This window comes from Pseudomonas sp. Tof1 (assembly GCF_055390395.1).
In genome coordinates this window covers 3,810,682-3,865,772 of sequence record NZ_AP024344.1, presented here as the reverse complement: position 1 = coordinate 3,865,772, position 55,091 = coordinate 3,810,682, and the positions used below count along the sequence as shown (strand labels likewise).

53 protein-coding genes and 5 pseudogenes (2 of these 58 only partly in view) are annotated in these 55,091 nt (G+C 64.3%); 28 read left to right on the top strand and 30 right to left on the bottom strand.

Annotation, left to right across the window (positions count from 1 at the left end; all coding sequences use genetic code 11):
* The 3 genes and pseudogenes from ACZ5KU_RS17430 to leuD all read left to right on the top strand — a co-directional run.
* On the top strand, positions 1 to 393 hold the 3' portion of the coding sequence (locus ACZ5KU_RS17430) for a hypothetical protein (protein ID WP_054064372.1). Its footprint begins 189 nt before the window's first position; the window shows 393 of its 582 coding nt (coding positions 190–582); the start codon falls outside the window, past its left edge; the stop codon is at positions 391 to 393.
* 167 nt (positions 394 to 560) lie between these two features.
* Positions 561 to 1,981 (top strand): annotated as a pseudogene (leuC, locus tag ACZ5KU_RS17425) (3-isopropylmalate dehydratase large subunit).
* Positions 1,978 to 2,592, top strand: coding sequence for a 3-isopropylmalate dehydratase small subunit (gene leuD, locus ACZ5KU_RS17420; protein ID WP_054064370.1), 615 nt, complete (start codon positions 1,978 to 1,980; stop codon positions 2,590 to 2,592). Before leuC ends, leuD begins: the two are co-directional and overlap by 4 nt.
* 54 nt (positions 2,593 to 2,646) lie before the next feature.
* On the opposite strand, the gene ACZ5KU_RS17415 is transcribed toward leuD, so the two are convergent.
* From ACZ5KU_RS17415 to ACZ5KU_RS17390, 6 genes are all read right to left on the bottom strand, one after another.
* Positions 2,647 to 3,561: a LysR substrate-binding domain-containing protein gene (locus tag ACZ5KU_RS17415; RefSeq protein WP_054060808.1), complete on the bottom strand. Its 915-nt coding sequence runs from the start codon at positions 3,559 to 3,561 to the stop codon at positions 2,647 to 2,649.
* A 112-nt stretch (positions 3,562 to 3,673) separates the two neighbouring features.
* On the bottom strand, positions 3,674 to 4,966 hold the full coding sequence (gene dctA, locus ACZ5KU_RS17410) for a C4-dicarboxylate transporter DctA (RefSeq protein ID WP_464735911.1): 1,293 nt from the start codon (positions 4,964 to 4,966) through the stop codon (positions 3,674 to 3,676).
* Positions 4,967 to 5,067: 101 nt separating this feature from the next.
* Positions 5,068 to 5,943, bottom strand: a complete 876-nt coding sequence (locus ACZ5KU_RS17405; RefSeq protein WP_054060810.1) for an alpha/beta fold hydrolase — start codon at positions 5,941 to 5,943, stop codon at positions 5,068 to 5,070.
* Positions 5,944 to 6,056: 113 nt separating this feature from the next.
* Positions 6,057 to 6,521, bottom strand: a complete 465-nt coding sequence (locus ACZ5KU_RS17400) for a VOC family protein (protein ID WP_054060811.1) — start codon at positions 6,519 to 6,521, stop codon at positions 6,057 to 6,059.
* 108 nt (positions 6,522 to 6,629) lie between these two features.
* Positions 6,630 to 7,598 (bottom strand): DUF3829 domain-containing protein, encoded by a 969-nt coding sequence (locus ACZ5KU_RS17395; protein ID WP_054060812.1) that lies wholly within the window; start codon positions 7,596 to 7,598, stop codon positions 6,630 to 6,632.
* Positions 7,598 to 9,232, bottom strand: coding sequence for a J domain-containing protein (locus tag ACZ5KU_RS17390; protein WP_464735910.1), 1,635 nt, complete (start codon positions 9,230 to 9,232; stop codon positions 7,598 to 7,600). The genes ACZ5KU_RS17395 and ACZ5KU_RS17390 overlap by 1 nt, the downstream gene beginning before the upstream one ends.
* A 211-nt stretch (positions 9,233 to 9,443) precedes the next feature.
* Between ACZ5KU_RS17390 and ACZ5KU_RS17385 the strand changes: the two genes are divergently transcribed.
* The 6 genes and pseudogenes from ACZ5KU_RS17385 (at position 9,444) to ACZ5KU_RS17360 (ending at position 16,361) form a co-directional block, all read left to right on the top strand.
* Positions 9,444 to 10,460 (top strand): AraC family transcriptional regulator, encoded by a 1,017-nt coding sequence (locus tag ACZ5KU_RS17385; RefSeq protein ID WP_054060814.1) that lies wholly within the window; start codon positions 9,444 to 9,446, stop codon positions 10,458 to 10,460.
* Between the two features lie 242 nt (positions 10,461 to 10,702).
* Complete coding sequence (locus ACZ5KU_RS17380; RefSeq protein WP_416769152.1) at positions 10,703 to 12,349, top strand: AMP-binding protein; 1,647 nt, start codon at positions 10,703 to 10,705, stop codon at positions 12,347 to 12,349.
* A gap of 120 nt (positions 12,350 to 12,469) precedes the next feature.
* Positions 12,470 to 13,237: an SDR family NAD(P)-dependent oxidoreductase gene (locus ACZ5KU_RS17375; protein ID WP_054060816.1), complete on the top strand. Its 768-nt coding sequence runs from the start codon at positions 12,470 to 12,472 to the stop codon at positions 13,235 to 13,237.
* An 11-nt stretch (positions 13,238 to 13,248) separates the two neighbouring features.
* A pseudogene (locus tag ACZ5KU_RS17370) lies at positions 13,249 to 14,435 on the top strand (acetyl-CoA C-acyltransferase).
* Positions 14,436 to 14,444: 9 nt separating this feature from the next.
* On the top strand, positions 14,445 to 15,572 hold the full coding sequence (locus ACZ5KU_RS17365) for an acyl-CoA dehydrogenase (RefSeq protein ID WP_054064363.1): 1,128 nt from the start codon (positions 14,445 to 14,447) through the stop codon (positions 15,570 to 15,572).
* A 15-nt stretch (positions 15,573 to 15,587) separates the two neighbouring features.
* On the top strand, positions 15,588 to 16,361 hold the full coding sequence (locus tag ACZ5KU_RS17360; protein ID WP_054061219.1) for an enoyl-CoA hydratase: 774 nt from the start codon (positions 15,588 to 15,590) through the stop codon (positions 16,359 to 16,361).
* Between the two features lie 133 nt (positions 16,362 to 16,494).
* Here the strand turns inward: ACZ5KU_RS17360 and ACZ5KU_RS17355 are convergent, their stop codons facing one another.
* On the bottom strand, positions 16,495 to 17,646 hold the full coding sequence (locus ACZ5KU_RS17355) for an acyl-CoA dehydrogenase family protein (RefSeq protein ID WP_054064361.1): 1,152 nt from the start codon (positions 17,644 to 17,646) through the stop codon (positions 16,495 to 16,497).
* A 4-nt stretch (positions 17,647 to 17,650) separates the two neighbouring features.
* Positions 17,651 to 18,756: pseudogene (locus tag ACZ5KU_RS17350) on the bottom strand (enoyl-CoA hydratase/isomerase family protein).
* 275 nt (positions 18,757 to 19,031) lie between these two features.
* Here ACZ5KU_RS17350 and ACZ5KU_RS17345 point away from each other — a divergent pair.
* The gene (locus tag ACZ5KU_RS17345) at positions 19,032 to 19,382 is read left to right on the top strand and encodes a hypothetical protein (RefSeq protein WP_026145275.1); all 351 of its coding nucleotides are present in this window, start codon (positions 19,032 to 19,034) and stop codon (positions 19,380 to 19,382) included.
* Positions 19,383 to 19,491: 109 nt separating this feature from the next.
* On the opposite strand, the gene ACZ5KU_RS17340 is transcribed toward ACZ5KU_RS17345, so the two are convergent.
* From ACZ5KU_RS17340 to ACZ5KU_RS17330, 3 genes are read right to left on the bottom strand one after another with little or no spacing between them, the layout of a single operon-like run.
* Entirely contained in the window at positions 19,492 to 20,118 is a 627-nt protein-coding gene (locus ACZ5KU_RS17340; protein ID WP_054061221.1) for a TetR/AcrR family transcriptional regulator, read from the bottom strand.
* Between the two features lie 6 nt (positions 20,119 to 20,124).
* Positions 20,125 to 20,979, bottom strand: a complete 855-nt coding sequence (locus ACZ5KU_RS17335; protein ID WP_054061216.1) for a 3-hydroxybutyryl-CoA dehydrogenase — start codon at positions 20,977 to 20,979, stop codon at positions 20,125 to 20,127.
* 11 nt (positions 20,980 to 20,990) lie between these two features.
* The gene (locus ACZ5KU_RS17330) at positions 20,991 to 22,172 is read right to left on the bottom strand and encodes an acetyl-CoA C-acyltransferase family protein (RefSeq protein WP_054064358.1); all 1,182 of its coding nucleotides are present in this window, start codon (positions 22,170 to 22,172) and stop codon (positions 20,991 to 20,993) included.
* 357 nt (positions 22,173 to 22,529) lie between these two features.
* Here ACZ5KU_RS17330 and ACZ5KU_RS17325 point away from each other — a divergent pair, with 357 nt between their 5' ends.
* From ACZ5KU_RS17325 to ACZ5KU_RS17315, 3 genes are read left to right on the top strand one after another with little or no spacing between them, the layout of a single operon-like run.
* Positions 22,530 to 23,540, top strand: a complete 1,011-nt coding sequence (locus tag ACZ5KU_RS17325) for an AraC family transcriptional regulator (RefSeq protein ID WP_416769148.1) — start codon at positions 22,530 to 22,532, stop codon at positions 23,538 to 23,540.
* 45 nt (positions 23,541 to 23,585) lie between these two features.
* Positions 23,586 to 23,984 (top strand): carboxymuconolactone decarboxylase family protein, encoded by a 399-nt coding sequence (locus ACZ5KU_RS17320; protein WP_054064356.1) that lies wholly within the window; start codon positions 23,586 to 23,588, stop codon positions 23,982 to 23,984.
* 30 nt (positions 23,985 to 24,014) lie between these two features.
* Entirely contained in the window at positions 24,015 to 24,446 is a 432-nt protein-coding gene (locus ACZ5KU_RS17315; protein ID WP_416769145.1) for a VOC family protein, read from the top strand.
* A gap of 57 nt (positions 24,447 to 24,503) precedes the next feature.
* Here ACZ5KU_RS17315 and ACZ5KU_RS17310 read toward each other — a convergent pair.
* The 4 genes and pseudogenes from ACZ5KU_RS17310 to ACZ5KU_RS17295 form a co-directional block, all read right to left on the bottom strand.
* A pseudogene (locus ACZ5KU_RS17310) lies at positions 24,504 to 25,261 on the bottom strand (DJ-1/PfpI family protein).
* Between the two features lie 133 nt (positions 25,262 to 25,394).
* On the bottom strand, positions 25,395 to 26,573 hold the full coding sequence (locus ACZ5KU_RS17305) for an acetyl-CoA C-acetyltransferase (protein WP_416769143.1): 1,179 nt from the start codon (positions 26,571 to 26,573) through the stop codon (positions 25,395 to 25,397).
* A gap of 14 nt (positions 26,574 to 26,587) precedes the next feature.
* A complete protein-coding gene (locus ACZ5KU_RS17300) occupies positions 26,588 to 27,247 on the bottom strand; it encodes a CoA transferase subunit B (protein ID WP_017902124.1) in 660 nt (219 codons plus the stop codon).
* A 34-nt stretch (positions 27,248 to 27,281) separates the two neighbouring features.
* On the bottom strand, positions 27,282 to 27,980 hold the full coding sequence (locus ACZ5KU_RS17295; protein ID WP_026144891.1) for a CoA transferase subunit A: 699 nt from the start codon (positions 27,978 to 27,980) through the stop codon (positions 27,282 to 27,284).
* 143 nt (positions 27,981 to 28,123) lie between these two features.
* Here ACZ5KU_RS17295 and ACZ5KU_RS17290 point away from each other — a divergent pair, with 143 nt between their 5' ends.
* The 5 genes and pseudogenes from ACZ5KU_RS17290 to ACZ5KU_RS17270 all read left to right on the top strand — a co-directional run bounded on the left by ACZ5KU_RS17290 (position 28,124) and on the right by ACZ5KU_RS17270 (position 31,951).
* Positions 28,124 to 29,026, top strand: coding sequence for a LysR family transcriptional regulator (locus ACZ5KU_RS17290; RefSeq protein ID WP_054060778.1), 903 nt, complete (start codon positions 28,124 to 28,126; stop codon positions 29,024 to 29,026).
* A gap of 69 nt (positions 29,027 to 29,095) precedes the next feature.
* Complete coding sequence (locus tag ACZ5KU_RS17285; protein WP_054064354.1) at positions 29,096 to 29,665, top strand: DUF4174 domain-containing protein; 570 nt, start codon at positions 29,096 to 29,098, stop codon at positions 29,663 to 29,665.
* Between the two features lie 43 nt (positions 29,666 to 29,708).
* Positions 29,709 to 30,482 carry a class I SAM-dependent methyltransferase gene (locus ACZ5KU_RS17280; protein WP_464735909.1) on the top strand — a complete coding sequence of 258 codons (774 nt, stop codon included), beginning with the start codon at positions 29,709 to 29,711 and terminating at the stop codon, positions 30,480 to 30,482.
* 75 nt (positions 30,483 to 30,557) lie between these two features.
* Positions 30,558 to 30,953, top strand: a complete 396-nt coding sequence (locus ACZ5KU_RS17275) for a GFA family protein (protein ID WP_054059989.1) — start codon at positions 30,558 to 30,560, stop codon at positions 30,951 to 30,953.
* 213 nt (positions 30,954 to 31,166) lie between these two features.
* Positions 31,167 to 31,951 (top strand): annotated as a pseudogene (locus tag ACZ5KU_RS17270) (sulfite exporter TauE/SafE family protein).
* Here ACZ5KU_RS17270 and ACZ5KU_RS17265 read toward each other — a convergent pair.
* Entirely contained in the window at positions 31,952 to 32,830 is an 879-nt protein-coding gene (locus ACZ5KU_RS17265) for a LysR substrate-binding domain-containing protein (protein WP_416769138.1), read from the bottom strand.
* Positions 32,831 to 32,968: 138 nt separating this feature from the next.
* Here ACZ5KU_RS17265 and ACZ5KU_RS17260 point away from each other — a divergent pair, with 138 nt between their 5' ends.
* From ACZ5KU_RS17260 to ACZ5KU_RS17250, 3 genes are all read left to right on the top strand, one after another.
* Positions 32,969 to 33,601: a DUF998 domain-containing protein gene (locus ACZ5KU_RS17260; protein WP_054064351.1), complete on the top strand. Its 633-nt coding sequence runs from the start codon at positions 32,969 to 32,971 to the stop codon at positions 33,599 to 33,601.
* Positions 33,598 to 33,891 (top strand): hypothetical protein, encoded by a 294-nt coding sequence (locus tag ACZ5KU_RS17255; RefSeq protein ID WP_054059985.1) that lies wholly within the window; start codon positions 33,598 to 33,600, stop codon positions 33,889 to 33,891. The genes ACZ5KU_RS17260 and ACZ5KU_RS17255 overlap by 4 nt, the downstream gene beginning before the upstream one ends.
* 79 nt (positions 33,892 to 33,970) lie before the next feature.
* Positions 33,971 to 34,537, top strand: coding sequence for a nucleotidyltransferase family protein (locus ACZ5KU_RS17250; protein ID WP_054059984.1), 567 nt, complete (start codon positions 33,971 to 33,973; stop codon positions 34,535 to 34,537).
* A gap of 6 nt (positions 34,538 to 34,543) precedes the next feature.
* Here the strand turns inward: ACZ5KU_RS17250 and ACZ5KU_RS17245 are convergent, their stop codons facing one another.
* The 3 genes from ACZ5KU_RS17245 to ACZ5KU_RS17235 form a co-directional block, all read right to left on the bottom strand.
* Complete coding sequence (locus ACZ5KU_RS17245) at positions 34,544 to 35,113, bottom strand: hypothetical protein (RefSeq protein WP_054059992.1); 570 nt, start codon at positions 35,111 to 35,113, stop codon at positions 34,544 to 34,546.
* An 814-nt stretch (positions 35,114 to 35,927) separates the two neighbouring features.
* Positions 35,928 to 36,497, bottom strand: coding sequence for a carboxymuconolactone decarboxylase family protein (locus tag ACZ5KU_RS17240; RefSeq protein WP_273826257.1), 570 nt, complete (start codon positions 36,495 to 36,497; stop codon positions 35,928 to 35,930).
* A gap of 10 nt (positions 36,498 to 36,507) precedes the next feature.
* Complete coding sequence (locus ACZ5KU_RS17235; RefSeq protein WP_416769135.1) at positions 36,508 to 37,836, bottom strand: aspartate aminotransferase family protein; 1,329 nt, start codon at positions 37,834 to 37,836, stop codon at positions 36,508 to 36,510.
* Between the two features lie 211 nt (positions 37,837 to 38,047).
* Between ACZ5KU_RS17235 and glnH the strand changes: the two genes are divergently transcribed.
* Genes glnH through ACZ5KU_RS17210 form a run of 5 tightly spaced genes read left to right on the top strand, consistent with a single transcriptional unit; the run spans position 38,048 to position 42,165 of the window.
* Positions 38,048 to 38,791 (top strand): glutamine ABC transporter substrate-binding protein GlnH, encoded by a 744-nt coding sequence (gene glnH, locus ACZ5KU_RS17230; protein WP_054059981.1) that lies wholly within the window; start codon positions 38,048 to 38,050, stop codon positions 38,789 to 38,791.
* A 31-nt stretch (positions 38,792 to 38,822) separates the two neighbouring features.
* On the top strand, positions 38,823 to 39,479 hold the full coding sequence (glnP, locus tag ACZ5KU_RS17225) for a glutamine ABC transporter permease GlnP (protein WP_054059980.1): 657 nt from the start codon (positions 38,823 to 38,825) through the stop codon (positions 39,477 to 39,479).
* Positions 39,476 to 40,198 carry a glutamine ABC transporter ATP-binding protein GlnQ gene (gene glnQ / locus ACZ5KU_RS17220; protein ID WP_416769133.1) on the top strand — a complete coding sequence of 241 codons (723 nt, stop codon included), beginning with the start codon at positions 39,476 to 39,478 and terminating at the stop codon, positions 40,196 to 40,198. Before glnP ends, glnQ begins: the two co-directional genes overlap by 4 nt.
* A 12-nt stretch (positions 40,199 to 40,210) precedes the next feature.
* A complete protein-coding gene (locus ACZ5KU_RS17215; protein ID WP_464735908.1) occupies positions 40,211 to 41,248 on the top strand; it encodes a C45 family autoproteolytic acyltransferase/hydolase in 1,038 nt (345 codons plus the stop codon).
* Positions 41,249 to 41,259: 11 nt separating this feature from the next.
* Positions 41,260 to 42,165, top strand: coding sequence for a MurR/RpiR family transcriptional regulator (locus ACZ5KU_RS17210; RefSeq protein ID WP_054059977.1), 906 nt, complete (start codon positions 41,260 to 41,262; stop codon positions 42,163 to 42,165).
* Between the two features lie 77 nt (positions 42,166 to 42,242).
* Here the strand turns inward: ACZ5KU_RS17210 and ACZ5KU_RS17205 are convergent, their stop codons facing one another.
* From ACZ5KU_RS17205 to ACZ5KU_RS17190, 4 genes are all read right to left on the bottom strand, one after another.
* On the bottom strand, positions 42,243 to 42,713 hold the full coding sequence (locus ACZ5KU_RS17205; protein WP_054059976.1) for an arsenate reductase ArsC: 471 nt from the start codon (positions 42,711 to 42,713) through the stop codon (positions 42,243 to 42,245).
* A 27-nt stretch (positions 42,714 to 42,740) separates the two neighbouring features.
* Positions 42,741 to 44,024 carry an arsenic transporter gene (locus ACZ5KU_RS17200; protein ID WP_464735907.1) on the bottom strand — a complete coding sequence of 428 codons (1,284 nt, stop codon included), beginning with the start codon at positions 44,022 to 44,024 and terminating at the stop codon, positions 42,741 to 42,743.
* A 22-nt stretch (positions 44,025 to 44,046) separates the two neighbouring features.
* Positions 44,047 to 44,394 carry a metalloregulator ArsR/SmtB family transcription factor gene (locus tag ACZ5KU_RS17195; protein ID WP_464735906.1) on the bottom strand — a complete coding sequence of 116 codons (348 nt, stop codon included), beginning with the start codon at positions 44,392 to 44,394 and terminating at the stop codon, positions 44,047 to 44,049.
* Positions 44,395 to 44,615: 221 nt separating this feature from the next.
* Positions 44,616 to 45,071, bottom strand: coding sequence for a VOC family protein (locus tag ACZ5KU_RS17190; RefSeq protein ID WP_054064343.1), 456 nt, complete (start codon positions 45,069 to 45,071; stop codon positions 44,616 to 44,618).
* 205 nt (positions 45,072 to 45,276) lie between these two features.
* Here ACZ5KU_RS17190 and ACZ5KU_RS17185 point away from each other — a divergent pair, with 205 nt between their 5' ends.
* Positions 45,277 to 46,716, top strand: a complete 1,440-nt coding sequence (locus ACZ5KU_RS17185) for an APC family permease (RefSeq protein ID WP_464735905.1) — start codon at positions 45,277 to 45,279, stop codon at positions 46,714 to 46,716.
* Between the two features lie 36 nt (positions 46,717 to 46,752).
* On the opposite strand, the gene feaR is transcribed toward ACZ5KU_RS17185, so the two are convergent.
* The 7 genes from feaR to ACZ5KU_RS17150 all read right to left on the bottom strand — a co-directional run bounded on the left by feaR (position 46,753) and on the right by ACZ5KU_RS17150 (position 53,421).
* Positions 46,753 to 47,715: a transcriptional regulator FeaR gene (feaR, locus tag ACZ5KU_RS17180; protein WP_054059971.1), complete on the bottom strand. Its 963-nt coding sequence runs from the start codon at positions 47,713 to 47,715 to the stop codon at positions 46,753 to 46,755.
* A 147-nt stretch (positions 47,716 to 47,862) separates the two neighbouring features.
* Entirely contained in the window at positions 47,863 to 48,696 is an 834-nt protein-coding gene (locus ACZ5KU_RS17175) for a phosphodiesterase (RefSeq protein ID WP_416769124.1), read from the bottom strand.
* Positions 48,697 to 48,721: 25 nt separating this feature from the next.
* Entirely contained in the window at positions 48,722 to 49,756 is a 1,035-nt protein-coding gene (locus tag ACZ5KU_RS17170; RefSeq protein ID WP_054064339.1) for an ABC transporter ATP-binding protein, read from the bottom strand.
* A complete protein-coding gene (locus tag ACZ5KU_RS17165; RefSeq protein WP_054064338.1) occupies positions 49,753 to 50,547 on the bottom strand; it encodes an ABC transporter permease in 795 nt (264 codons plus the stop codon). The genes ACZ5KU_RS17170 and ACZ5KU_RS17165 overlap by 4 nt, the downstream gene beginning before the upstream one ends.
* Positions 50,544 to 51,317 carry an ABC transporter permease gene (locus ACZ5KU_RS17160; RefSeq protein ID WP_416773508.1) on the bottom strand — a complete coding sequence of 258 codons (774 nt, stop codon included), beginning with the start codon at positions 51,315 to 51,317 and terminating at the stop codon, positions 50,544 to 50,546. Before ACZ5KU_RS17160 ends, ACZ5KU_RS17165 begins: the two co-directional genes overlap by 4 nt.
* A 96-nt stretch (positions 51,318 to 51,413) precedes the next feature.
* Positions 51,414 to 52,418: an ABC transporter substrate-binding protein gene (locus tag ACZ5KU_RS17155; protein ID WP_416769121.1), complete on the bottom strand. Its 1,005-nt coding sequence runs from the start codon at positions 52,416 to 52,418 to the stop codon at positions 51,414 to 51,416.
* The gene (locus ACZ5KU_RS17150) at positions 52,402 to 53,421 is read right to left on the bottom strand and encodes a LacI family DNA-binding transcriptional regulator (protein WP_416769119.1); all 1,020 of its coding nucleotides are present in this window, start codon (positions 53,419 to 53,421) and stop codon (positions 52,402 to 52,404) included. Before ACZ5KU_RS17150 ends, ACZ5KU_RS17155 begins: the two co-directional genes overlap by 17 nt.
* A 655-nt stretch (positions 53,422 to 54,076) precedes the next feature.
* Here ACZ5KU_RS17150 and mqo point away from each other — a divergent pair.
* On the top strand, positions 54,077 to 55,091 hold the 5' portion of the coding sequence (gene mqo / locus ACZ5KU_RS17145; protein WP_054059966.1) for a malate dehydrogenase (quinone). It continues 635 nt past the right edge of the window; only the first 1,015 of its 1,650 coding nucleotides appear in the window; it begins with the start codon at positions 54,077 to 54,079; its stop codon lies off the right edge, out of view.

Sequence of the window (55,091 nt, the reverse complement as noted above, 5' to 3'; positions counted from 1 at the left end):
CGCAATCAACTGTCCGACAAGCTGAGCACCATTGGCCGCTATGCCAAAAACCGCGAAAGCGCCGACTACCTGCTGCACGTGAGTACGGTGTACACGCGCCACATCAGCGACTCCAAGGGCGGCCTGGTGTCGATGATCGTCGATGACAACACGATCCTGGCCAGTGTCGATTTCAGCTACAAGGTCAAGGTGTCCAGGTCTGGCGCCGAGGTGCTCAGCTTCGCCCAGGCACGGGACCGCCTGATGCCAGCCGGCGTGCAGGGCAACCTGCGCAACTACAAGACCATGTGGGGCGCGATCAGCAACAAGGGCAATTCCGACGTCGAGGAGTTCTATGTCGACGTCTTGCCGAACTTCATCGTCAAGGACATCGAAGGCATTCCTTCGCACTGATCCCGTGCCTGTTCCGGCGCCTGTGCAACGCAAGCGCCGATCGAACACGATCCATGTTCCTCGCCATCACCCTCGCGGCATTGATGCACCTCTCACGCTCCCTATGATGGCCATGAAGTCTGTCGGATTCGACAGCCTCGCGTACTTTCATTCCTGCGAGCGCCACCATGACTGCAACGAGAACCCTCTACGACAAGCACATCGATTCCCATACGGTGTGTCGCCTCGACGACCAGGGCCATGTCCTGCTGTACATCGACCGCCAGGTCATCAACGAATACACCAGCCCGCAAGCCTTCAGTGGCCTGCGCGAAGCCGGGCGCGGCGTGTGGCGTCCGGAAACGGCCCTGGCCGTGGTCGATCATGTGAACCCCACCGCGCCCAGGCGCATTGCCGCCATGCCGGATGCCGGCGGGGCGCGGCAGGTTTCGTACCTGGCCGAGAACTGCGCCGATTTCGGTATCGAACTGTTCGATGTGCTCGACAAGCGCCAGGGTATCGAGCATGTGGTCGCCCCGAGCAGGGCTTCATCCTGCCCGGCATGGTGGTAGCGGCCGGCGACAGCCACACCACCACCTATGGTGCTCTCGGGGCCTTCGGCTTCGGCATCGGCACTTCGGAGATCGAACACCTGCTGGCCTCCCAGACGCTGGTCTACAAGCGCCTGAAGACCCTGCGGGTGACGGTCGACGGCGAACTGGCGGCCGGGTTGACCTCCAAGGACGTGATCATGGCGCTGATCGGCGAAATCGGTGCTTCTGGCGCGACGGGCTACGCCATCGAGTTCTGCGGTTCGACCATCGATGCGTTGAGCGTCGAAGCGCGCATGACCATCTGCAACATGGCCGTGGAAGCCGGTGCCCGGGGCGCCTTCATGGCCCCGGACGAGAAGGTGTTCGCCTACCTCAAGGATAAGCCGCGGGCGCCACAGGGAGAACTGTGGGACCAGGCTGTCACCCGTTGGCGCGAGCTCAGGAGCGATGCCGGCGCGCGGTTCGACCGGGAGGTGCATCTGGATGCCACGGCCCTGGAGCCGATGGTCACCTGGGGCACCAGCCCGGACCAGGCGGCGCCGATCGGTGCACGGGTGCCGGACCCGGAAAGCCTCGACGATCCGATCCTGCGCCAGGACATGCGCCGGGCCCTGAACTACATGGGCCTGGAAGCCGGCATGCCGTTGAGCGAGATCGTCATCAGCCATGCCTTCATCGGCTCCTGCACCAATGCCCGGATCGAGGACTTGCGTGACGCGGCCCGGGTGGTGCGCGGCCAGCAGGTGGCCAGGCATGTGCGGGCGATGATCGTGCCGGGCTCCACCCAGGTCCGCGATCAGGCCGAAGCCGAGGGGCTGGCGGCGGTGTTCATCGAAGCCGGGTTCGAATGGCGCCAGTCCGGCTGCTCGATGTGCCTGGCGATGAACGACGATGTGCTGTCGGCGGGCGACCGCTGTGCCTCCAGTACCAACCGCAACTTCGAAGGTCGCCAGGGCGCCGGTGCCCGCACGCACCTGATGAGCCCGGCGATGGTGGCGGCCGCGGCGATTGCCGGGCGCCTGACCGATATCCGTTCCCTGGAGCAACGCCCATGAGCCTGCAACCGTTTTCCCGGGTCACCGGCAAGGCCGCACCGATGCTGGCGGCCAATATCGACACCGACGTGATCATGCCCAAGCAGTTTCTCAAGGGTATCGACCGCAACGGTCTGGATCGCGGGTTGTTCTTCGACCTGCGCTTTTTGCCTTCGGGCGAACCCAACCCCGAGTTCGTGCTGAACCAGCCGGCCTGGCAGGGAGCGAGCTTCATGGTGGTCGGGCCGAACTTCGGTTGCGGTTCCAGCCGTGAGCACGCGGTGTGGGGGTTGAAGCAGGTGGGCATCCGTGCCCTGATCGGCAGCAGTTTCGCCGGGATTTTCTACGACAACTGCCAGCGTAACGGCGTGTTGCTGATCACCCTCGATGAGGCGACGGTGCAGCGGTTGGGGCAGGTGGTGAGCCAGCCGCAGGGGGCCGAGATTTCGGTCGACCTGCAGGCCCAGCAGATTGGTTTGCAGGACGGCAGCGTGATCGGGTTCCAGATCGATGCCCTGCGTAAATCCGCCTTGCTGCTCGGGCTGGATGCCATCGGCAGCACGTTGCAGCGCCGTGAGCAGATCGAGGCGTTCGAGCGCTCGCATCTGCAGGCCAATCCCTGGTTGAGCTGAACGGAGACTGTCGAGTCCTCCCCGTAGGGGGGAAGACTCGACAGCCGAAGAATTTCAGATCGACAACTGTCGGAAGTGCTCCTGCAGAAACTCCACGCAGGCCCGCAATTTCCCCGAGTAGGCCAGCCGCGTCGGGTACACCGCCCAGACATTCGCACTCTGGGTGTGTTCGTGCAGCACCTGCACCAGTCGACCCTGCTCCAGCAGCGGTTTGACGTCCCACAGCGAGCGCAGCAGGATGCCGCGCCCATCCAGTGCCCACTGCAGGACGATCTCGCCGCTGTTGGACGACAGCGGCCCGCGTACGCGCACGCTGTCCTGGCGGCCGTCGCACTCCAGGTTCCAGATCCCGAAGGCGTTGTCGCGCTCCTTGAGCACCAGGCAGTCATGCTGTTCCAGGTCGCTCAGTTGGTGCGGCGTACCACGTCGTTCCAGGTAGGCGGGGGCGGCGCACAGCACCCGGCGGTTGCTGACCAGGCGTCGGCCGATGTGCTGGCCGGGGATGTCATCGCCGACGCGGATTTCCAGGTCGAACCCTTCGCTGACGATATCCACCACGCGGTCGAACAGGTCCAGGCGGATTTCCAGTTCCGGGTAGCGTTCGGCCAACCGCGACAGCGCCGGGGCCACGTGGTTGCGACCGAAACCGAAGCTGCTGCACAGGTGCAGGCGACCGCTGGGGCTGTCATGGGCTTCGGACAGTTCGTCGCTGAGCTGCTGGAAATCTTCGAGGATGCGCACGGCCCAGCGTTGCACCCGTTCGCCGTCCTCGGTCAGGGCGATCCGTCGGCTGGTGCGGTGCAGCAGGCGCGTGGCGAGGGTGGTTTCGAGAATCTGGATGCGCTTGCTGACGTAGGCGGGCGACAGTCCCAGCTCATCGGCCGCGGCAGCGAAGCCGGCCTTGCGGATGACGGTGAGGAATACGCGCAGGTCTTCGGGCAGGGGCACGGCGTCTTTCTTTGGGTTCATGGGCGGAGCAACGGGCACTGGCGGCAGGAGCCGCCAGAATAGCATCCGTGGGAGCAGGATTTATCGGCGAAGTTGGAGGGCCCGTTCGCGGATAACTCCTGCTTCTACAGCATTACTCGGCGGGCTGGCTCACCAAGGCCTTGCGCACGCGGCCGAGGGCGATCGGCGCCATCCTGCTGCGGTCGAGCTGGCCTTCCCAGGCCGCCACCACCAGGGTCGCGACAGCATTGCCGATGATGTTGGTCAGCGAGCGGCATTCGGCCATGAAGCGGTCCACACCGAGGATCAGCACCATCGCCGCCACCGGTACGGTCGGCACCACCGCCAGGCTCGCGGCCAGGGCGACGAAGCCGGCACCGACCACCGCACCGGCGCCCTTGGAGGTGAGCATGGTCACCGCCAGCAGGGTCAGTTGCTGTTCCAGCGTCAGGTCGATATTGGTGGCCTGGGCCAGAAACAGCACCGCCAGGGTCATGTAGATGTTGGTGCCGTCGAGGTTGAAGGTGTAGCCGGTCGGCACCACGATGCCCACCACGCCCTTGGAACAGCCCAGCTTCTCCAGTTTCTGGATCAGTTGCGGCAGCGCCGATTCCGATGAGCTGGTGCCGAGTACGATCAGCAGTTCCGACTTGATGTAGCCCAGCAGGCGCAGGATGCTGAAGCCGGCATAACGGGCGATGCTGCCCAGCACGCAGGTGATGAAGATCAGTGCGGTCAGGTAGAAGGTGCCGACCAGTTTCATCAGCGGCAGCAGCGAGCCCAGGCCATACTTGCCGATGGTGAACGCCATCGCGCCGAAGGCCCCGATGGGGGCGACCCGGGCGATCATGCCGACGATGCGGAAGAACACTTCGCTGGCCTGGTGGATCACGCCCACCAGCGGCCGGGCCTTCTCGCCGGCCATTACCAGCGCCAGGCCGAACAGCAGCGATACGAACAGCACCGGCAGGATCTCGCCCTGGGCGAAGGCATCGAAGAAGGTGGTGGGGATCACGTGCAGCAGGAAACCGGTCACGCCTTCGCCGTGTTGGGCCTGGCCGACGAAGTTGGCGATGGCCGAGGTGTCGAGGGTCTTCACATCGACGTTGAAGCCCGCGCCCGGGTGCAGCGCGTGGGCCGCCAGCAGGCCGATGGCGAGGGCCAGGGTGGAGACGATCTCGAAGTACAGCAGCGCCTTGCCGCCGACCCGCCCGACCTGTTTCACGTCGTGCATGTTGGTGATGCCGGAGACCACGGTGCAGAAGATGATCGGGCCGATGATCATCTTGATCAGCTTGATGAAACCGTCACCCAGGGGCTTGAGCTCGACACCGGCCTGTGGCCAGTGGTTGCCGATCAGCACCCCCAGGACGATGGCGATGACCACCTGGATATACAGGGTTCCCAGCAGTTTTCTGATTGTCATTTTTATTATCTCCGGAGTTTCAGGCAAGCCGATCCCGCCATGGGCCGTCACGGCGGCCCACGGGGAAGGGGGTGTTTCAGATCAGGGTTGCAGGGCGCCCGTCAACGCAGGAACGGCAGCACCTCGTCCAGCAGCGCCTGCGGGATTTCCTCGGCCAGGTAATGGCCGCCCGGCAGCGCCTTGCCGCGCACATCGGTGGCGACCCGTTGCCACTCGTGCAGTGGGTCGAAGCAGCGGCCGACCGTGCCTTCTTCGCCCCACAGCGCCAGCAGTGGCAGGTTCAGCTTGCGCCCGGCGTCGAGATCGGCCCGGTCGTGCTCCAGGTCGATACCGGCGCTGGCGCGGTAGTCCTCGCAGACGCCGCGGGCGCTGCCGGGCAGGCTGAGGCAGCGGATGTATTCGCTGAAGGCTTCGTCGGTGAACGGCTTGAGCCCGGCACTGCGGCTGCCCATGACGCTGCGCAGGTACTGCTCCGGGTTGGCCTCGATCAGGCTTTCCGGCAACGGTGCCGGGCGGATCAGGAAGAACCAGTGCCAGTAGGCGCGGGCGAAGGCTTCGTTGGTCTGGGCATACATCGACAGGGTTGGCGCGATATCCAGCAGCACCATGCGCTGCACCGCGTCGGGGTGGTCGAGGGCCAGGCGGTGGGCGACGCGGGCACCACGGTCGTGGGCCAGGATCGAAAACTGCGCGAAACCCAGGGCGCGCATCAGCTCGACGCCGTCGCGGCCCATCTCGCGCTTGGAGTAGTTCAGGTGCTGCTCGTCGGCCTCTGGCCGGCTGCTGTCACCGTAGCCGCGCAGGTCGGCGGCGACCACGGTGAAATGCCTGGAGAGCTCGCCCGCGACCTTGTGCCAGATGACGTGCGTCTGCGGGTGGCCGTGCAGCAGGAGCAGGCCTGGTCCGCTGCCGCCCACGCGGTAGGCGATGTCCACACCGTTGACGTGGCGCTGGTCTTTCTGGAATCCGGCGAACATGGAAGTGGCTCCTCGTTATGGTTGCCGACATCCTAAGTCCCACAGCGCTACAGGCAAGGCGCAAAGCGTGGTGCGCTCGTTCATGAAGTGTGTTGCTGGTCGCGGGCGAGGGTTCAGCCCCTGGACTGCTGGAACAGCTTCGCCGCCCGTGCCTCGATCTCGGCCTGGGTCAGGTCTTCCTTGTGGCTGGCGAGGAACCAGACATGGCCGAACGGGTCCCTGAGGGTGCAACTGCGGTCGCCGTAGAACTGGTCCTGCACTTCGCTGACCACCGTGGCCCCGGCCGCCGTGGCGGTTTCGAACTGCTTGTCGACATCCGAGACGTACAGGTGAATACCGACCGAGGTGGGGCCCTGGGGACTGACGAACGGCCCTTCGCCGCAGGGTGTGCCGAGCATCAGCGGCGAGTCGCCGATGCGCAGTTCGGCATGGCCGATGCTGCCATCAGGCATTGACAGGCGCATGATCTCCGTGGCGCCGAAGGCTTGCTTGTAGAAGTCGATGGCCGCAGCGGCCTGGCTGACGCCCAGGTAGGGGGTGATGCTGTGGAAACCCTCCGGTATCGCTTTGACGCTCATCTTCGTTCTCCCTTGTCGTGTGGCGATGACCGGCCACCGTGGCCGGTCATCTGACTATAGGCCACGGGGGACGAGGGGTTGGGCGAACTGACGGAGTGTGCTGCCGTCTCAGAAGTCGACATCCGCCTGTCGGTTGTAGAGCGCCAGCAGGACGTCATAGCGGTGGCCGACGTTCCAGAAGTCATCGCTCAGCACCTGGGGTTCGGCGTGGTTGCGCCAGTCGCTTGCCAACTGCTCCAGGGCGGCCTGGTACTGTTGCATCGGCTGTTGCAGCATCGACCACAATTCGTGGACCGGACCATGGCGGCGGTTGGCGGGGAGGGCGTTGCGATAAGCTTCGGCAGACTCCTGAGCTTGGCGCAGTTCGTCACGGGTGCTGCCGAGCAGGGGCAGGTCGAGTCGCTGCCGGCGTGCCGCTGCTTCCAGGCGGTCGATGCCCAGGCGGGCTTGCAGCATGTAGTTCAGCAGGTGCCAGTGCATGTCCCGGCCCAGCTTCTGCTCCAGGTGTTCCAACTGCCTCGGGCGCAGCGCGAGCTCGGTGCTTTCGAGTTCGCGGCGCAAGGTATCGGAAAGCGGGAGGAAGGCCTGGACTCTTTCGGCGTGCCGCTTTCTGTCCGATTCGGCTATTACGCTGCTGAACTGGGCCTCCAGTCTCTCCGGCAGCACAGGCTTGGCCGAGACCGAGTCCAGGAGCCCAGGTGCCTGGGCGCTTGTCAGGGCTGGCAGGTAGCGATCGGCGAGCAGGCCGATCTGCCGCGTGCCGTCGACAAGACTGGCCTTGAAGGCGTTGGCGGGTTTGCAGAAATCGTTTTTTATCGCCTGGTAATCATGGCGTTGCAGAGAGGGGAAGTCATCGTCCCTGTGGCTTTGCCCGGCCTCGCGATCCAGGCGCCAGGGTACCTCGGCGACATTCACGCACTTGACCAGTGGCCGCAGTGCATTGGCTTCGGCTGTCGCCTCACTGTCGTGACGGTCCAGCCAGATGTCGAAACGGTTCTGTTGCCGCTCGGTGCCGACCAGCAGGTAGAGACCGCAGATCAGCAGTACGCCGCCAGAGAGAAACCAGCGCTTGTCCATCAACGGGCCTCCTTGCCGTACCACTGTTCCCGGGTGGCCGGGAGACGGCAGTCCTCGACGCTTGCCGGCATGCGGCTGCACAGACGCTCGGGCCAGGGCTGCAGCCCCTCGTTGCGGCCCGCTACGGTCCTGCCGTGCGCCAGATAGAGCGCCAGCGTGCCGAGGCTGATACTCAGTATCAGGGCGCCGGCCAGCCAGCAGGAGAGGGGATGGCGCCGCGGCCTTTTGCCTATCCGGTCAGTCCAGGCCAGTGCCAGCATCGTACCGGCGTAGGTCAGCAGGGGGAGCATGCCCAGCCAGGCGGCGGTCACTCCCGCCACCAGCCAGCAGGGCAGCAGTTCGCGCAGTAGCAGCGGCGCAGGACGGCGGGGGCTGAGCCGGTGCGACAGGCGTTGGCTGAGACGATGATCCAGCGTCCAGATGCTGTCCGCCACCGCCGGCCAGAACCAGAGCAGGGTGCCGGTGAGCCCGCCCAAGGCCAGTGACCAAAGGGCAATGGCGTCGGCCGTCGCCTTCAACCCGCTGCCCGGCAACAGCTTCTGCTGCACCGCGGCGGCAGTGCAGGCCAATATCACCGCGGCGAAGCCAAGCCAACCGGTATCGGCGGACTGCCAGTCGCGCCAGAAGAATGCATTGGCGTCGGGCAGCCGGCTTTCCAGGCGTGGATGGCCGTGCCGGATCCTCTGCGCAGCCTGCTGGCAGGCCTGCCAGTCCTCCTTGTGGAAGCGGCGTGCGAAGCTGCGTCGCTCGGCCAGTGACATCGGGGCGAACAGCAGTTGCGTGGCGCGGTTGTCGGGCGTATTCGCCGGCAGTTGCAGGCGATGCATGTGCTGGGACAGCAGTTCTTCGTCCCGACTGCGTTCCAGCAGGCGCGTCCAGTACGGCTCCGGACAGCGGGGCGCGGGACCGACATCGTTCCACTGCCGCAGCTTGCACATCGCGTGAAAGAGCCGGGCAGACCAGAGCGGGCACTCCAGCAACAACCTGGCCAGTACTTCATCGAGCGGTTGCTGGTGCTCCAGGGCGTCGAGCCCGTAGAGTTGCACCCGGTGGTAGTACTCGCGCCAGAAACCTTCGACATTGCCCACATCGAGCTGATAGCCGAGGGCTTGTTCCAGGTTCCCCAACAGGCGTCGATGCAGCTCGGCGAGGGCGCTGCGGGGAACATCGGTAGGCCGCCACGGGCTCATCCACTGGAAGCGTTCCAGGCCCCAGTGGGCCAGCGCCGTGAAGTCCTGCCCGGGTTCGAGACAGCGCAGCAGCAGTTGTTCGCCGAATTCGTGCTCGCAGCCATAGAGGGGGGCCTTGGCGAACCGCTCGTCGAGCAGGGCCGCAGTGATGCCTTCGAGTAACCGCGTGGCCGCGCGTTGGGCGCCAGAGTGGCCGGCGGGGCGGGGCTGCAGGCCGGTGTCCGTGTCGTAGTGGATGGTATCGCTGGCTGCTGCGATGTCCTCGCGTACTGGCTCGGGGCCCGTTTCGCGCCAGTCCAGTGCCTGCTCGTAGGCCTCGCGCAGTCGCTGGAAACCCTCCGGGTCATCGTCCGGGCGGGTGCGCTTGAGCAGGCTGGCGTACTGGCGCTTGATGCTCCGGGGATCGGCATCCGAGGGCAGGCCGAGGACTTCCCAACAACTCATCGATACACCTCGAACGCCGTGTTCGATGCGGCTACCACGATCATGCCCACAAGACTCCCGGTAAAGATCATTCCCTGATGGGGGAGCGATGGTATCAAAGTGCTGCTGTCTGCGCCGCAACAGGCTTTATCGGCGCAGCAGGCTGGCTTTTTGCTCGGCGCTGCCTAAGATGGCCGACACAAGGATCAGCACAAGGCTCAGGCGACAGCCAATGGCGGAAAAAGACACCATCTCCATCCATCTGGTGCGCGAGGCGCTGCTGCAGAGTTGCGTCCCGGGCGCGGCCACCGAAGAGGTGCTGGACAAGGTCGGGATCGACCCGCAGTTGCTGCAGCGGCCCGAGGCGCGGGTGCCGGCCAGTGACTATGCGCGGCTGTGGCGCCTGCTCGCGCGACGCAATGATGACGAGTTCTTCGGCATGGACCCGCGCAAGCTGCGCGCCGGCAGCTTTGCCTACCTGTCCCGCACGAGCATGGCGCAGCCGACGGTAAGGGCCGGGCTGGAGTCCGTGCTGGCGTTCCTCTCGCTGATGTTCGAACGCCTGGCGGCCCAACTGGTGACCCAGCAGAGCCTGGCGGAGATCGTCCTGGCGGAGCCTGAGGGGGAGGCCCGGCGACCGTTCACCTATTTCACCTACTGGATGATCGTCCATGGCGTGGCCTGCTGGCTGGCCGGACGGCGGATCCCGATCCTGGCCATCGAGTTGCGGTGCGACGAGCCGGACTACTGCGATGACTACCGGGTGATGTTTTCCGAGAACCTGCGCTTTGCCCGGCCGCGGACGCGGATGATCCTCGCCGCCGATTGCCTGGACCTGCCGATCAAGCGCAGCCACCAGGAGCTGCAGCGCTTTCTCGGGCATGCGCCGGCCAATATCCTGGTCAAGTACCGCGATGCCCAGAGTTTTTCCAGCCGGATCCGGCATGACCTGCGGCAGTTGCCGGCCCAGCAGTGGCCGGAAACCGAGGCGCTGGCGCTGCGGCTGTGCATGTCGGCTTCGACCCTGCGCAGGCGGCTGGCGGAGGAGGGGCAGACCTACCAGGGGCTCAAGGACAGCGTGCGCAAGGAACTGGCGATTGCCTGGCTGGCCGAACCGACGATCAGCTTCGGCGAAATCGCCACGCGGCTGGGGTTTGCCGATATCAGCTCGTTCTACAAGGCCTTTCGCAAGTGGTCGGGCTCAAACCCGGGGCATTATCGCAGCCTGATTCTCAACGACAGCCAGTAGCGCCGGGCAGGATGCTGGTCCGCCCTGTGCGGCATTTCATTTAATCGTTCCCACGGTCCCCGTGGGAATGCCTCCCAGGACGCTCCGCGTCCGCCCGGAGGGTGCTTGTGCCTATTCATCATTGGCCAAACCAGTCAAGCAGGTTGAAGGCTTTGACCATTGTCGCAAGTCCCTGACGGGGCGACTATTTCCTCGGTTTTTTCTACGGTTTCCTCTAATAACAAGACCGGGAGATTGCTGGGATGCGTGACTATCTGACTGCCACCGAGACTTTCAATTATCAGCACGTGGCTGAAACGAGCCTGAAAGGCACCCTGACGGCGCTCAATGCCTGCGTCGAATGTTGTGACCGGTATGCCTTGCCGGGGCGGATCGCCCTGTTCTGGGAGGGCCGCGATGGCAGCAGTGCCACCTATACTTTCACGCAGTTGCAGGAGCAGGCCGGGCGTTTCGCCAATTTCCTGCTGGCCCAGGGCGTGGGGCGCGGCGACAAGGTTGCCGGGCTGTTGCCGCGCAATGTCGAGCTCTTGGTGACGCTGTTCGCCACCTGGCGCATCGGTGCGGTGTACCAGCCGCTGTTCACCGCGTTCGGGCCCAAGGCCATCGAGCATCGCCTGAACAGTTCGGCAGCCAAGGTGGTGGTCACCGATGCGGCCAACCGCAGCAAGCTCGATGAAGTCGCCGACTGCCCAACGATCGTCACGGTCGCCGGTGCCAAGGGGCAGGGCATCGTTCGTGGCGACTTCAGCTTCTGGGCCGAGGTGGACAATTACCCGGCGGCTTGCGAGCCGCTGATGCTCAGTGGCGAAGATCCGTTCCTGCTGATGTTCACCTCGGGTACCACCGGCCCCGCCAAGCCGCTGGAAGTGCCGCTCAAGGCGATCATCGCCTTTCAGAGCTACACCCGCGACGCGGTCGACCTGCGCCCCGAGGATGCCTTCTGGAACGTCGCCGACCCGGGCTGGGCCTACGGTCTCTACTTCGGCATCACCGGGCCGCTGGGCCTGGGCCACCCGATCACCTTCTACGATGGCCCGTTCACCGTGGACAGCACCTGCCGGGTGATCGAGAAATATGGCATCACCAACCTGACCGGTTCACCGACCGCCTACCGCCTGCTGATCGCCGCCGGCGAGGCGTTTTCCAGCCGGATCAGGGGGCGCCTGCGCGCCGTCAGCAGCGCCGGTGAGCCCCTGAACCCGGAGGTGATCCGCTGGTTCGCGGAAAACCTCGACGTCACTATTCTCGATCATTACGGGCAGACCGAGCTGGGCATGGTCCTGTGCAACCACCACGGCCTGCAGCATCCGGTGCACGTCGGTTCGGCGGGTTTCGCCTCGCCCGGTCATCGCATCGTGGTGCTCGACGACGATCATCGGGAACTGGGTGTCGGCCAGCCGGGGATTCTCGCCCTGGATCGTTCCCAGTCGCCGATGTGCTGGTTCAACGGCTACAAGGGCTTCGAGACCAAGGCGTTCGTCGGCCCGTACTACCTCAGTGGTGACACGGTGGAGCTGAACGCCGACGGCAGCATCAGTTTCGTTGGCCGCAGTGACGATGTGATCACCACCTCCGGCTATCGGGTGGGGCCGTTCGATGTGGAAAGCGCCCTGGTCGAACACCCGGCGGTGGTGGAGGCGGCGGTGGTCGGCAAGCCTGACCCCGAGCGCACCGAACTGGTGAAGGCGTTCGTGGTGCTCAATGCCCAGTACCGCGCCGAGCCGCAACTGGCCGAGGAGCTGCGCCTGCATGTGCGCAAGCGCCTCGCGGCTCATGCCTACCCACGGGAAATCGAATTCGTCGACGAGTTGCCCAAGACCCCCAGCGGCAAGCTGCAGCGTTTCATCCTGCGTAACCAGGAGATCGCCAAGGCCCAGGCTGGGGCCTGACACGACCCCGTAGGAGCCGGGCTTGCCCGCGAATAGGCCCTCAGGCTGAAAAAGCTTCGCGGGCAAGCCCGCTCCTACCGAGATCCATCCAGAATTGAAATACCAACGAAGGACAGTGCAATGAACATACAAGACAAGGCTTTCCTGGTCAGCGGCGGTGCCTCCGGCCTTGGCGCGGCAACCGCCGAGATGCTGGTGGCGGCTGGCGCCCGGGTGATGCTGGTGGACCTCAACGCCGAGGCCGTCGCCGCCCAGGCGCAGAAACTCGGTGCCAACGCCCGCAGCGTGGTCGCCGACATTACCCGGGAAGACCAGGCAAAGGCTGCCGTCGAGGCAGCGCTCAGCGCCTTCGGCGGCCTGCACGGGCTGGTCAACTGCGCCGGCATCGTGCGCGGCGAGAAGATCCTCGGCAAGAACGGACCGCACCTGCTGGAGAGCTTCAGCCAGGTGATCAACGTCAACCTGATCGGCAGTTTCAACCTGTTGCGCCTGGCCGCCGCGGCCATGGCCGAGAGCGAGGCGGATGCCGGTGGCGAGCGTGGGGTGATCATCAACACGGCGTCGGTCGCCGCCTATGACGGTCAGATCGGCCAGGCCGCCTACGCCGCCTCCAAGGGCGCGATCGTCAGCCTGACCCTGCCGGCCGCCCGCGAACTGGCACGCTTCGGTATCCGCGTGATGACCATCGCCCCCGGCATTTTCGAAACCCCGATGATGGCCGGCATGACCCCGGAAGTCCGCGACTCGCTGGCGGCCGGCGTGCCGTTCCCGCCGCGGCTGGGCAAACCGTCTGAATACGCCGCACTGGTTCGGCACATCATTGAAAACAGCATGCTCAACGGCGAAACGATCCGTCTCGACGGCGCCTTGCGCATGGCTGCCAAATAGGAGAAATACCCATGACTATCCAGGATCCCGTGGTCATCGTCAGCGCCGTGCGCACCCCATGGGCGGCTTCCAGGGCGACCTCAAGAGCCTGACCGCACCGCAACTGGGCGCCGCCTCGATCCGTGCCGCGGTCGAGCGCGCCGGGGTGGCGGCGGATGCCGTCGACGAGGTGCTGTTCGGCTGTGTGCTCCCGGCCGGTCTCGGCCAGGCTCCCGCCCGTCAGGCGGCGTTGGGCGCCGGGCTGGACAAGGGCACCCGTTGCACCACCCTGAACAAGATGTGCGGCTCCGGCATGGAAGCGACCATCCTGGCCCATGACCGGCTGCTGGCCGGCAGTGCCGAAGTGGTGGTGGCCGGCGGCATGGAAAGCATGTCCAACGCTCCGTACCTGCTGGACCGCGCCCGCGCGGGCTATCGCATGGGCCATGGCCAGGTGCTTGACCACATGTTCCTCGATGGCCTCGAAGACGCCTATGACAAGGGCCGGCTGATGGGCACCTTTGCCGAGGACTGCGCCGAGACCAACGGCTTCAGCCGCGAAACCCAGGATGCTTTCGCCGTCGCCTCCCTGACCCGTGCGCAACAGGCCATCCGCGAAGGCCGCTTCAGGGACGAGATCGTGCCGCTGCAGGTGACGGTCGGCAAGGAGCAACGGCTGATCAGCGATGACGAGCAACCGCCGAAGGCCAGGCTGGACAAGATCGCCTCGCTGAAACCGGCGTTCCGCCAGGACGGTACGGTCACTGCGGCCAACTCCAGCTCGATTTCCGATGGTGCGGCGGCGCTGGTGCTGATGCGCCGCTCCGAAGCCGAAAAACGCGGCTTGAAACCGCTGGCGGTGATCCACGGGCATGCGGCATTCGCCGACACCCCGAGCCTGTACCCGGTGGCGCCGGTGGGCGCGATCCACAAGCTGTTGAAAAAGACCGGCTGGACCCTGGACCAGGTCGACCGTTTCGAGATCAACGAGGCCTTCGCCGTGGTCACCCTGGTAACCATGGACAAGCTGCAGATCCCCCATGAGAAGGTCAACGTCAATGGCGGCGCCTGTGCCCTGGGACACCCCATCGGTGCGTCCGGTGCGCGGATCCTGGTGACGCTGCTGTCGGCACTGCGTCAGCAGAACCTCAAGCGCGGTATCGCGGCGATCTGCATCGGCGGTGGCGAGGCCACGGCGATGGCGATCGAGTGCCTGTAAGGAGTCCCCATGCTACCGAACCAAGAGCAACAACAGATCAGCGATGCCGCCCGGGACTTTGCCCAGGAACGGCTCAAACCGTTCGCCGCCGAGTGGGACCGTGAGCACCGTTTTCCCCGGGAAGCCATCGGCGAAATGGCCGAACTGGGCTTCTTCGGCATGCTGGTGCCGGAGCAGTGGGGCGGTTGCGATACCGGTTACCTGGCCTACGCCATGGCCCTGGAAGAGATCGCTGCCGGTGACGGCGCCTGTTCGACCATCATGAGCGTGCACAACTCGGTGGGCTGCGTGCCGATCCTCAACTTCGGCAACGACGAGCAGAAGGCTCGTTTCCTGCCGGCCCTGGCCGGTGGGCAGATGCTCGGTGCCTTCGCCCTGACCGAACCCCAGGCCGGCTCCGACGCCAGTGGCCTGAAGACCCGCGCCCGGCTGGAGGGCGACCACTACGTGCTCAACGGCTGCAAGCAGTTCATCACCTCCGGGCAGAATGCCGGGGTGGTGATCGTCTTTGCCGTGACCGACCCGAGTGCCGGCAAGCGCGGTATCAGCGCGTTCATCGTGCCCACCGATGCGCCGGGTTACAAGGTCGCGCGGGTCGAGGACAAGCTCGGCCAGCATGCCTCCGATACCTGCCAGATCCTCTTCGAGGGGGTGAAGGTCCCCGTCGCCAACCGCCTGGGCGAGGAGGGCGAGGGCTATCGTATTGCCCTGGCGAACCTGGAGGGCGGTCGGGTCGGGATTGCCGCGCAATCGGTGGGCATGGCCCGGGCGGCGTTCGAGGCGGCCCGCGACTATGCCCGTGAGCGGCAGAGTTTCGGCAAGGCGCTGATCGAGCACCAGGCCGTGGCGTTCCGCCTGGCGGACATGGCGACCCAGATCGCCGTGGCGCGGCAGATGGTGCACTACGCCGCCGCCCTGCGCGACAGCGGCAAGCCGGCGCTGGTGGAGGCCTCCATGGCCAAGCTGTTCGCTTCGGAAATGGCCGAGAAGGTCTGTTCCTCGGCGTTGCAAACCCTCGGCGGCTATGGCTATCTGAACGACTTCCCGCTGGAGCGGATCTACCGCGACGTGCGGGTCTGCCAGATCTATGAAGGTACCAGCGACATTCAGCGCATGGTCATTTCGCGCAACCTGTGAGCAAGGACATTAACGATGAACTACGAAACCATTCTGCTGGACATCAAGGGCCGCGTCGGCCTGATCACCCTGAACCGCCCACAGGCGCTCAATGCCCTGAACGCACAGATCGTCAGTGAGTTGAACCAGGCGCTGGACCGCCTGGAGGCCGACCCGGAGATCGGTTGCGTCGTGCTGACCGGGTCGAAGAAGGCCTTTGCCGCGGGCGCCGATATCAAGGAAATGGCCGAGCTGACCTATCCGAAAATCTACCTCGACGACCTGTTCAGCGACAGCGATCGGGTGGCGAACCGGCGCAAGCCGATCATCGCCGCGGTGGCCGGTTTTGCCCTGGGCGGCGGCTGTGAGCTGGCGCTGATGTGCGACTTCATCCTGGCTGCCGACAACGCCAAGTTCGGCCAGCCGGAGATCAACCTCGGCGTGCTGCCGGGCATGGGTGGCACCCAGCGTCTGACCCGTGCGGTGGGCAAGGCCAAGGCCATGGACCTGTGCCTGACCGGGCGTTTCATCGATGCGGTGGAGGCCGAGCGTTGCGGCCTGGTGGCGCGGATCGTGCCGGTCGATGAGTTGCTGGACGAAGCACTGAAGGTGGCGGCCGTGATCGCCGGCAAGTCGATTCCGATCAGCATGATGATCAAGGAGAGCGTCAACCGGGCGTTCGAGGTCAGCCTGTCCGAGGGGGTGCGTTTCGAGCGTCGGGTGTTCCATGCGGCGTTTGCCACCGAGGACCAGAAAGAGGGCATGGCGGCGTTCGTGGCCAAGCGCGAGGCGCAGTTCAAGGATCGCTGAGCCTGGCCCAATCTTGTGAGGGCCGGACAGTGTAGGAGCCGGGCTTGCCCGCGAAGCTCCTGGCGTCCTCAAGGGCGCCTTCGCGGGCACGCCCGGCTCCTACAAGGCTGGGCTTGCGGCACAGGTGCCGGCGTTATACCAGGTAGTGCTTGAGCTCCCGCGCAATCAGCATCCGCTGAATTTCGCTCGACCCTTCGTAGATCTGCGTGATCCGCGCATCCCGGTAGTAACGCTCCACCGGATAATCTTCCAGGTACCCATACCCACCATGGATCTGCATCGCCGAGGAGCAGACCTTCTCGGCCATTTCCGAGGCGAACAGCTTGGCCTGTGACGCCTCCGACAGGCACGGCTTGCCCGCACTGCGCAGGCGTGCGGCGTGGAGGATCAGCAGTCGCGTGGCGTTGATCCGGGTGTGCATGTCGGCCAGCAGGTTGGCGATGCTCTGGTGCTCGATGATCGGCTTGTCGAACTGCACACGCTCGCGGGCATAACGCAGGGCCGCTTCGAAGGCGGCGCGGGCGATACCCAGCGCCTGGGCGGCGATACCGATCCGCCCGCCTTCAAGATTCGACAGGGCGATCGCCAGGCCCTTGCCACGCTCACCCAGCAGGTTGGCCTCGGGTACCGTGCACTGGTTCAGGGTGACGGCGCAGGTGTCGGAGGCGCGGATGCCCATCTTGTGTTCGGTCCGGTCGACGATGAAACCTGGCGTATCGGTCGGCACCAGGAAGGCCGAGAGGCCTTTCTTGCCCAACTCCGGGTCGGTCACGGCAAAGACGATCGCCAGGTTGGCACGCTTGCCATTGCTGACGAACTGCTTGGCGCCGTTGATCACCCACTGGCCGTCCTTGAGTTCGGCACGGGTGCGCAGGTTGTGCGCCTCGGAGCCGGCCTGCGGCTCGGTCAGGCAGAAACAGCCGATGGCTTGGCCGGTGGCCAGCTTCTGCAGCCAGGTTTCCTTCTGCGCCTGGGAACCGTAGTTGAGGATCGGGCCGCAGCCAACCGAGTTGTGAATGCTCATCAGCGCGCCGGTGGCACCATCGCCGGCGGAAATCTCTTCGACGGCCAGGGCATAGGCGACGTAGTCGACGTAGGTGCCGCCCCATTCCTCGGGAACCACCATGCCCAGCAGGCCCAGCTCGCCCATCTTGCGGACCAGGCCGTCGTCGATCCAGCCGGCCTTTTCCCAGGCCTGGGCATGGGGCACGATTTCGCCATGGGCGAAATCCCGGGCCATGTCGCGGATCATCACTTGTTCTTCGCTCAGTTCGATATCGTGCATGGCTTCAGTTTTCGCTTGTGTCGAGGCCTTGGAAAAAACGTGCGACCCGCTCGGGTTGCAGCGCGTGCAAGGTGGGTGGATTCCAGCGGGGCGTTCTGTCCTTGTCGATCAACAGGGCGCGCACACCCTCCATCAGGTCGCCGTGCTCGAACCACTGGCGGTCCAGGTGCAACTCCATGGCGAAGCACGCTTCCAGGCTCAGGTGACGGCCCCGGCGCAACATCTCCAGGGTCACGGACATGGCCAGAGGCGAGCGGGTTTCCAGCAGGCTGACGACGTCCCGGGCCCACTCATGGCTGTCGGCGACGGTCACTGCACGCATCTGTTCGATGATGCTGGGCACGTCGGGCAGGGCGAAGAAGTGGTCGATGGCCGGGCGCAGCTTGTCCAGCGGTGCATCCGGCAGGGTCTGTACGGCCAGCTTGGCCAGCAGGCTCTGCAGGTCCTTGAGCGGGTGTCGTGCCATTCCAGCTGGTCGAGGCGCTGGTCCAGCAGGGCCAGCCTGTCGCTGTGCAGGTACCAGTCGGCCAGGCCGCAGTAGAGCGCGTCGGCGGCGCGAATCTGCTCGCCGCTGACGCCCAGGTACAGGCCGATCTCGCCGGGAATGCGGGGCAGGAAGTAGCTGCCACCGACATCCGGGAAGTAGCCGATGCCGACTTCCGGCATCCCCAGCCGACTGCGCTCGGTGACGACCCGCAGATCGGCGCCTTGCACCAGGCCCATGCCGCCGCCGAGGACAAAACCGTCCATCAGCGCCAGCACCGGTTTGCGGTAGTGATGAATGCAGAGGTCGAGAGCGTATTCCTCGACGAAGAACTCTTCGTGCAACCGGCTGCCGCTCTTGTAGCTTTCGTACAGCGAACGGATGTCGCCGCCGGCGCAGAAGGCGCGATCGCCGGCGCCGCGCAGGGTCACGGCGTGGATCTGCGGGTCTTCGGCCCAGGCATCGAGCTGACGTTGCAGCAGGCGGATCATGTCCAGGGTCAGGGCATTGAGGCCGGCGGGGCGGTTGAGGGTAAGGTGACCGATGTGGTTGCGCACCTGCGCCAGGACATCGGCCGAGGTGTCGTCAAAATCCGTCGCAGCGGAGGATGAAACCCGAGCAGTCATTACTAACTCCCTGCTTTTATTGTCTTTTTAGGTGCGTTCGCAAGCGAACGATGGTTGATCGTATCAGTGCAAATTTGCCGTGTACAACCGAGATAAGTGCAGGTCTTGTCTGCATTTTTGCCTATGTGGGCAGTCCTCTGGACAGTCTGGCTCAAGGTGCCGGGGTTGCAAGCCGGATCCGCGCTGTCCGCATGGCTGGCAGGCTGTGCGAATCCGGTTCGTATTGCGTGGACTCAGTGCTAAAGTCGCTTCTTTTTTTCGAGCAGGGAACGGTCATGCGGATGTTAATCGGGGCGGTGGCGGCAGTGGCATTGGCGGGGTGCATGGGCCCCGGCATGAATCAGACCCGCAGCACCGGGCCGACCAAGAGTTTCACCTCGACCAAGGCCGACAATGTCGTCGCCCAGTGCATCCAGTTCTCCTGGCAGGACGAAAAGGTCTTCGATGTCGACGCCGCAGCCTATCTGCAACCGGGCTACAAGGGGGGCTCGACGGTCTACACCCGTGGTTCCGAATACTTCGTCGATGTCCGCCGCGAGGCCGAGGGTACCGTGGTCGACTACTACGCCACCGTGACCAAACCGATCGGTGCCAGAAGGCTGGCGGCTGTCGCGACCTGTCTCTGAGGGGGGAGCCGGGCTCAGTTGCAGGCCTGGGTATGCAGCACGTCTGATTTTCAGCCGGAAGAAATCAAGCAGCAACCGCGATTAGGTCACCCGTTGCTTCAGGTGATTTTCACCGAGAGGCACTGGCCAGGGCGCCTTTCACCGCGCCCAAGGCAATTCCGTGCATCAGCAGTCGATGGCCCTGTGGCTCCAGGCCGGCATCGTCGGTCCAGGCCGGCAGGTTGTTCAGCAGACAGAGGAAGGTACGCACGGTGGTGCGGGCCAGGGACTCGTCAGGGGAGAGGCCCAGGGGCGTGAGCAACTTGACCAGGTGGCTTTCGTAGCGGCGGCGCAATTCCAGCACGGCCGCCTGCTGCGAGTCGTCCAGGCAGTGGAATTCATGCTCCGCGACGCGGAAGAAATCGGCCTTGTCGCGGTGCAGGTCCAGGTGCGCGGTTATCAGTGCGTCCAGGCGCTTTTCTGCCGAGCGCGAGGCCCGCGCCGAAGGCGCGGCGACAATTTCGAGCAGGTCCAGATGCAGGCTCTCGATCAGCTCGAACAGCAGCGCCTGCTTGCTCTCGATATGGTTGTAGATCGAGCCCGGCTGGATGCCCAGGTGCGCGGCCAGTTCCCGCAGGCCAACCTGGGCGAACCCGCGCCGGGCAAACAGCGCCACGGCTTTGGTGCGGGTTTCCAGATGGCGTGAAGGTTTCTGTTCCGGCGCCTGCGATGCAATGGCAAGAGCTGCCCGGGCCATGGCCAATCAGCCTTCGTACGTGTAGAAGCCACGCCCGCTCTTGCGACCCAGGTAACCGGCCGCCACCATTTCCCTGAGCAACTGCGCCGGCCGGTACTTCGGTTCGTCGAAGCCCGAGTGCAGGCTCTCCATGATCGCCAGCAGGGTATCCAGGCCAATCAGGTCGGCCAGGGCCAGCGGGCCGATCGGCTGGTTGCAGCCCAGTTGCATGCCGGCGTCGATGTCTTCGGCGCTGGCCAGGTCTTCCTGGAGGACGAAGATGGCTTCGTTGATCATCGGGCAGAGGATGCGGTTGACCACGAAGCCAGGGCGGTTGCGGGCGGTCACGGCGGTCTTGCCGATCTGCGTGGCCAGGGCCAGGGCGCTGGCGTGGGTGGCGTCGCTGGTCTGCAGGCCGCGAATGACTTCCAGCAGACCCATCACCGGGACCGGGTTGAAGAAGTGCAGGCCGATGAAGCGTGCCGGCTGGCTGATGGCTGCCGCCAGTTCGGTGATCGACAGCGACGAGGTGTTGGTGGCGATGATGCACTCGGCGCCGACCACTTCGGCGACCTGCTTGAGAATGCGTTTTTTCAGTTCGAGGTTTTCCGTGGCGGCCTCGATCACCAGCTCGGCTCCGGCCAGCACCGCGTAGTCGGTACTCAGGCTGATGCGGCCGAGGGCGGCCTGCTTGTCCTCGGCACTGATCACGGCCTTGCGCACCTGGCGGTCGAGGTTGCCGCTGAGGGTCGCCAGCCCTTTGTCCAGGGCAGCCTGGGACACATCGATCAGGCTGACCTGCAGGCCCGCCACCGCGCAGACCTGCGCGATGCCGTTGCCCATGATGCCGGCGCCGATCACGGCGATACGTTGGATAGTCATGAAGATCGTCCTTAAACCCGTTCGAAGATGACGGCGATGCCTTGTCCACCGCCGATGCACATGGTGGCCAGGCCATAGCGTCCGCCGGTGCGATGCAGCTCGTGGATCAGCTTGGTGGCGATGATGGTACCGGTCGCCCCGACCGGATGGCCGAGGGAGATGCCCGAGCCGTTGGGGTTGACCTTCGCCGGGTCGAGGCCCAGTTCCTGGCTGACCGCGCAGGCCTGGGCGGCGAAGGCGACGTTGGACTCGATCACGTCGAGGTCGGCGATGCTCAGACCGGCGCGCTTGAGTGCCAGGCGGGTGGCCGGGATCGGGCCGAGGCCCATCAGTTCCGGTTCGACCCCGGCATGGGCGTAGGCCACCAGTCGGGCCAGGGGCTTGAGACCGTTGGCCTGCACCGCCGAGGCGCTGGCCATCAGTACGGCGGCCGCGCCGTCGTTGAGGCCCGAGGCGTTGCCGGCAGTGACCGTGCCGTCCTTCTTGAAGGCGGTGCGCATCTGCGCCAACTGTTCCAGCGAGGTGCTGCGCGGGTGCTCGTCGACGCTGAACAGCTCGGTACCCTTGCGGCTGCGCACTTCCACCGGGGCGATCTGCCCCTCGAAGCGGCCTTCGTCGATGGCGCGGCGGGCCCGCACCTGTTCTTCCAGGGCCAGGTCGTCCTGCATCTGGCGGGTGATGCCATTGCGCTCGGCGATGTTCTCGGCGGTGATGCCCATGTGGATGCCGTGGAACGGATCGTGGAGGATGCCGAGCATGTAGTCGATGGCCTGCACGTTGCCCATGCGCGCACCCCAGCGGGCGGCCGGCAGCAGGTACGGGCCGCGACTCATGGATTCGGCACCGGCGCCGATGGCCACTTCGGCGTCGCCGAGCAGCAGGGTCTGGGCGGCCGAGACGATCGACTGCAGGCCCGAGCCGCACAGGCGGTTGACGTTATAGGCCGGGGTTTCCTTGGGAATGCCGGCGTTCATCGCGGCAACGCGGGACAGGTAGGCATCCAGGGTATCGGTGGGGATGACGTTGCCCATCACCACATGGCCGACCAGCGCCGGGTCCACATCGCTGCGCTGCAGCGCGGCCTTGACGGCAGTGGTGGCCAGATCGCTCAGGGGCACATCCTTCAGGGCGCCGCCGAAGGTGCCGATGGCTGTCCGGACGGCGCTGACGATATACACTTCGGGCTTTGACATGGGGCACTCCTGTTGGGTTGTCGTGGGCGCTTCGCTGTTGCTGTTGTTGGGGGAGCCGGTGGGGAAGCTTAGGCTGTGTACGAAATTGTTTGAAACGCAGGTTAGGCAAGGCGAAAACCGGCGAGGAACGCCCGGGGTCGCGCCCGACTTGACTGGTTGTCAATGAGCATTCCGAGCCGGTTTTTAACGTCGCATAACCAAGTTTCAAGCGATTTCGTACATAGCCTAGCCCGTCTCGGGCGCCCTATCTGAAGCAGGACCTATCTGGTCGCCCAGTCTAGGACCGCACATCGGTTCGGCCTATGCCGAAACCGCTCAGTAAATCTGTTCTTTTTTGCCATACGCAGCCTGGGATTCATGAAAGAAAAACATTCGGTGTCGTCGTACTTCGTCAAGGCCCTGCTGACGCGCTTTCTCGACAACCCGCAACGGGTCGCCGAGTTGCTGCAGGGTGCCGGTTTCAGCGAGCGCTCGGTGGAGGAACTGGGCGAGCGGGTGGCTCCCCGGCAATTGGCCCAGTTGTGGTTGGCGGTGATCCGCGAGCTGGGCGATGAGTTCTTCGGCTTCGACTCCCACGGCATGCCCGTCGGCAGCTTTGCCCTGATCTGCCGCGGCCTGATCCAGGCACCGACGGTAGGCAAGGCACTGGGCCTGTCGCTGGAGTATTTCGCGCTGTTCCTGCGCGACATCCAGGCCCAGGTGCTGGCGCGCGGCAAGCGGGTCGCCGTGGTGATGACCACGGATGCCCGCGACCCGTACCTGCAGGCGGTGGTTACCGAAACCTTCCTGATCCTGATCGTCGGCCTGATGTGCTGGCTGGCCGGCCGGCGGATTCCCATCAGTCGGGCACGCTTCGCCTATGCCCGGCCACCCCATGGCGACGAGCACCTGCTGTGGGGCGCCTATGTCGAGTTCGACGCGGCGGTCACCGAAATCGAGTTCGAGCGCGAGTACCTGCGTCTGCCGGTGCTGGCCGACCGCAAGTCGCTCTATGGGTTCCTGCGCGATGCGCCGCAGTCGGTGTTCATCCGGTTTCGCAATCGCGAGGGCTTCAGTGCCCGGGTGCACCAGCGCCTGCGTTCGTGCGGCTACGATCATTGGCCGACCCTGGAGCAACTGGCCGACGAATTCGGCATTCACCTGGCCAGCCTGCGCCGGGCCTTGCAGCGTGAGGGGTTTTCCTACCAGGAGATCAAGGACGAAGTCCGTCGCGCCATCGCCTTCGAGCGCCTGCGCAGCACCCGCACGAGCATTGCCGAGATCGCCCTGGAAGTCGGCTTTCGCGAGCCGAGTGCGTTCCACCGGGCCTTCAAGCAATGGACGGGGGAGAGTCCGGGGAGCTTTCGTCTGCGCGGGCAGAAGGCGTAACGTAGGCGCCTTGACGTGCTAATCCATTCATTGCGAGGAAGCTCCATGTCGTCCCAGCACCTGACCGAATACGAAGACGCCAGCCCCGAAGTACGCGCGGTTTACGATGACATCATGCAGACCCGCAAGGTCGAGCAGGTCAACAACTTCTGGAAGTGCCTGGCCGCGCATCCGCCGACCCTGCGCCGCACCTGGGACAGCCTCAAGGAGATCATGGCCCCCGGCGCCCTGGACCCGCTGACCAAGGAACTGATCTATGTCGCCGTCAGCGTCACCAACAACTGCCCGTACTGCATCGCCTCCCACACCGCGGCGGCGCGCAAGGCGGGGATGACCGACGCGATGTTCGGCGAACTGCAGGCGGTGGTCGGCATGGCCAACGAAACCAACCGGCTGGCCAACGGTTATCGCATTCCGCTGGACGACGCCTTCAGGCTCGACTGAGCGACCTGCCATTCATCAGGGAGGATTCCCATGTTCAGTCATATCCAGCTCGGCGCGCGGGACCTGCCGCGCATGATTGCCTTCTACGAAGCTGTACTGGCCGAACTCGGCCTGGTGCGCATGGCCGATGAGCAGGATGGCGGCCCGCCGGGCGCCGGCTGGCGGTTGCCGGGTTGGGCCTGGCCGCACTTTTTCGTGCAGGAGCCGTTCAACGGCCTGCCGGCGACCTGGGGCAACGGTGTGCAGGTGAGTTTCGCCGCACCGTCCCGGGCGGCGGTGCAGGCGGCCTGGGACCGTGCCCTGGCCCTGGGCGCAAGGGACGAGGGCGCACCGGGCCTGCGGCCCCACTATGCGGCCGATTACTACGGCGCCTACTGCCGCGACCCGGAAGGCAACAAGCTGTGCTTCGTGCACACGGTCGAGCTGGAGGTAATGCTCACCCGGCAGCCGGGCAGGGCTTGAGTGTCACGGTTGCCTGTAGCCGTTTCAACCTTGAACAGCCAGGGCGGTTAATTCGGCTCAGGCGTTGCGCGTTTCCTTGATCATCTTCAGCCATTCGGTGGCGAGGCGATGGCAGTCGCCGGGCCACCGCGCGGTCAGCAGGTTGCCGTCGCGGACGGTGAAGCCGCGTCCGGGTTTACTGGCCGAGTCACGCAGCAGCGCCGGTGGCCCGCTGATGAAGTCCCGGGGCTGGCGAGCACGGTCTTGATCTCGGCTTCGACGGTCTGCGGGTAGGTGCGGTAGTAGCGACCGAGCCACGGCGCGGTAATCAGCCAGGCGGCCAATTCCATGGTCATCGACAGCAGGCCGGTGACCTTGCGTCCGTACAGCACCGAGCGGCCCGTGTCGGGATCGAGGGTACGGGCGAACAGCAGCGGGCCGTGGCAGACCGAGGCGATCGGTTTGCCGGTCTTGAAGAAGTGCAGGGCGATCCGTTTCGCCGCCTCGGAGTCCAGCAGGCTGCGCATGCCATCGGCGTGGCCGCCAGGGACCAGCAGGCCGTCGAATTGCGTTGGGTCGACATCGGCGTAGGCCAGGGGATGCTGGAAGTGCGGGTCGGCAAGCATAGCCCGATAGCTGTCCAGGTCGGGCTTGCGGGTCATCAGCAGCGGATTGAGTGGGCCGAAGCCGTGTTCCACCAGGCGCGGGTCGGCATGGGCGACGGTGCCTTCGGGGGTGGCGAAACGGATTTCGATGCCGGCACGCTGCAGATACTGCCAGGGCACGCTGCTTTCGGTGGGGTCGTAGTCGCAGTGGGGCAGCAGGACGAGAATCATGCGGGGGCTGGCCTCGACAGGCATGGAAACATGAGTCGAGGATAGCACTCGTTCTGCGGTGGCAGCCGGCTCCCAACAGAAGGATCGGTCATCCATTCCACAGGAGCCGGGCTTGCCCGCGAAGGGACCTTTTTTAACGCTCGATCGCCAGTGCCACGCCCTGGCCACCGCCGATGCACAGGGTCGCCAGGCCTTTTTTCGCATCACGCTTGATCATTTCGTGCAGCAGGGTCACCAGCACCCGGCAACCCGAGGCGCCGATCGGATGGCCCAATGCAATGGCGCCACCATTGACGTTGACCTTGCTGGCGTCCCAACCCAGTTCCTGGCCCACCGACAGCGACTGGGCGGCGAAGGCCTCGTTGGCTTCGATCAGGTCCAGTTGCTCCAGGCTCCAGCCGGCCTTTTCCAGGCAGCGCCTGGTCGCGCTGACCGGGCCGATGCCCATGATCGCCGGGTCGACACCCGCGTTGGCATAACCGGCGATCTTCGCCAGCACCGGCAGGCCCAGGGCCTCGGCCTTGGCGGCGCTCATCAGGATCACCGCGGCGGCGCCGTCGTTCAGCGACGAGGCGTTGCCCGCGGTCACCGTGCCGTCCTTCTTGAACGCCGGCTTGAGTTTGGCCAGCGCCTCGGCCGTGGTGCCGGCGCGTGGCTGTTCGTCGGTGGCGAATGCCAGCGGGTCGCCCTTGCGCTGGGGAATCAGGATCGGCGTGATCTCGTCGACGAAACGCCCGGCCTCGATGGCGGCCACGGCCTTCTGCTGCGAGGCGGCGGCGAAGGCATCCTGGGCTTCACGGCTGATGTCGTACTTGGCCACCAGGTTCTCGGCGGTGATGCCCATGTGGTAGTCGTTGAACGCGTCCCACAGCCCGTCGCTGATCATGGTGTCGATCATCTGGCTATGGCCCATGCGCAGGCCGGTGCGGGCACCGGGCAGCACGTAGTTGGACAGGCTCATGTTTTCCTGGCCTCCGGCGATGATCACCTCGGCATCGCCGCAGCGGATAGCCTGGGCGCCCAGGTGCAGGGCCTTGAGGCCCGAACCGCAGACCTTGTTCAGAGTCATGGCCGGCACGGCGTGGGGCAGGCCGGCCTTGATCGCGGCCTGGCGCGCCGGGTTCTGGCCGGCACCGGCGGTGAGCACCTGGCCCATGATCACTTCATCGACCTGCGCACCGTCCAGGCCGGTCTGGCTCAGCAACTGGCGGATCACCGCCGCACCGAGATCCACCGCGCTGACGTTGGCCAGCGCACCCTGGAAGCTGCCGATCGCCGTACGGGTGGCGGCAACAATCACTACGTCTTGCATCGCTTCATTCCTCATCAGGAAAACTGCATTTCAGGCACATGGTCGGGAACGATCAGTTTACCCGCGGTCTTGCTGACAATCTCTTCGACGCTGACGCCAGGAGCGCGTTCCTTGAGGACAAAAGCGCCATTTTCGATTTCCAGGTAGGCCAGGTCCGTCAGCACGCGCTTGATGCAATTGGCACCGGTCAGCGGCAGGCTGCATTTGGACAGCAGTTTCGATTCGCCATCCTTGGAGGCATGGGTCATGGTGACGATGATGTTCTCGGCTCCCGCCACCAGGTCCATGGCGCCGCCCATGCCCTTGACCAGCTTGCCGGGGATCATCCAGGAGGCGATGTTGCCCTGCACGTCGACCTCGAAGGCGCCGAGTACGGTCAGGTCGATGTGGCCGCCGCGGATCATCGCGAAGGATTCGGCGGAGGAGAAGATCGACGCGCCGATACGGGCGGTGACGGTCTGCTTGCCGGCGTTGATCATGTCGGCGTCGACCGCGTCTTCGGTGGGGAAGGCGCCCATGCCGAGCAGGCCGTTTTCCGATTGCAGCATGACTTCCATGCCGGCCGGGATGTAGTTGGCGACCAGGGTCGGGATGCCGATGCCGAGGTTGACGTAGAAGCCGTCCTGCAGCTCGCGGGCGACGCGCTGGGCCATTTGTTCGCGGGAAAGTGCCATGTTCTTGTTCTCCGTAAGTCGAGGGGGCCGGGGATTACTTGCGCACGGTGCGCTGTTCGATGCGCTTCTCGAACGTGCCGCAGATGATCCGGTCGACGTAGATGCCCGGGGTATGGATCTGCGCCGGGTCCAGTTCGCCCGGCTCGACGATTTCCTCGACTTCGACCACGGTGATCCGGCCGGCGGTGGCCGCCAGCGGGTTGAAGTTCTGTGCGGTATGGCGATAGATGACGTTGCCGAAATGGTCGGCTTTCCAGCCCTTGACGATGGCGAAGTCGCCGGTGATGGATTCTTCCATCAGGTACGGGCGGCCGTTGAATTCACGGGTTTCCTTGCCCTCGGCCACGGGGGTGCCGACGCCGGTGGCGGTGAAAAAGGCCGGAATGCCAGCCCCGCCGGCGCGCATCTTCTCGGCCAGGGTACCTTGCGGGGTCAGCACCACTTCGATTTCCCCGCTGAGCAGTTGCTTCTCGAACAGGGCGTTCTCGCCGACGTAGGAGGCCACCACCTTGCGGATCTGCCGGTCTTCGAGCAGCACGCCGAGGCCGAAACCATCGACGCCGCAGTTGTTGGAAACCACGGTGAGGTCGCGGGTGCCACGGCGCTTGATCTCGGCGATCAGGTTTTCCGGGATGCCACACAGGCCGAAGCCGCCGGAGAGTACGGTCATGCCGTCTTCGAGGCCGGCGAGGGCCTCCTCGTAGGACGCCACGCGTTTATCGAAACCTGCCATCTGCATGATCCTCTTTTGTTGTTCGTTGGCCTTCACGACCTTTGGACAGAGTGTTGCTCCGGGAAATATATTTGTTAAGTTGATTTTTAGGTTTGATTGATTGAGAAAAATCAATAAATGCCCGCTGCCATGAGAAAATTCCGATGACCGTCAAACAGCTTAGGGCGTTTCTCGCCGTTGCCCAGAGCCTGAGTTTCGCCGTGGCCGGTGAACGGCTGTTCCTCTCGCAATCGGCCCTGAGCCTGACCATCAAGGCGTTGGAGGAAGGGCTGGGCGGGCGCCTGTTCAGTCGCAACACCCGCAACGTCGCCCTGACTCCCGAGGGCGAGGCGCTGGTGCCGCTGGCCCGGCGCCTGATCGCCGACTGGGACAATGCCGAGGATGAATTACGCCAACGTTTCACCCTGCAGCGCGGCCGGGTGACCCTGGCGGCGATGCCGTCGTTCGCCGGCAACCTGCTGCCGCCGATCCTCAAGACCTTTCGCGCGCGCTACCCGCAGGTCAACGTGGCGGTGAACGATGTGATCAACGAGCAGGTACTGGAGATGGTCGGCGATCGCCAGGTGGAGTTGGGCGTGGCCTTCGAGCCGCTGCAGAACTCGTCGTTACGCTTTACGCCGCTGTACATCGATCGCTTCGTGGCCGTGGTGCCGGCGGATTCGCCGCTGGCCGACGCGGCCGAGATCGATTGGGACACCTTGCTGCGTGAGCCCTTCATCACCTTGCAGCGCCCGTCGAATGTGCGGGTGATGCTCGAGGAGCACCTGCATGCCCGGGGCATGACCTTGCCGGTGGAGTTCGAGAGCCATCAACTGGCGACGGTGGGGCGCATGGTCGCCAGTGGCCTGGGCGTGAGCGCGGTGCCGGCGCTGTGTGTCGGGCAGATGCGCGAGCTGGGTGCGCGTTGCCTCACCCTGCATGGGCCTGTGGTCGAGCGGGCCATCGGCGTGTTGACCAAACCGGGCCATGAGTTGTCCACGGCGGCCCAGGCGCTGTTCGATATCCTGTTGGAAGAAAGATCCCGTTACCTGAATTTTGAGAAATAACTCGGCCCTGTGTGGATCTTTTCCTACGATGCGCAATCATTACCCCATGAATATTCAAAGGAGGTGTGTATGTTCGTCCGGTCTTTGACCCTCGCCGCCCTGTCGATCTTCGCGTCCGGCCCGTTGCTGGCCGCCGATGTCGACTCTCCGTTGGCCCAGGACTTCGGAAAATCCCGCGCACTGGTGGTGATTGCACCGAGCACCGCGGACCCGACCCTGGTCGGGTTGAAGAAGGCCCTTGACGAGCCGGCCAACCGCAAGGCGTTCGACGAGCGTCAACTGGTGCTGTACGAAGTGGCCCAGACGGTGGGCAAGCGCGCCGACAAATACATGGAGCAGCCGACCACCATGGCGCTGATCCGTGGACTGAAGCTGGGCGTCACACCGGAAGGCAAGTCCACGGTGATTCTGGTGGGCAAGGACGGCCAGCAGAAGACCCTCGAGCATGACGGGCCGTTGCCGATCGCCGAGGTGTTCAAGGCGGTCGATGACTTGCCGGCTGCCGAGAAAGCTACCGTCGCGCCGACACCCGCGCCAGCCCCGGCCGCCGCCGAAGCCAAGCCGGAGAAGGGCGGCAAGCCCGGCAAGGCGGAAAAACCGGGCAAGGCGCCTGCCGCGCCCAAGGATCTGGATGACTGATTCGGGTAGTATCCTGCAGGATTGACCTACGGAGATCGCTGGTATGTCGGGTGTTCACCAGGCTGCACAAGTCGGCTTCAGCGCCGAAGCCAAGACCTACGCCCAGGGGCGCCCTGACTATCCCGCCGAGTTGCTGCCATGGTTGCGTGACACCCTGGGCGCCGTCCCCACTGCCCGGGTAATCGATCTGGGCGCCGGCACCGGCAAGTTCACCCGCCTGCTCAGTCAGACCGGGGCCATGGTGACCGCGGTCGAACCGGTGGAGGCCATGCGCGCCGAGCTGTTGGCGCGCCTGCCGCAGGTGCGCGCGCTGTCGGGCACCGCCGACGCCATGCCGCTGGACGCCGGCAGCGCGGATGCGCTGACCTGTGCCCAGGCCTTTCACTGGTTTGCCCATGAATCATCGCTGGCCGAGATCCATCGGGTACTCAGGCCCGGCGGTCGGTTGGGGCTGGTGTGGAACGTGCGCGACGAATCGGTGGACTGGGTGGCGCAGATCACCCGGATCATCACGCCCTACGAGGGTGACACGCCGCGTTTTCATACCGGTGCCTGGCGCTTGCCCTTCAACGACAGTCGCTACTTCTCGGCGCCGCAACTGAGCCATTTCGAGTACAGCCATGTGGGGACGCCCCGGGAGGTGATCATCGATCGATTCCTGTCGGTCAGTTTCATCGCGGCGTTAGCGCCGGCGGAAAAGGCCGCTGTCGCCGATCAGCTTCAACAGCTGATTCAGACCCATCCGGCCTTGCGTGGCCAGGAAACCGTTGCCTTTCCCTATCGCACCGAGGCCTATTGCTGCGTGCGCCGGGATTGATGTCTCGCGCGACCTGACGCCTGCTGCGGCAGCGGTGTAGGATGCCCTCGAATCAGCCATGAGCCGGGAGCCGATATGAAGGGCAGTTGTGCGTGTGGAACGGTCACCTATGAAGTCGATGCGCTCGACATGCCGATCGGGCATTGCCATTGCCAGACCTGCCGCAAGACCCACGCGGCAGCGTTTGCCAGCACGGCCGGCGTCAAGCGTGAACACTTTCGCTGGAAGACGGGGCGGGACGCGCTGACGGCCTATGAGTCGTCACCTGGCAAGCTGCGGCATTTCTGTTCGCGTTGTGGCTCGCACCTGATGGCCGAGCGGCTGAACATGCCGGTGGTGATCGTGCGAGTGGCGACGTTGGACGAGGACCCGGGGGTGATCCCCGAGCAGCACATCTGGGTGTCCCATGATGTGCCGTGGTTGCGGTACGAAGGGCTGGTGCAGTATCCGCAGTGGCAGCCGGGGCGCTGATCACAGTACTGACCCCTTGCTGTTCGGGGTTTCCTCCCGGTTCCCCCTGGGGTTATGAGGTGTTCTCAAGGAGGCAAATCCCTCTGCTGAAACAGAAAAAGCATCAGCCCGATCATTGATATGGTTATAACGATAGATTTTATTTTTATAAACGGTCATAAGATTAACCGCTATGCTGCGCGCCTGTTTTGGTCGTCTCGCCAGGGTTTGCTAATGGATGTCGGTAATTTCGGTTTTGTCGTAGCAGGCTTGGTGGTCGGCTTTATCGTAGGGATGACGGGCGTCGGTGGCGGCTCGCTGATGACGCCGATTCTGTTGTGGTTCGGTATCAACCCGGCAACCGCCGTGGGTACGGACTTGCTCTATGCGGCCATCACCAAGTCCGGTGGCGTGCTGGTGCACAAGCGCAACGACAATATCGACTGGAAGATCACCGGCTGGCTGACCCTCGGTAGCGTGCCGGCAGTGTTGCTGACCCTGTGGTTTCTCAGCAGCCTGAACGAGGCGCCCGATGAACTGAACCGCATCATCAAGCAGGCGCTCGGCGTGGTGCTGTTGCTGACGGCGCTGGCGGTGCTGTTCAAGAAGACCTTGCTGAGGTTCGCCCACCAGCGCGGCGTCGACCACTCGCGAATCAGCGCGCCCAAGCTGAACGGCCTGACCGTGCTGACCGGCCTGGTCCTGGGCACCATGGTGGCGCTGACCTCCATCGGCGCCGGGGCCCTGGGCACGGTGGCGTTGTTCATCCTCTATCCGTTCCTGCCGACCCGGCGCCTGGTCGGCACCGAGATCGCCCATGCGGTGCCACTGACGCTGGTGGCGGGCCTGGGCATGCGGGCATGGGCAACATGAACTGGGAACTGCTGGGCTTCCTGTTGATGGGCTCGTTGCCCGGGATCTACCTTGGCAGTCATCTGGCCGGACGGGTGGCCGACGGATTCCTGCGGCCGTTCCTGGCGTTGATGCTGTTCACCATCGGCTACAAGCTGGTGTTCTGATCACGCGGGAAGGTGACTGGCGCCTTCCTCGATCAGCCAGCGTTCGAACTTCTCCAGCGCCGGCGGGCGCTGCGCTGCAGGTCGGGTGACCAGCACATAACGTTCGCTCAACTGGGTGAACGTTGGCCATGGCGCACTGAGCCGGCCTTCCTTCAATTCCTGCTCGACATAAAGCCGCGGCACCAGGGCCATGCCGATGCCGGCCTTGGCCGCTTCAATCAGCAGCGCGTAGCGATCATAGGTAGGGCCTGCCGAAATGCCGGGCAGTTGCAGGTTGGCGAGCTGCGCGTAGCGGTCCCAACCGTAGGGGCTTTTATGCTTGTGCAGCAGCGGCATGTTGTGCGCCACGCTGTCGGCCAGGCGTGGATGGCAGACCGCGACCACGGGTTCCTCGAACAGCGACTGCACCTTCATCGACTGCCAGGTCGGGTGCTCGTAGTTGATGGCCGCATGCAGGTCGCTTTCCTCAAGAGAGAAAGGCTGCGTCCTTTCGCGCAGATTGACTTCGATGTCCGGGTGACGCTCCCGAAACCGCGCGAGCCTGGGGATCAGCCAGCGGCTGGCGAGGGTCGGGATCACGCCGATTTCCAGTGAGGTCATGCCTTGCGTGTCGCTCATCAACTGGCGGGTATGGCGTTCGATGTCGGCCAGCGCCGTGCGCATGCGTGCCGCATAGCTGGCGCCGGGAGCGGACAGTTCGACGCGGTTGCCCACGCGATGGAACAGCCTTACCCCGATGAAGTCCTCCAGCTTGGCGATCTGGCGGCTGATCGCACCTTCGCTCAGTGCCAGTTCCTGTGCGGCCTTGGCGAAGCTCTGGTGGCGAGCGGCGGCTTCCAGGGCGAGCAGCGCGGAGGTGCTCGGCAGGCGTCGAGTCATTGAGGGCCATCCATGGGGCGGGGGCGGCATCATGACGCATGCGCAAGCTGCCTTGCAAAAAAATCGGTAACGCATGAGAGGGCTGTTCCCTAGCATGGAGCGCGGACTGATCATTACAAGACAAGGGAGCGCCATACCGTGAAAACCACCGATCGTGCCTTGCTGGGATTGGGCGTACTGATTCCGTTCTGGCTGTTCCTGGGGGTTACCCTGACTGCGCTCGCCTATCCGGGCTACAGCCATCTGGAACTGGCCATGAGTCAATTGGGCGCCGAGGGGGCACCCACCCACAGCTTCTCGGCCTGGGTGAACAACTTCCCGTTGGGGCTGTGGTTCATGCTCTTTGCCTGGGGGCTGGCCAGACGTTTCAGGGACTCGCGGCTGGCGCTGCTCAGTGCGGCGCTGATCTTCGTGCATGGCCTGGCGAGCCTGGCCACCGGCTACTTCTCCTGTGACCAGGGCTGCGTGCCTGCCCAGCCATCGCTCTCGCAACAGATCCACAACCTGTCGGGGCTGGTGATGTTCGTTTCGCTGACGCTGGCGGCATTGTTCTGGGTGTTCCTCGGCAAGCGACTGCTGTCGTCATCCGGCTTCGGCGTGTTTTCGGCAATCTGTGTCATCCTGTCGATCGTTACCGTGGCGATGATGGCCAAGGCCTTCGCCGAGGGGCACCTGTTTGGCCTGTACCAGCGACTCAACTATGGGGTGTCGGTGATCTGGGTCGCAGTGCTGGCAGTATTGGCCTTGCGTGGAACAGCGAGAGCAGAATGAGTGATAGGCAGGGCAGCATCCAGGACAGGATCAAGGCGTTGGTGGCAGCCAGCGCAGTGGACGAGATCACCTACAAGTCGGAGTGGCTGGGCTACCTGCCTTTCGGGGCTTTCCACTGGATCGAGCATCAGGGCAAGGATGTTTCCAGCGATTTCCCCGCAGGGTGGACGCTTGAGGACCTGACGGGGCTTGAGCGTTGCGGGTTCCTGGAGGTGCTTGAAACTCACCAGGACCCGGAGGATGAATTCGATCGATGGATCAGGTATCGCGTTTGCGTGACACGCCCCTGAGCCAGGATGAACCCGTGTTCGGGGCCGCTGGGCACCAGCGCCACAGCACGGCGAGCAGCAGATCCCAGAGGACTCCCATATGACATTGACTGTCGAACGCCTGATCAGCCTGGCGATGCTCAATCCGGCCAACGCTCAAATCACCGCACGCCTGCCTTCGCTGGGCCTGAACCAGTGCATGCTCACCGCAGGCTGCCTGTTCCAGGCCGTGTGGAATCACCAGGCGAAACTGCCGGCAGACTGGGGGATAAAGGACTACGACGTTTTCTACTTTGATGAGGACCTGTCCTGGGAAGCCGAGGATGCGGTTATCCGCTCGGTCGAGCGACTGTTCCAGGATCTCGGGGTCAATATCGAGGTGAGGAACCAGGCCCGTGTCCATCTTTGGTACGAGGAGCGGTTTGGCCGCTCCTACTCCCAACTGCATTCGACCCGGGAGGGGATCGACCGCTACCTGATTGCCGGGACGTGCATCGGGTTGGATGTCGCCTCGGGGGAAGTCTATGCGCCGTATGGGCTGGCTGACGTGGAGCAGGGCATTCTGCGTATCAACCCCGAATACCCTGATCCGAACCTGTTCGAGCCCAAAGCAAGAAGCTATCAGGCTCGATGGCCCTGGTTGAGGATCATCCCGACCGGGTCGTAGCGATCCTCAACGCAGCTCGGTCACCAGGAAAAAGTGATGCCCGTAGGGCTGCACCGACGCATTATCCTGCCATTGCCTGTCGTTCCTGGGCTGGGTCAGTGGCTTGTCCGTTTCGTCATAGACGAGGGTATAGGCCACGTTCGTGCCGACATCGCCACCCGTTGAGCCCCAACTCCACTCATGGTACTTGGCCGACGACTGCGGCAGGCTGCGAATCGTTTCCAGGTAGACATGCCGCTTCAACTGAAAGCTCACCCAGCCGGCATCCACGCCATAGTGGTACGAGGCCGTCAGCAGGCCGACGGTAATGACGGGGGCTACGACGACTGACACCAGGCGTTTCCAGCGGCGCGTCCAGAGATTGGCCGCGAACCCTACGATGAAACTGCCGGATGCGACCAGCGCGGGTGCAGCGAGCAGGGGGATCAGGAGCAGCCAGAGCCCCAGGAGGCGGTCCAGTTCACTGCTGATGTAGAGAATCAGGCAGAACACCAGCCAGTCGCCGAGATGGCGTGCGGTGAAACGGTCGGCCTGGTCTTCTGCGGACGGTTTGATGCTGCTATCGAGAATGCTCAAGGCGTTTTGTCCTTCCATGACAACGCGAATTGACCCGGCTTCCTTTCGCGTACTGCTGTACCAGAAGGGGCGGGAATGACTTCAACTCGCAACGATCTCTCCTGAGATCGTCGATGACCGGGTTCCGTCCCTGGGAGACGGTATAGTCAATAGTGACTAGTCAGTCAAACCTTATTAAGTCTCGATGATCGGATGTTTGAACTGTTCGACAAGCCGGGGGCGAGTGTTTCCTGTTACTTGCAATGCTCAAGTTGTGTGAGGGCCTTTGCCGTAGAGCGAATCCAGGGTGGCACCGCGGCGGAGAGCTGTTGCTTCGCACACTTGTATTTTGGCAGTGACGGATTGGATAGAGTAAGAGCTATGGCCTTTTGATATTAATTTGCCTTCATTGTTTGATGGCAGTCATGCAACTAGCGTGAAACTGTGGCTGGCCCGTTCATGCTCGAAAAAACACCACTTCATATGAAAGCCTGTCCATTTGTCGGCTATGTCCCGGCGTAACTTGGCACGCGGGAAGAACATTGGACCCTTACTCGATATATCATTCGGTCTGAAGGTGAGGGTGCACTCAGGCAGCGGCACCGTTTGGGGCGACCTATCGCTATCTCAGGCAGTTCCTCGCACAACAACGAGCGCGGGGTCGCCTTTCCAGCAGAGGGCATCTGTGATGACGAAAGTGTGACGGTTGCACGGTGCCTGGAAGGCGGCTCCGTGCCGGGGAGCCGCCATGGGGATCAAGGGTTGCGGCGCTTCAGGAAACCCTCGATGACGCCGGCGAAACAAGTCGTGGAACCGCAATCAACAGGCGGGCACATCAGCCAAGCGACTCGTCAAACGGCAACGGCACGTTCGGGTCACGCCGGACTTCAAACACGTTGAGCGTCATCGCCACCAGCGTGTAGTAGCCATACACACCGATCAGTTCGACCAGTCCCGGCTCGCCGAACAGCGCCACGCCCTGTTCATAGAGGTCGGCTGGCACGCGCCGGGTCTCGTGGAGCGATTGGCCGATGTCGTAGACGCATTGTTCGTCTGCCGCCTCGAACAAGGGGGCCTGCTGTGCCCTCAAGGCATCGATGATCGCCCCGGACAAGCCGGCGGACCTGGCGATGGGCTCGTGGATCTGCCACTCGGCCTGGGAGCGCCACCAGGCGGCAGTGGTCAATATCGCCAGTTCGGTCAGGCGCAGCTCAAGGCGCGTGCCGTACCGGCAGAACGCTCCCAGGCGCTGGGCGTGATCGGCCAGCGCAGGGCTGTGGATCCACGCCAGGAACGGCCCGTCGAGGTTGCCACGCGGCCCCTTGAGGATGTCGGTGAGTACGCGCTGCTGATCTTCGCTCATGTTGCCGGCTGGCAACGGGGTCAGTCGGGATCTGATTTCCATGGGGGCTCCGTCAGAGTGCGTTGATGGCCACGTCGATGGCGCGGGCCAGCTTGTGGGCGATCTCGTCGATGTGGTGTTCATCGATGATGAACGGCGGTGCCAGCAGGATATGGTCGCCGTATTGGCCATCCACCGTGCCCCCCATCGGATAGCACATCAAACCTTCATTCATGGCGGCTTTCTTGAGGCGTGCGTGCAGCTTGAGTTCGGGGGCGAACGGGGTCTTGTCCTGCCGGTCGGCGACCAGTTCAAGGCCCTGGAACAGGCCGCGTCCGCGGATATCGCCGACATGGGCATGGTTGCCCAGCACTTCCATCAGGCGAGCCTGCAATGCATTGCCCCTGTCGATCACCCGATTGAGCAGGCCGCGCTGCTCGATGGCCTTCTGCACCGCCAGCGCCGCGGCGCATGCCGTAGCGTGGCCGATGTAGGTGTGCCCGTGCTGGAAGTAGCCGGAACCGTTCGCGATGGCGTCGCGTATCCGGGCACTGACCAGCGTCGCGCCAATCGGCTGGTAGCCGGCCCCCAGCCCCTTGGCGATGGTGATCAGATCGGCGCTGATACCTTCCTGCTCGGCGGCGAACAGTGAGCCGGTACGCCCCATGCCGCACATGACTTCGTCCAGGATCAGCAGCACGCCGTAGCGGTCGCACACCTGCCGGATCTGCCGGAAGTACCCGGGGACCGCCGTGACCGCACCCAGGGTGGCTCCCACCACCGGCTCGGCGACGAAGGCCATGACATTGTCCGGCCCCAGGCGGAGGATTTCCGCCTCCAGTTCGAGTGCAAGGCGAGTGGCAAACTGTTCGGCAGTTTCGCCGTTGCGCTGCTCGCGGTAGGCGTAGCAGGGGCTGACATGGCTGACGTCGATCAGCAGCGGCTCGAATTGGCGGCGACGCCACTCATTGCCGCCCGCCGCCAACGCGCCCAACGTGTTGCCGTGGTAGCTCTGGCGGCGCGCAATGACATGCCGGCGACTTGGCTGGCCGATTTCCACGAAGTACTGCCGGGCCAGCTTCAGTGCGGTCTCGATGGCTTCGGAGCCCCCCGAGACGAAGTACACCGACTCCAGGCCGGCCGGCGCGCGGGCCACCAGAAAATCCGCCAGCTCTTCCATCACCTCGGTGGTGAAGAATGAAGTATGCGCATAGGCCAATTGCCCGATCTGCTGCCTGACGGCCTCGATCACCTGCGGATCGCTATGGCCCAGGCACGAGACCGCTGCACCGCCACTCGCATCCAGATACCGGCGCCCAGTGCTGTCGATGAGGTACGGCCCGTCGCCCGCAACGGCGGTGGGATAGGTTTGGGTGAAGCTTCGGTGCAGTACGTGGCTCATGATTCCTCCAAAGTTCATGCAAATAATACTTGCATATGGCAATGAAGCAACGGATATTTGCATTGCAGCAAGTGCAGAGTCACTGCTCGCTGGAATCCCTGGCATGGACTCGCCACCTAAAAACAATCAGGGGCCCGCCCCATACGTACTGACTGCCGCTTTCCCTCGCACCGACATCGGTGATCGAGCCCCCTTTTGCAGAGGAAAGACGATGAAAAAATTCTTCAAGGTATCGCTCGCAGCTGTGGCCCTTGCCATCACCTGCACTTCCCAGGCCGCCGACAAGGAACTGTTGATCGCCACGGACACGGCGTTCGTGCCGTTCGAGTTCAAGCAGGGCAATGAGTATGTCGGCTTCGATATCGATCTCTGGGCGGCCATCGCCAAGGAGATGGGCGTCAAGTACAGCCTCAAGCCGATGGATTTCAACGGCATCATCCCGGCCCTGCAGACCCATAACGTGGACGCCGCCCTGGCGGGGATCACCATCAAGGAAGAGCGCAAGCAGGCCATCGACTTTTCCGACGGCTACTACGACAGCGGCTTTTTGCTGATGGTCAAGAGCGATAACGACAGCATCAAGGGCGAAGCGGACGTCGCCGGCAAGACCGTGGCGGTGAAGAGCGGCACCTCGGCGGCCGACTATGCCAAGGCCAACTTCAAGGCCAGGGAACTGCGCCAGTTCCCGAACATCGACAATGCGTACCTGGAACTGCGTACCGGTCGTGTCGATGCCGCCATGCACGACACGCCCAACGTGCTCTATTACATCAAGACGGCCGGCGAAGGGCAGGTCAAGGCGGTGGGCAGCCAGATGATGGCGCAGCAGTACGGTATCGGCTTCCCCAAGGGCAGCGAACTGCGCGAGCCGGTCAACGCGGCGCTGAAAAAGCTGCGTGAGGATGGCACCTACGCGCGCATCTACGAGAAATGGTTCGGCACCCAGCCGCAGTAATCCCTTCCGCTTTTCTTGAGAGTTTCCGGTTATGCATTTTCAATGGAGCGCCATCTGGGATGCGCTCCCCGTTTTGCTGGAAGGCGCCAAACTCACGCTCTGGATTTCCATCCTGGGCCTGATCGGCGGCGCCGTCATCGGCGTGATCGCGGGCTTTGCCCGCGCTTACGGCGGGTTCCTCAGCAGTCGGGTAGCGCTGGTTTTCATCGAACTGATCCGTGGCACCCCGATCATGGTGCAGGTGATGTTCATCTACTTTGCCTTGCCCCTGATGATTCCGGTGCGCATCGACCCGTTCAGTGCCGCCGTCACCACCATCATGCTCAACTCGGGGGCCTACATCGGCGAAATCACCCGGGGCGCGGTGCTGTCGATCAACAACGGGTTCCGTGAAGCCGGCCTGGCGCTGGGGTTGTCCCGCCGCGACACGCTGCGCTACGTCATCGCGCCGCTGGCATTTCGCCGGATGATTCCGGCGCTGGGCAACCAGTGGATCGTCAGCATCAAGGATACGTCCCTGTTCATCGTCATCGGCGTGGCCGAGCTGACCCGCCAGGGCCAGGAAGTGATCGCCGGCAACTTCCGGGCCATGGAGATCTGGTCCGCGGTCGCGGTGATCTACCTGGTCATTACCCTGGTGCTCAGCTACGTCCTGCGCCGTATGGAAGCGAGACTCAAAATCCTATGATCGAATTCAAGAACGTTTCCAAGCACTTCGGCAGTACCCAGGTACTGCACAACATCGACCTCACTATTGCCAGCGGCGAGGTGGTGGTCATTATCGGTCCGTCGGGTTCGGGCAAGTCCACCCTGTTGCGCTGCATCAACAAGCTTGAGGAAGTCACCGAGGGTGAGCTGATCGTCGATGGCCTGCGGGTCAACGACCCCAAGGTGGATGAGCGGCTCATCCGCCAGGAGGCGGGCATGGTGTTCCAGCAGTTTCACCTGTTCCCGCAAATGACCGCACTCGAAAACGTCGCCTTCGGGCCCATCCGGGTGAGGGGGGCGGGCAAGGCCGAGGCGCATGCACTGGGGCGTGAGCTGCTGGCCAAGGTGGGGCTGGCCGAGCGCGCCGACCATTACCCGTCGCAACTGTCCGGCGGCCAGCAACAGCGCGTGGCGATTGCCCGTGCCCTGGCGGTGAAACCGAAGATGATGCTGTTCGATGAGCCGACCTCGGCGCTGGATCCCGAACTGCGCCATGAAGTGCTGACGGTGATGAAGGCCCTGGCCGAAGAAGGCATGACCATGGTGATCGTGACCCATGAGGTCGACTTCGCGCGCAAGGTGGCGAGCCGGCTGATTTTCATCGACAAGGGGCGCATCGCCGAGGACGGCGCACCTGAAACGCTGATCGCCAACCCACCCAGCCCGCGCCTGCGGGAATTTCTCCAGCACGTGTCATAAGGTCGCCTAACCATGCTCGCTCAACTTCACATTGCCGGCAGCGCGTACGACCTGGGTTTGCGCCTGGGCGAATTCGGTCGCGAGGCCGTCAACACCCGGCTGCGGCCCTTGCCGCTGTGGCAACGGCTGGCTGCCTTGGCCGGTTCCGACAAGGCCCGGCAGATGCAGGCCCTGGTGCGTCGGCACTACCCGCGTTACTGGCAGGAAATCGAAGGCCTGGCCGCCGGGCTGCAACTGCCGGTGGACGAAGTCTTCCTGTGGAACTGCCGCGGTGACTTCGCGGGGCTGGCCAGCGTGGACGGCTGTACCACCGTCTACGGCCAGACGCCGCAGGGCACGCTGATTGCGCACAATGAAGACGGGCTGCCGCAACTGCGCAACGATTGCGCGATCGTGCATGCCCGGCCCGATGAAGGCGCGGCCTTCACCAGCTTCATCTACCCCGGTTCCATTCCCGGCCACACCTTTGCGGTGAATGAGCATGGCGTGGTCGCCACCGTCAACAACCTGCGGCCAACCGATATTCCCGCCGGCTTTTCCCGCCAGATCCTGGGACGCGCGTCGCTGGATGCCCGGTCCATCGACGAGGCGATTGCCGCCGTTGCCACCACGCCGAGGGCCGGGTCCTTTCACCATGCCTTCGGCCAGGCGGGTTCGACGCGGGTGGTCAGTGTCGAGGCGAGCGCCGCCGCAACGGCCGTGGTCGAGGTGGTGCAACCCGGCGGGCATTCCAACCACATGGTCCACGGGGCCCTTGCCGGGGTCGGCCAGGTGGTGACCGGCAGCTCGGGGTCGCGCCAGCAGCGGGTGGAGCGCCTGCTGGCAGAGGCGCAGACGGGCTTCAATCCATCGCGGGCCCTTGAGCTGTTGCGGGATGAGGCGGACCCGGCCCTGCCCATCTATCGCTGTGCGCCCGATGACCCGGATGACGAAAACACCCTGGCCACCGCGGTCTTCACCCTGACCGCGAGCACTGTAGAATGGCGCGTTTATACCCACCGCTCGACGGAGCAGCCGGACGCAGCGGGTGTGGTTTCTGTTTCCAGATAACGGATGGCCGGATGAGCAAAGCAAGCGAGCAACTGCCCGAAACGGTCAGCGGTTTGAAAGAACTGTTGGCCGCCATCGAGCGACAAGAGGTGGACATAGCCCTGGGCAGCAGCTCGACCCGCGTGCTCACGTCGCTGATCGAATCCCCCCAGCGCGCTGCCGTCTCGTCGATCAGCGAATTGGCGGAGCAACTGGGGGTCAACGCCTCCACGCTGTCCCGCCTGGCCCGGCGCCTGGGGTATTCGGGCTTCAGCAAGCTGCAGGACGTGTTCCGTCGCGAGCTGACCGAGGGCAAGAGCTTCTACAGTGACCAGGCTTCCCGGCTGGTGGTCGGCCACGATGATTCCGGCGCACTCAGCCAACTGGCCCGACTGGGTCGGCAGGAAAGCGCCAACATCGCCAGCATGGTCGAGCAGGTCGACCCCGAGACCTTCGGCCAGGTGGTCGCCCGGTTGAGCACGGCAAGGCGCGTGCGCATTCATGGCATGCGCCAGTTCAACTCCCTGGCGCTGTTCATGTCGTACGGCCTGGGGATGTTGCGTCCCGATGTCAGCACCCTGGACTCCAGCCGCCAGGGCGTGGCCGATGCCCTGGCGCAGATGGATGCCGGCGATGTACTGGTGGTTGCCAGCTGCTTCCCGTACACCCCGAGTGTGCTGGCCACGGCTGAAGTAGCCGCGCGACACGGCATCGACGTCATCGCGCTGACCGACTCCGCCAGTTCGCCGCTGGCGAAGTCGGCCCTGCACAGCTTCTACGTTCCCAACCACAGCCTGTTCTTCAGCAACAGCATGTGCGCCTTCATGCTGCTCGCCCAGGGGCTGCTGAGCGCGGTTGCCAGCTCCCTCGGGGAAGCCTCGGTCGAGGCGCTGAGGTATCGTGAGAAACTGATTTCCGAGCTCAACGCTTCCTTGTAGTGCGTGTGGCGGCAGACAGGCATCGACGAACGGCGAAGGGGCGAGAGGCGCCGTGGGGCGATATCCACTGCTCCGGCCTAGAGTGTGCCGATACGATCCAGTTCGCGTTTGAGCCCTTCGTGATCGAGCGTGGCGAAGGGCAATGCGAAAAAGGCACTGCAGCGTTTCCTGATGCGCGCCAGCGTGGCGTGGAAGGCGGCATCGATCGACGCCTCGTCGCCCACCACCTCCGAGGGATCCTCCAGCCCCCAGTGGGATTTCAGCGCGGGGCCGAAATACACCGGACAGGTTTCGCCGGCGGCCTTGTCGCAGACGGTGATGACGATGTCCGGCGGGTTGTCCTCGAAGGCCTCGTTACCCTTGCTGCTCAGGCCTGCTATGGAAATGCCGGCCTGCTGCAGGGTGCCGAGGCTGCGCGGCAGCACTTGCCCCTTGGGGAAGCTGCCGGCGCTCACGGCCTCGAAGCCTGACGGGGCCAGGTGGTTGAACAGGGCTTCGCAAAGAATGCTGCGGCAGCTGTTGGCCGTGCACATGAACAGGACTCGCATGGAGGGTTCCTCGCTTCGGGGTGGACTTCAGAGGCTCAGGCGCAGGGCCAGGGCTGAAAGGGTGATCAGCAGGACGGGCAAGGTCAGGAGAACGCCGACCCTGAAGTAGTAGCCCCAGGTGATGCGCACGCCCTTGCGCTCCAGCACGTGCAGCCAGAGCAGCGTGGCGAGGCTGCCGATGGGCGTGAGCTTGGGGCCGAGGTCGCAACCGATGACATTGGCGTAGATCATCGCCTCGCGCACCAGCCCATCGGCAGCGCTGGCCTGGATCGACAGGGCGCCGACCAGTACGCTGGGCATGTTGTTCATCACCGACGACAGCAGCGCCGAGAGCAGCCCGGTGCCGAGGGCGGCGCTCCACAAGCCGTGCTCGGCAAGCCGGTCGAGCAGATGAGTGAGCAGGTCCGTGAGGCCGGCATTCTTCAGGCCATAGACCACCAGGTACATGCCAAGGGAAAAAATCACCACCTGCCACGGGGCCTCGCGCAGCACACGGCGGGTAGAAATCCGCTGGCCACGGGCCGCCACGGCGAACAGGCAGGCTGCACAGGCGGCCGCCACGGCGCTGATCGGGATGCCCAGGGGTTCCAGGGCAAACAGGCCGCCCAACAGGACCAGCAGTGTCCACCCGCCAACGATGAAGGTCGCGCGGTCACGGATGGCCGTCTTCGGTTCCTGAAGGGCTTCGAGTGCGTACTGCTTCGGAAGATCGCGACGGAAAAACACGAACAGCACCAGCAGGGTGGCGGCCACGCTGGCTAGGTTTACCGGAACCATCACCGAAGCGTACTCGGCGAAGCCCAGCCTGAAGTAGTCGGCCGAGACGATGTTCACCAGGTTGGAAACCACCAGCGGCAGGCTCGCGGTGTCGGCAATGAAGCCGGCAGCCATGACGAAGGCCAGGGTCGCGGCTGGCGGGAAGCGCAGGGCGAGCAGCATCGACATGACGATCGGCGTGAGAATCAGTGCGGCCCCGTCGTTGGCGAACAATGCCGAAACGGCAGCGCCGAGCAGCACGCAGAAGGCAAACAGGCAATGACCGCTGCCGTTTGCCCAGCGGGCCACGTGCAGGGCGGCCCACTCGAAGAAGCCGGCTTCGTCCAGCAGCAGGCTGATGACGATCACGGCGATGAAGGTGGCCGTGGCGTTCCACACGATCGACCAGACGGTGGGAATGTCGTGCAGCGACACGGCGCCGGTAGCCAGTGCGATGCTCGCACCGAGCGCGGCGCTCCAGCCGACGCCCAGGCCCTTGGGCTGCCAGATGACCAGAATGAGGGTGAAGACGAAGACGGCAGTGGCGACCAGCATGAAAGACTCGCTCGGTGGGTTGTCAGCAGCAGGAGGTGGTGCGTACGGGGCGGTCGTCCATGTTCTGCAGGCGTGCGGCATTGTCCTGCAGCCACGTGGCGTTGGCCTGCAATGTCACGTGCAGCATCTCGTGGACCCAGGCGGGCAGTTCCGGGTTGAGCCGGTAATACACCCACTGGCCCTGCCGGCGATCGAGCAGCAGGCCGCTGCTGCGCAGTTGCGCCAGATGGCGGCTGATTTTCGGCTGGCTGTCATCCAGGGCGCACATCAGCTCGCAGACACACAGTTCGCCCAGCTTGGCGATCAGCAGGGTGGCGCGGGCGCGTGTCTCGTCGGCCAGGTTCTTGAAGACCTCGGGGGGAGTGATCACGGGAGCTACCTTGTATATATGGATAATCGAATATACGGATATCCATATTTAAAAGGCAAGCCCGATCGACGTTATTTCGCTGGTCCCGCAAGCGGTTGCCTGAGCCCGCGGCCATCGTGGTTGAACAGGCGACCGGGGCTCCGCAAGTGGCCACAAGCGTGCAGGCGAGCAAATGGTATCGCTTTGGCTTCTAGGCCGCCGCCTGAATCACACGGGGCATCTCAGGCAAACGCTTTCTCGAGAAAGGCCCCGAGCGTCTTCTCTTCCAGAATCTCGATGGAAAAGTGCCCGAAGCGCTTGGGCAACCAGATGATGCGCGTTCCGGAGGGTGACTGCAGATCCTCGCGGGTCAGGGGATTGCCGTTCTCGTCTTCCGGCTGGACCCCGCAGGCGATCAGTTCGTCGTAGGCCTTTTCGATATCCGGCGTGGTGTAGCAGTGGCGATAGATCATGCCTTCGCCCACGGTATCGAGGAGCTGCTTCAGGTTGCCGGCCAGCGGCTCCACCAGCATGAAGCGTTCCTGCCCGATCAGCGCAACGGCGTAGCGCACATGCAGGCCGCCGCGGTCCCAGACCTGTGTCGTCGAGATCCTGGCCTGGAGTATCCGGGCGTAGTAGTGACAGGCCGCTTCCAGGTCAGCGACCAGTACGTCCACGTGGCTGAACTTCAAATCCATCGCCTACCTCCTTTTGATCGAGCCGGCAGAGTAAACCGGCCGGTTTGTCGTTGTCGCGCTGCATTGGATGCGGCGGGCCTGGTGTCACTGTCAGTCAAGCAATGGCGCTTATCGCCAAGACGTCCCGGGTGGAGCACTTTTAAGCTGGACTCCCGATCGTCTCCGAGTTCGGACACAACAATTTCAATAACCCCGGATGAATGCCATGAGTGCGAATATTCAAACAACCGGCACGTTGCGCAAGAATGCCCTGGGCATGTGGAGCATCGTGTTTTTCGTGATCGCCACCAATGGACCGCTGACCGGATTGGTCGGTGTGGTGCCCACCGCGATCCTGATGGGCAACGGCATAGGACTGCCGGGTGTGTTTCTGCTGGCAGGACTGGTGTACCTGTTGTTCGCGGTGGGTTTCGTCGCCATGGGGCGGTACGTACGCAACGCCGGGGCGTTCTATGCCTACGTTTCCAGCGGGTTGGGGCGGCCGTGCGGCACTGCCTCGGCGTTCCTCGCCATCACCGCGTATGCCGGCATGCAGATCGCCTGCTATGGCCTGATCGGCTTTTTTACCGCGCAGGCGCTGGAGAGTTTCGGCATCAGCCTTTCGTGGTGGGCGGTCAGCATGGGCTACGCGGCGCTGATCCTGTGCTTCGGCACCCGCAACGTCGAGTTCAACGGGCGTTTCCTGGCCTGGTTGATGCTCGCCGAACTGCTGGTGATTGCGGTCTTCGACCTGGCAGTGATCGTTCATCAGGGCGGGCCGGAGGGTTTCAGCCTGGCGCCGTTGCAGCCATCGAACGTCTTGGCCCCGGGATTGGGCGCGGCGCTGGTGTTCGTGGGCGGCGCCTTCATGGGGTTCGAGACTACCGCCATCTATGCCGAAGAAGCACGTGAACCGCACAAGACACTGCCTCGCGCGACCTTCCTCGCGCTTTTGATCATCATGGGGTTCTACGCCCTGTCGTCATGGCTGATGATCGTTGCCATCGGGCCATCCCATGCAACGGCCTTCATCGAGCAGGATCCGGGGGCCGTCTGGTTTCGCCTGGCGAACGAGTGGGTAGGGCCGCTGCTCGCTGATTCGATTCATGTACTGTTGATCACCAGCCTGTTCGCCGTGTTGCTCAGCTTCCACAATTCGTTGTCGCGTTACCTGTTCGCCCTGGGACGGGAAAGGGTGCTGCCGCGGGTGTTCGCGCTCACCCACGCGCGGCATCAGACTCCCTGGTTGGCCAGCATTTTCCAGACCGCACTGGTGCTGTTGATCATTGCGGCCTGTGCAGTGCAGGGCGCCGATCCGATCACCCAGGTACTGCCGTTGGGCAGTGCGCCAGCCACGCTCGGTATTCTGGCCGTGCAGGCGATGACTTCCGTCTCCGTCATTGCCTTCTTCCACCGCGATGCCAGGGGCAGCCATCTCTGGCAACGGCTGATCGCGCCGCTGTTGAGTGCGGGCGCGCTGGGTTACGGCATCTACCTGATCGTCATCAACATGGCCCTGCTGACCGGTGGCGAATCGATCTTCAATCAGTTGATTCCGCTGGGCATGCTCGGTGTGGCGCTGTCCGGTCTGCTGCTGGCCGGCTACCTGCGCTGGCGCAGGCCGGTGGTCTATCAGAACCTGGGGCGGGTCCTGAGCGAAGTCTGATACCCGGCAGCCGGTCCTTGGGGCCGGCTGTATTCTTCAGTTGCAGGCGGCCATGCGGAAGTCCTTCGGCGACTGGCCATAGCGGGCCTTGAACGCCCTGGAGAAGTGACTCAGGTCGCTGAAACCCCAGTCGAAGGCGACGGCCGATATCTTCTGTTGGTCGACGTGCTGCGCCAGCGATTCGGCGCAACGTTCCAGACGCCGCTCCATGATGTAGCGGCCAAGGGTGATGCCCTCATGGGCGAACAGCCGATGCAGCGTGCGCAGCGAGCAGCCCATGGCCCGGGCAATCAGGGCCGGGCTCAGCTCGGGGTTGGCGAGGTCGTCGTTGATCACCTGTTGCGCCCTGTTGAGCAACTGCGCCTGGGTCCGTGGAGCGCAGGAGGGATGTTGGCGTATGTCTTCGCTCACCAGTGGCCGAATCAGGTGCAGCAGTGCATCCATCATGGCCTCTGTTGCTTCGGGGGTGTCGCTGCTGCTTTCGAACAGTTCGGTGACCAGTGCACCGGCGATTCGCCCGGGTCCCGAATCGGCGCGCAGGGTGCGGTTGAGCAGCAGCCGGCGCCCGGATGCCAGCCGCTGTACCGTGTGACGCGGCAGGATCAGTGACAATTGGCCGGCCATGCCCTGGAAGCGAATGTCACAGGGCCGGGTGGCATCGAGCAGCACCAGATCGCCCGGCTGCAGCAGGCTCTGCTGCGCGCCATGCTCTATCCGGGCACTGCCGCTGGATTGGTGGACGAGGAAGAAGCAGTCATTGTCGTCATGCCGGATATCGTGGTGGTCGCGGTGGATATGCGGGCTGTTGCTGATGATTCGGGCACCCACCCGGGTTGGGTCGAGGGCGGGTGCGATGATCTGTCCGGAAAACTCAGTGATCGCTCGACCTGGCGGCGGCTCGCAATGAAACGCCCCGCAGTGGGCCTGCAAGGCGTGTTCCCAACGGCCGAAACCGTCACGTCCGTGAAAGCGATCATTATTCTGGACGAGCCCTTTCATGTTCCACCTCTGCACGCTTGTTCCTGCGATGGGTGCAATGTCGCCGCCAGGGGTGGCGATGGGCAGAAAGATAACATGTTAACGGGCGCCCTTCACGTCCTGAGACGCCATGAGATCCCGGGTGTGCAGACCTGATCATGTCCCCGCTCAGTCAATCAACCCATTCTCGTCATAAAACGGATACGGCCCCGCATATTCCCCGAACACCCCGTTGTGCGTCACCAGCCCACGCTGCGGGTGCCAGGCATGCAGCAGATAGCCGGCCGGCTCCAGGTTGAAGTGCGCTGGCGCCGTGTCCTGCAGGTCGAGAACGATCTGGTGGGACGTGCCTGGGCAGACACAGCAGACACTGCCGCCGAAACGACGCTGCATGGCGCGATGCAGGTGCCCGCAGAGCAGGCGTTCGACCTGCGGATGGCGCGCCACCACCGCTTCCAGCTCCGGTGCGTTCTGAAACGACTCGCGGTCCATGTGGCCGATACCGGTGATGAAGGGCGGGTGGTGCAGGACCAGCAGTGTCGGCACTTGCGGGCGCAGGCCCAGTTGCCGGTCGAGCCATTGGAGTTGCGCTTCGGTGATACGGCCACCGTGGGCGCCAGGTGTGGTCGAGTCGAGACCGATCAGGCGCACCGGATGCTCGTCCACCACCCAGTCCAGCGGACCGTCGGCCGAGCGCGGCAGGTAGTGATGGTCGGGCAGACCGGCCAGCATGTGCCCGCGCTGGTCGTGGTTGCCGGGCACCAGGTAGCAGGGCATCCGCAGGCGCGCCAGCTCGGGAGCCAGCACGGCGTATTCATCCGCCCGGCCAAAGTCCACCAGGTCGCCGCTGATCACCACGATATCCGGGCGCGGGATGCTCGCGTTCAGGTGCTCGACGGCACGGCGCAGGGCGGCGAGGGTGTCGACCACGCCGTAGGTCAGGCGCTGGCCGGCCTTGAGGTGCAGGTCGCTGATCTGGGCGATGAGAAACGAAGAATTCAAGGAAACCTCTCGTACGGGGAAAACATCACGATTGCAGGGTGAACAACGCCTGGGGCTCGATCGCGAGGGAGATCGCTGCGCCGGTGGCGTGGATCTGCGGGTCGCTGCTGTCGACCAGCAGCGGTTGCGCCGCGCCGACATCCACCAGCAGGCGGCTCTGGGCCCCCTGGAAGAACTGCCCCAGCAGCCGTCCACGCAGGTGCCCGGCACCGGGTTCCATGACCCGCAGATGCTCGGGGCGGCAGTAGACCGTGGTCGGCTGCTGCCCGCCGTTCCAGGGCAGCTCGCCGCCGTCGACCCGCAGTGCCTCGTGGGGGTAGTCGAGCACGGTGAAGGCGTTGAGATTGCCGACGAAGCCGGCGACGAAGGCGTTGGCCGGCTTCTGGTAGATCTCCCGCGGCGTGCCCAGTTGCGCGACGCGGCCGTGCTCCATCACCAGGATACGATCGCCCAGGGCCATGGCCTCGCCCTGGTCGTGGGTGACGAACACCGAGGTGATGCCCAGGCTGCGCAGCAGTTGGTCCAGCTCGCTGCGCAGGCGTTCGCGCAACTGGGCATCCAGCGCTGCCAGCGGCTCGTCCAGCAGCAGGACCCGGGGCCGTGGCGCCAGGGCGCGGGCCAGGGCGACCCGCTGGCGCTGGCCGCCGGACAGTTCGTGGATGCTGCGCTGGCCATGGGTTTCAAGGCCGACCAGTTCCAGCAGCTCGGCGCAGCGCCGTTTGCGTTCGGCGGTGGCAACGCCACGAACCTTGAGCCCGTAGACCACGTTCTCGGCGACGTTTAGATGGGGGAACAGTGCATAGTTCTGGAACACCATGCCGACGTCGCGGCGCTCGATGGGCAGGCCGGTGACCTCCTGTTGACCAAAGTACACCTGGCCGCTGTCGGGACGCTCCAGGCCGGCGATCAGGCGCAGAGTGGTGGTCTTGCCACAGCCGGAGGGGCCGAGGATCGCCAGGATTTCGCCGGGTTCGATCTCCAGGTCCAGCTGGTGCAGGGCAATCGTGCCGTCGGCAAAGGACTTGCGGCAGCCTTGCAGGCGAATCGGGGTGCCGGTCATGGGCGTTCTCCACGGGACAGACGGGCGCTGAGGGCCTGCACCGCAATCAGCAGTGGCACGATCAGCAAGAGGAAAATCAGCGTGTAGGCACTGGCGACTTCCAGCCGCGCCGAGGCGTAGCTGTCGGCCAGGCCCACGGGCAGGGTCTTGGTCATCGGGGTATGGAGCATCCAGGTCAGGTTGAATTCGCCCAGGGACAGGGTGATCACCATCAGTACACCGGCGAGAATGCCGGCACGGCTGTTGGGCACCACCACGTTGAAGAAGCGCCGCCAGGGACCGGCGCCCAGGCTGGCCGCGGCCTCTTCGAGCAGCGGCAACTGCTGGCGCTGCATCACCGCCATGACCGGGCGAACCAGGAAGGGCAGGGTGAACAGCACATGCCCGACCAGGATGAACAGCCAACTGCCGCGAAAGGCACCGAACTGGCCGTAGGTCAGCAGCAGTGCCAGGGCACTGGCCAGGCCGGGCATCGCCACCGGCAGCACCATCAGTTCCTCGAAGGCGCGGCTGAAGCGGTTGTTCATCCGCACCAGGGCATAGGCGGCCGGTACGCCGATGACGCACACGCACACGGCGCAGGCCAGGGCCAGTTGCAGCGACAGCCGGACGGTACCGGCATAGGCCTGCCAGACCTGTGCCAGCCAGGCGAACGTCAGGCCACTGGACGGGCCCTGAAAGTAGTTGCGGGTGAGCCCGGCGAGCAGTGACAACAGCACCGGCACCAGCATGAAGGTGCAGACCAGCAGGGTGAACGCCAGTTGCGCACAGAACAGCTTCGAACGTTTCACAGTACGCTCCCCGACGGCTTGACCCATCGGCGGGCCAGCAGCAATAACAGCCAGGTCACGCCACCGAGCACCACCGACAGTGCCGCGGCCACGGCGAAATTGGCGTAGTTGGTGAACACGTTGTAGATCGCCACCGGGGTGACGTTCAGGCGCGTGCCGAGGGTGAAGGCGGTACCGAAGGCACCCATCGCGGTGGCGAAGCAGATTGCCCCGCAGGACACCAGCGCCGGTGCCAGGCCCGGCACGATCACGTCGCGAACCACTTGCCAGAGCCCGGCGCCGAGGGACCGCGCGGCTTCCTCCAGGCTGTGGTCGAGGCTTTCGCAGGCGGCCATCACGGTGAGGATCACCCGTGGAATGGAGAAGTACAGATAACCGAGGAACAGTCCGGTCAGGGAATAGGCGAAGATCCAGCGCTCGCCGGCCAGGTGCAGGCCGAGCTGGGCGAACAGGCCCTGGCGACCGGCGAGCAGGATCACCAGGAAACCCACCACCACGCCCGGAAAGGCCAGGGGGAACGTCAGCAGCGCCACCAGCAGCGAACGGCCGAAGAACCGCTGGCGAGCCAGGAACACCCCGCTGATGCCTCCGACCAGCAGCGCCGCCAGGGTCGTCACCAGCGCCAGCAGGACAGTCTGCAACAGGCTGCCCAGGTACTGCGCGCTACTCAGCACCTGCCAGTAGCCGCTGCCGCCGGCATCACGATCCTGTGCACCGAGCAGCACCAGATGGGCCAGCGGCAGCAACCAGAACGCCAGCAACAGTGCCATGGCCGGCGCCAGGGGCCAGGTCGCCGCCGCTGACAGGCGCAGCCGTGGCCAGCCGCGGGGGCGGGCGGTCAGGTGATCGTCGAGCACCCGCGACACTTACTTCACCTCGCTCAGGTAGCGGGCGGCGAAGGCTTCCTGCACGGCGGCCATGTGCTCGTAGTCGACCACGCCGGCACGGGCATAGTCGCTGTCCGGCAGAAAGCGCGCGGCCACGTCCGCCGGCATTTTCATCTGCCGTACCGGGCGCAGGTAGGCATTGGCCCACAGGGCCTGGCCCTGGTCGGAGAGCACGAAGTCCAGGACCTTCTCGGCATTGGCGCGATGCGGGGCGTTGCCGACCGGGCTCATCACGTAGGGCACGCTGAGGCTGCCTTCCTTCGGGATCACGAAGGCGACGTTGGCCTGGTCCTTGTAGCGGGCACGGTAGGCGTTGAAGTCGTAGTCGACCAGGATCGGCAGTTCACCCGAGAGCACCCGCGCATAGGCGGTCTGCTTGGGCACGATCGGCGCGTTTTTCGCCAGTTTCCGGAAGTAGTCGATGGCCGGTGCGAAGTTGTCGAGGGTGCCACCCATGGCCTGGTTGATCGCCACCGCCGAGACGTAGCCGACGAAGGCGCTGGACGGGTCGAGGTAGCCGACCATGCCCTTGTATTCGGGCTTGAGCAGGTCGGCCCAGCCTTGTGGCACGGGCAGGCCGCCGAGGGCGTCGACGTTGACCATCAGGCCGAGGGTACCCGAGTGAATGGCGAACCAGTGCCCGGCCGGATCCTTGAGGCCGGCGGGAATCTCGTCCCAGTGCCGGGGCTTGTATTCGCCCAGCACTCCGGCTTTCTGCGCCTGCAGGCCGAAGGTCACGCCGTAGTAGACCACGTCGGCGACCGGCGCGGCGCGTTCGGCGACTATCTGCGCCAGGGCCTGGCCGGAGTTCTTGTTGTCCAGCGGCACCTGCACCCCGGTGCTGTCGGCAATCGCCCTGAGCTGGCTGCCCCAGTCGGCCCATTCGGGCGGGCAATTGTAGCAGATCGCGGTTTCTGCGGCGTGGGCGAGGCTGGCGATACCGCCGAGCAGCAGGGCGGCCAGGGTCTTACGGAACTGGGTCATGGAGCGTTTCCTCGTAGGGCCGCATGCTTTCGCCGGGCCGGATATGACAGGGCAGGCATTGGGAGGTGGGGCTGGCACCGTTGATGCGGGCCAGCAGGTGTTCGATCGCGGTGTTCGCCAGGGTGGTGATCGGCTGCACCACGCTGCACAGGGTCGGATGCATCTGGGTGCCGATGGCGATGCCGTCGAAACCGATGACCGACAGTTGTTCGGGTACGCCCCAGCCATTGCGACGCAGTTCGGCGATCAGGCTGATCGCCAGCAGGTCGTTGGAGCAGACCAGTGCGCTGGGCGGCTGCGGGCCACGCAGCAAAGGCTCGATGGCGGCGAAGTCGGCGCGGATATGCGCCGGCATCTCGATGACCGGCAGGGGCGCCCGGCCAGCTTGCTGCATGGCGTCGCAGTAGCCGGCATAGCGCAGGCGGGCGCGGTCCGATTGCAGGGCGGGGCCGGCGACCATGCCGATCCGTGTGTGGCCGGCTTCCAGCAGGTAGCGGGTCGCCAGGGCCATGCCGGCGCGGTTGTCGACCGAGACCGCGCAGTAGTCGGTGTTGTCCGGCTGGTGGTAGGCGAGCACGAATGGCGTGTCCTCGCAGGCCAGGCTTTCCAGCACTGTGTTCTGCTCGGCGTCGGTGACGGTCAGGATCAGGCCGTCGACCCGCTGGCGCAGCAGTTGCTCGACCACTGCGCTTTCGCGTTCGGCGGCGTAGTCGGTGGTCGCCAGCAGCAGGTTGTAGCCCCAGGCACTGGCGGCGCGCTCCATGGCCTGGAACTGTTCGGCGAACACCGGGTTGAGCAGGTTGGGCACCACCACGCCGATCAGGTTGGTCTGCTGCAGGCGCAACTGGCGGCCCAGGTGGTTGGGTCGAAAGCCCAGTTCGCGGGCGGCGGCGAAGACCTGCTCGCGGGTCGCCGGACGCACCACCTCGGGGGTGGCGAAGGTGCGGGCGGCGGTCGCCCGGGAAACGCCGGCCAGGCGGGCCACTTCTTTCAAATCGCTCATTGTCGCGTCCTTGAGATCGATCTCATTGGGGGCGACAGTACGGGGCGAAGATGGCGAACAGATAAAGGAGTGATGACGGTTTGGTTTCAGCGGCAGAGGCGTTGTCGGTGCTGTCGCTTTCGCGGATTCATCCGCGGAAGCGATCGGGCAGGTGACCGGCAGCGTGCAATCGTCCTATTCGGCTACCACGGTTTTTGTCAAAGAGCTGTCGATCTTTGGTCTAAAAAAGGTAAGAAAACGACACTTTTTTTGACGTATGTGCGCGTGCAGTAGACAATGGCATTTCTGCCACCATTGATGCTGGCCAGTCTCTTCGTCCCTGCGAAGCCAGACTGCCCTCAAAGCCGCGTATTTGACGACTCTCCGGTCGCCGACCGGCTTGTCCGTCGGATGGTGCCGGAGCCGGCGGCCGTGCTGCCGGCAGCGTGTGCGACCACGCACCAACAGAATTCGTGTCACTCAAGTCAGCTGAAGCCAAGAACGACAAGAAGTCAGCGCAGGAGCGACATAAAAAGTGAGGCCGAGCCATTCTTGGCGGCCTTGTGTGCCCATCCTCCAGTTTTTCGAGTGCGGGAGTCCACGGTATTTCCGTGCGTCGTGGCCCTGCATGAACGAGAGCGGAGGAGCGGATGGCGTTCTATCGTAGGATGACAATATGTTGAAAAAAGTGAACACGGCGCTATTGGGCCTGGCCTTGTCGATCGGGGCATCGTCCTCGTTCGCGGCCGAATCCAAGAAGGTCGATGTGCTGCTGATCGGCGGCGGGATCATGAGCTCGACCCTGGGTATCTGGCTGAACGAGCTGCAGCCCGACTGGTCGATGGAAATGATCGAGCGTCTCGACGGCGTCGCCGAAGAAAGCTCCAACGGCTGGAACAACGCCGGTACCGGTCACTCTGCCCTGGCCGAGTCGAACTACACCCCGTATGGCAAGGACGGCAAGATCGACATCTCCAAGGCGATCGAGATCAACGAGTCGTTCCAGATCACCCGTCAGTTCCTGTCCTGGCAGGTGCGCCAGGGCGTGCTGAAGAACCCGCACTCGTTCATCAACTCCACCCCGCACATGAGCTTCATGTGGGGTGACGACAACGTCAAGTTCCTGCGCGATCGTTACGCGGCACTGCAGACCAGCCCGCTGTTCAGCGGCATGCAGTACAGCGAAGATCAGGAGCAGATCAAGAAGTGGGTCCCGCTGATGATGCAAGGGCGCGATCCGAAGCAGAAGATCGCCGCGACCTGGACGCCGATCGGCACCGACGTGAACTTCGGCGAGATCACCCGCCAGTACGTTGCCCACCTGCAACAGCAGCCGAACTTCACCCTGAAGCTGTCCAGCGAAGTGCAGGACATCAAGCGCAACGAAGACGGCTCCTGGCACGTGACCTACAAGAACCTGAAGGACGGCAGCGAAACCGCGGCCGACGCCAAGTTCGTGTTCATCGGTGCCGGTGGCGGCGCGCTGCACCTGCTGCAGAAGTCCGGTATCCCGGAAGCCAACGACTACGCGGCCTTCCCGGTCGGTGGTTCGTTCCTGGTGACCGACAACCAGGACATCGCGCTCAAGCACATGGCCAAGGCCTACGGCATCGCTTCGACCGGTGCACCGCCCATGTCGGTTCCGCACCTGGACACCCGTGTGCTGGATGGCAAGCGCGTGATCCTGTTCG

Coding starts and splice junctions, on each gene's coding strand:
- leuD (WP_054064370.1), top strand. CDS start 1,978: ATGAGCCTGCAACCGTTTTCCCGGGTCACCGGCAAGGCCGCACCGATG.
- ACZ5KU_RS17415 (WP_054060808.1), bottom strand. CDS start 3,561: ATGAACCCAAAGAAAGACGCCGTGCCCCTGCCCGAAGACCTGCGCGTA.
- dctA (WP_464735911.1), bottom strand. CDS start 4,966: ATGACAATCAGAAAACTGCTGGGAACCCTGTATATCCAGGTGGTCATC.
- ACZ5KU_RS17405 (WP_054060810.1), bottom strand. CDS start 5,943: ATGTTCGCCGGATTCCAGAAAGACCAGCGCCACGTCAACGGTGTGGAC.
- ACZ5KU_RS17400 (WP_054060811.1), bottom strand. CDS start 6,521: ATGAGCGTCAAAGCGATACCGGAGGGTTTCCACAGCATCACCCCCTAC.
- ACZ5KU_RS17395 (WP_054060812.1), bottom strand. CDS start 7,598: ATGGACAAGCGCTGGTTTCTCTCTGGCGGCGTACTGCTGATCTGCGGT.
- ACZ5KU_RS17390 (WP_464735910.1), bottom strand. CDS start 9,232: ATGAGTTGTTGGGAAGTCCTCGGCCTGCCCTCGGATGCCGATCCCCGG.
- ACZ5KU_RS17385 (WP_054060814.1), top strand. CDS start 9,444: ATGGCGGAAAAAGACACCATCTCCATCCATCTGGTGCGCGAGGCGCTG.
- ACZ5KU_RS17380 (WP_416769152.1), top strand. CDS start 10,703: ATGCGTGACTATCTGACTGCCACCGAGACTTTCAATTATCAGCACGTG.
- ACZ5KU_RS17375 (WP_054060816.1), top strand. CDS start 12,470: ATGAACATACAAGACAAGGCTTTCCTGGTCAGCGGCGGTGCCTCCGGC.
- ACZ5KU_RS17365 (WP_054064363.1), top strand. CDS start 14,445: ATGCTACCGAACCAAGAGCAACAACAGATCAGCGATGCCGCCCGGGAC.
- ACZ5KU_RS17360 (WP_054061219.1), top strand. CDS start 15,588: ATGAACTACGAAACCATTCTGCTGGACATCAAGGGCCGCGTCGGCCTG.
- ACZ5KU_RS17355 (WP_054064361.1), bottom strand. CDS start 17,646: ATGCACGATATCGAACTGAGCGAAGAACAAGTGATGATCCGCGACATG.
- ACZ5KU_RS17345 (WP_026145275.1), top strand. CDS start 19,032: ATGCGGATGTTAATCGGGGCGGTGGCGGCAGTGGCATTGGCGGGGTGC.
- ACZ5KU_RS17340 (WP_054061221.1), bottom strand. CDS start 20,118: ATGGCCCGGGCAGCTCTTGCCATTGCATCGCAGGCGCCGGAACAGAAA.
- ACZ5KU_RS17335 (WP_054061216.1), bottom strand. CDS start 20,979: ATGACTATCCAACGTATCGCCGTGATCGGCGCCGGCATCATGGGCAAC.
- ACZ5KU_RS17330 (WP_054064358.1), bottom strand. CDS start 22,172: ATGTCAAAGCCCGAAGTGTATATCGTCAGCGCCGTCCGGACAGCCATC.
- ACZ5KU_RS17325 (WP_416769148.1), top strand. CDS start 22,530: ATGAAAGAAAAACATTCGGTGTCGTCGTACTTCGTCAAGGCCCTGCTG.
- ACZ5KU_RS17320 (WP_054064356.1), top strand. CDS start 23,586: ATGTCGTCCCAGCACCTGACCGAATACGAAGACGCCAGCCCCGAAGTA.
- ACZ5KU_RS17315 (WP_416769145.1), top strand. CDS start 24,015: ATGTTCAGTCATATCCAGCTCGGCGCGCGGGACCTGCCGCGCATGATT.
- ACZ5KU_RS17305 (WP_416769143.1), bottom strand. CDS start 26,573: ATGCAAGACGTAGTGATTGTTGCCGCCACCCGTACGGCGATCGGCAGC.
- ACZ5KU_RS17300 (WP_017902124.1), bottom strand. CDS start 27,247: ATGGCACTTTCCCGCGAACAAATGGCCCAGCGCGTCGCCCGCGAGCTG.
- ACZ5KU_RS17295 (WP_026144891.1), bottom strand. CDS start 27,980: ATGGCAGGTTTCGATAAACGCGTGGCGTCCTACGAGGAGGCCCTCGCC.
- ACZ5KU_RS17290 (WP_054060778.1), top strand. CDS start 28,124: ATGACCGTCAAACAGCTTAGGGCGTTTCTCGCCGTTGCCCAGAGCCTG.
- ACZ5KU_RS17285 (WP_054064354.1), top strand. CDS start 29,096: ATGTTCGTCCGGTCTTTGACCCTCGCCGCCCTGTCGATCTTCGCGTCC.
- ACZ5KU_RS17280 (WP_464735909.1), top strand. CDS start 29,709: ATGTCGGGTGTTCACCAGGCTGCACAAGTCGGCTTCAGCGCCGAAGCC.
- ACZ5KU_RS17275 (WP_054059989.1), top strand. CDS start 30,558: ATGAAGGGCAGTTGTGCGTGTGGAACGGTCACCTATGAAGTCGATGCG.
- ACZ5KU_RS17265 (WP_416769138.1), bottom strand. CDS start 32,830: ATGACTCGACGCCTGCCGAGCACCTCCGCGCTGCTCGCCCTGGAAGCC.
- ACZ5KU_RS17255 (WP_054059985.1), top strand. CDS start 33,598: ATGAGTGATAGGCAGGGCAGCATCCAGGACAGGATCAAGGCGTTGGTG.
- ACZ5KU_RS17250 (WP_054059984.1), top strand. CDS start 33,971: ATGACATTGACTGTCGAACGCCTGATCAGCCTGGCGATGCTCAATCCG.
- ACZ5KU_RS17240 (WP_273826257.1), bottom strand. CDS start 36,497: ATGGAAATCAGATCCCGACTGACCCCGTTGCCAGCCGGCAACATGAGC.
- ACZ5KU_RS17235 (WP_416769135.1), bottom strand. CDS start 37,836: ATGAGCCACGTACTGCACCGAAGCTTCACCCAAACCTATCCCACCGCC.
- glnH (WP_054059981.1), top strand. CDS start 38,048: ATGAAAAAATTCTTCAAGGTATCGCTCGCAGCTGTGGCCCTTGCCATC.
- glnP (WP_054059980.1), top strand. CDS start 38,823: ATGCATTTTCAATGGAGCGCCATCTGGGATGCGCTCCCCGTTTTGCTG.
- glnQ (WP_416769133.1), top strand. CDS start 39,476: ATGATCGAATTCAAGAACGTTTCCAAGCACTTCGGCAGTACCCAGGTA.
- ACZ5KU_RS17215 (WP_464735908.1), top strand. CDS start 40,211: ATGCTCGCTCAACTTCACATTGCCGGCAGCGCGTACGACCTGGGTTTG.
- ACZ5KU_RS17210 (WP_054059977.1), top strand. CDS start 41,260: ATGAGCAAAGCAAGCGAGCAACTGCCCGAAACGGTCAGCGGTTTGAAA.
- ACZ5KU_RS17205 (WP_054059976.1), bottom strand. CDS start 42,713: ATGCGAGTCCTGTTCATGTGCACGGCCAACAGCTGCCGCAGCATTCTT.
- ACZ5KU_RS17200 (WP_464735907.1), bottom strand. CDS start 44,024: ATGCTGGTCGCCACTGCCGTCTTCGTCTTCACCCTCATTCTGGTCATC.
- ACZ5KU_RS17190 (WP_054064343.1), bottom strand. CDS start 45,071: ATGGATTTGAAGTTCAGCCACGTGGACGTACTGGTCGCTGACCTGGAA.
- ACZ5KU_RS17185 (WP_464735905.1), top strand. CDS start 45,277: ATGAGTGCGAATATTCAAACAACCGGCACGTTGCGCAAGAATGCCCTG.
- feaR (WP_054059971.1), bottom strand. CDS start 47,715: ATGAAAGGGCTCGTCCAGAATAATGATCGCTTTCACGGACGTGACGGT.
- ACZ5KU_RS17170 (WP_054064339.1), bottom strand. CDS start 49,756: ATGACCGGCACCCCGATTCGCCTGCAAGGCTGCCGCAAGTCCTTTGCC.
- ACZ5KU_RS17160 (WP_416773508.1), bottom strand. CDS start 51,317: ATGGCACTGTTGCTGGCGTTCTGGTTGCTGCCGCTGGCCCATCTGGTG.
- ACZ5KU_RS17155 (WP_416769121.1), bottom strand. CDS start 52,418: ATGACCCAGTTCCGTAAGACCCTGGCCGCCCTGCTGCTCGGCGGTATC.
- ACZ5KU_RS17150 (WP_416769119.1), bottom strand. CDS start 53,421: ATGAGCGATTTGAAAGAAGTGGCCCGCCTGGCCGGCGTTTCCCGGGCG.